At 62.5% G+C, this 53,518-nt stretch carries 60 protein-coding genes and 4 tRNA genes; 33 read left to right on the top strand and 31 right to left on the bottom strand.

Features of this window, described 5'->3' with window-relative positions:
- Window positions 1-327 precede the first annotated feature (327 nt).
- Window positions 328-777 carry a flavin reductase family protein gene (locus tag ACXJKO_RS05310; RefSeq protein WP_457090040.1) on the top strand — a complete coding sequence of 150 codons (450 nt, stop codon included), beginning with the start codon at window positions 328-330 and terminating at the stop codon, window positions 775-777.
- Window positions 778-974: 197 nt separating this feature from the next.
- Here the strand turns inward: ACXJKO_RS05310 and ACXJKO_RS05305 are convergent, their stop codons facing one another.
- The gene (locus ACXJKO_RS05305; RefSeq protein WP_457090039.1) at window positions 975-1,829 is read right to left on the bottom strand and encodes a methionyl-tRNA formyltransferase; all 855 of its coding nucleotides are present in this window, start codon (window positions 1,827-1,829) and stop codon (window positions 975-977) included.
- A gap of 175 nt (window positions 1,830-2,004) precedes the next feature.
- Here ACXJKO_RS05305 and ACXJKO_RS05300 point away from each other — a divergent pair, with 175 nt between their 5' ends.
- From ACXJKO_RS05300 to ACXJKO_RS05285, 4 genes are all read left to right on the top strand, one after another.
- Window positions 2,005-2,604 (top strand): helix-turn-helix domain-containing protein, encoded by a 600-nt coding sequence (locus ACXJKO_RS05300; protein WP_457090038.1) that lies wholly within the window; start codon window positions 2,005-2,007, stop codon window positions 2,602-2,604.
- Between the two features lie 9 nt (window positions 2,605-2,613).
- On the top strand, window positions 2,614-3,153 hold the full coding sequence (locus ACXJKO_RS05295; RefSeq protein ID WP_457090037.1) for a GNAT family N-acetyltransferase: 540 nt from the start codon (window positions 2,614-2,616) through the stop codon (window positions 3,151-3,153).
- A gap of 137 nt (window positions 3,154-3,290) precedes the next feature.
- Window positions 3,291-3,560, top strand: coding sequence for an usg protein (locus ACXJKO_RS05290; RefSeq protein ID WP_457090066.1), 270 nt, complete (start codon window positions 3,291-3,293; stop codon window positions 3,558-3,560).
- Between the two features lie 114 nt (window positions 3,561-3,674).
- On the top strand, window positions 3,675-4,271 hold the full coding sequence (locus tag ACXJKO_RS05285; protein WP_457090036.1) for an exopolysaccharide biosynthesis protein: 597 nt from the start codon (window positions 3,675-3,677) through the stop codon (window positions 4,269-4,271).
- A gap of 71 nt (window positions 4,272-4,342) precedes the next feature.
- On the opposite strand, the gene ACXJKO_RS05280 is transcribed toward ACXJKO_RS05285, so the two are convergent.
- Together ACXJKO_RS05280 and radC are read right to left on the bottom strand one after the other, a co-directional pair.
- Window positions 4,343-4,792, bottom strand: a complete 450-nt coding sequence (locus ACXJKO_RS05280; protein ID WP_457090035.1) for a PRC-barrel domain-containing protein — start codon at window positions 4,790-4,792, stop codon at window positions 4,343-4,345.
- Window positions 4,793-4,865: 73 nt separating this feature from the next.
- A complete protein-coding gene (gene radC, locus ACXJKO_RS05275; protein ID WP_457090034.1) occupies window positions 4,866-5,552 on the bottom strand; it encodes a RadC family protein in 687 nt (228 codons plus the stop codon).
- Between the two features lie 124 nt (window positions 5,553-5,676).
- Between radC and ACXJKO_RS05270 the strand changes: the two genes are divergently transcribed.
- The gene (locus ACXJKO_RS05270) at window positions 5,677-5,970 is read left to right on the top strand and encodes a hypothetical protein (RefSeq protein WP_457090033.1); all 294 of its coding nucleotides are present in this window, start codon (window positions 5,677-5,679) and stop codon (window positions 5,968-5,970) included.
- A gap of 12 nt (window positions 5,971-5,982) precedes the next feature.
- On the opposite strand, the gene map is transcribed toward ACXJKO_RS05270, so the two are convergent.
- On the bottom strand, window positions 5,983-6,801 hold the full coding sequence (map, locus tag ACXJKO_RS05265; RefSeq protein WP_457090032.1) for a type I methionyl aminopeptidase: 819 nt from the start codon (window positions 6,799-6,801) through the stop codon (window positions 5,983-5,985).
- Between the two features lie 145 nt (window positions 6,802-6,946).
- Here map and ACXJKO_RS05260 point away from each other — a divergent pair, with 145 nt between their 5' ends.
- Window positions 6,947-7,771, top strand: coding sequence for an FkbM family methyltransferase (locus ACXJKO_RS05260; protein WP_457090031.1), 825 nt, complete (start codon window positions 6,947-6,949; stop codon window positions 7,769-7,771).
- A gap of 7 nt (window positions 7,772-7,778) precedes the next feature.
- Here the strand turns inward: ACXJKO_RS05260 and sfsA are convergent, their stop codons facing one another.
- Window positions 7,779-8,498: a DNA/RNA nuclease SfsA gene (sfsA, locus tag ACXJKO_RS05255; protein WP_457090030.1), complete on the bottom strand. Its 720-nt coding sequence runs from the start codon at window positions 8,496-8,498 to the stop codon at window positions 7,779-7,781.
- A gap of 295 nt (window positions 8,499-8,793) precedes the next feature.
- Here sfsA and ACXJKO_RS05250 point away from each other — a divergent pair, with 295 nt between their 5' ends.
- From ACXJKO_RS05250 to ACXJKO_RS05225, 6 genes are all read left to right on the top strand, one after another.
- Entirely contained in the window at window positions 8,794-9,540 is a 747-nt protein-coding gene (locus ACXJKO_RS05250; RefSeq protein WP_457090029.1) for a competence/damage-inducible protein A, read from the top strand.
- Window positions 9,541-9,576: 36 nt separating this feature from the next.
- Window positions 9,577-10,083 carry a xanthine phosphoribosyltransferase gene (gpt, locus tag ACXJKO_RS05245; protein ID WP_457090028.1) on the top strand — a complete coding sequence of 169 codons (507 nt, stop codon included), beginning with the start codon at window positions 9,577-9,579 and terminating at the stop codon, window positions 10,081-10,083.
- 2 nt (window positions 10,084-10,085) lie between these two features.
- Window positions 10,086-11,642 (top strand): AMP-binding protein, encoded by a 1,557-nt coding sequence (locus ACXJKO_RS05240; RefSeq protein ID WP_457090027.1) that lies wholly within the window; start codon window positions 10,086-10,088, stop codon window positions 11,640-11,642.
- Between the two features lie 81 nt (window positions 11,643-11,723).
- Complete coding sequence (locus ACXJKO_RS05235; protein WP_457090026.1) at window positions 11,724-12,011, top strand: hypothetical protein; 288 nt, start codon at window positions 11,724-11,726, stop codon at window positions 12,009-12,011.
- Between the two features lie 247 nt (window positions 12,012-12,258).
- A complete protein-coding gene (locus tag ACXJKO_RS05230) occupies window positions 12,259-13,497 on the top strand; it encodes a porin (protein ID WP_457090025.1) in 1,239 nt (412 codons plus the stop codon).
- A gap of 186 nt (window positions 13,498-13,683) precedes the next feature.
- Entirely contained in the window at window positions 13,684-13,950 is a 267-nt protein-coding gene (locus ACXJKO_RS05225) for a hypothetical protein (protein ID WP_457090024.1), read from the top strand.
- A 307-nt stretch (window positions 13,951-14,257) separates the two neighbouring features.
- Here the strand turns inward: ACXJKO_RS05225 and ACXJKO_RS05220 are convergent, their stop codons facing one another.
- Window positions 14,258-14,407: a hypothetical protein gene (locus ACXJKO_RS05220; protein ID WP_457090023.1), complete on the bottom strand. Its 150-nt coding sequence runs from the start codon at window positions 14,405-14,407 to the stop codon at window positions 14,258-14,260.
- Window positions 14,408-14,599: 192 nt separating this feature from the next.
- Entirely contained in the window at window positions 14,600-14,839 is a 240-nt protein-coding gene (locus tag ACXJKO_RS05215) for a hypothetical protein (protein ID WP_457090022.1), read from the bottom strand.
- Between the two features lie 392 nt (window positions 14,840-15,231).
- On the opposite strand from ACXJKO_RS05215, the gene ACXJKO_RS05210 reads away from it, so the two are divergent.
- Together ACXJKO_RS05210 and ACXJKO_RS05205 are read left to right on the top strand one after the other, a co-directional pair.
- Complete coding sequence (locus tag ACXJKO_RS05210; protein ID WP_457090021.1) at window positions 15,232-15,627, top strand: response regulator; 396 nt, start codon at window positions 15,232-15,234, stop codon at window positions 15,625-15,627.
- Window positions 15,628-15,743: 116 nt separating this feature from the next.
- Window positions 15,744-16,145, top strand: a complete 402-nt coding sequence (locus tag ACXJKO_RS05205) for a hypothetical protein (RefSeq protein WP_457090020.1) — start codon at window positions 15,744-15,746, stop codon at window positions 16,143-16,145.
- 53 nt (window positions 16,146-16,198) lie between these two features.
- Here the strand turns inward: ACXJKO_RS05205 and ACXJKO_RS05200 are convergent, their stop codons facing one another.
- Both ACXJKO_RS05200 and ACXJKO_RS05195 read right to left on the bottom strand, forming a co-directional pair.
- Entirely contained in the window at window positions 16,199-16,438 is a 240-nt protein-coding gene (locus ACXJKO_RS05200) for a NepR family anti-sigma factor (RefSeq protein WP_457090019.1), read from the bottom strand.
- A 264-nt stretch (window positions 16,439-16,702) separates the two neighbouring features.
- The gene (locus ACXJKO_RS05195; protein ID WP_457090018.1) at window positions 16,703-16,915 is read right to left on the bottom strand and encodes a hypothetical protein; all 213 of its coding nucleotides are present in this window, start codon (window positions 16,913-16,915) and stop codon (window positions 16,703-16,705) included.
- A 91-nt stretch (window positions 16,916-17,006) separates the two neighbouring features.
- On the opposite strand from ACXJKO_RS05195, the gene ACXJKO_RS05190 reads away from it, so the two are divergent.
- Window positions 17,007-20,159: a PAS domain S-box protein gene (locus tag ACXJKO_RS05190; RefSeq protein WP_457090017.1), complete on the top strand. Its 3,153-nt coding sequence runs from the start codon at window positions 17,007-17,009 to the stop codon at window positions 20,157-20,159.
- A gap of 3 nt (window positions 20,160-20,162) precedes the next feature.
- Here the strand turns inward: ACXJKO_RS05190 and ACXJKO_RS05185 are convergent, their stop codons facing one another.
- The 4 genes from ACXJKO_RS05185 to ACXJKO_RS05170 all read right to left on the bottom strand — a co-directional run bounded on the left by ACXJKO_RS05185 (window position 20,163) and on the right by ACXJKO_RS05170 (window position 23,201).
- On the bottom strand, window positions 20,163-21,416 hold the full coding sequence (locus tag ACXJKO_RS05185; RefSeq protein WP_457090016.1) for a M10 family metallopeptidase: 1,254 nt from the start codon (window positions 21,414-21,416) through the stop codon (window positions 20,163-20,165).
- A 174-nt stretch (window positions 21,417-21,590) separates the two neighbouring features.
- Window positions 21,591-21,676 (bottom strand) — tRNA-Leu (locus ACXJKO_RS05180).
- A gap of 72 nt (window positions 21,677-21,748) precedes the next feature.
- A complete protein-coding gene (locus ACXJKO_RS05175) occupies window positions 21,749-22,936 on the bottom strand; it encodes an FAD-dependent monooxygenase (RefSeq protein WP_457090015.1) in 1,188 nt (395 codons plus the stop codon).
- A gap of 1 nt (window position 22,937) precedes the next feature.
- The gene (locus ACXJKO_RS05170) at window positions 22,938-23,201 is read right to left on the bottom strand and encodes a zinc-finger domain-containing protein (RefSeq protein WP_457090014.1); all 264 of its coding nucleotides are present in this window, start codon (window positions 23,199-23,201) and stop codon (window positions 22,938-22,940) included.
- Between the two features lie 281 nt (window positions 23,202-23,482).
- Here ACXJKO_RS05170 and ACXJKO_RS05165 point away from each other — a divergent pair, with 281 nt between their 5' ends.
- On the top strand, window positions 23,483-24,247 hold the full coding sequence (locus ACXJKO_RS05165) for an alpha/beta fold hydrolase (RefSeq protein ID WP_457090013.1): 765 nt from the start codon (window positions 23,483-23,485) through the stop codon (window positions 24,245-24,247).
- 57 nt (window positions 24,248-24,304) lie between these two features.
- Window positions 24,305-24,790 (top strand): class I SAM-dependent methyltransferase, encoded by a 486-nt coding sequence (locus tag ACXJKO_RS05160; RefSeq protein WP_457090012.1) that lies wholly within the window; start codon window positions 24,305-24,307, stop codon window positions 24,788-24,790.
- Window positions 24,791-24,792: 2 nt separating this feature from the next.
- On the opposite strand, the gene ACXJKO_RS05155 is transcribed toward ACXJKO_RS05160, so the two are convergent.
- Window positions 24,793-25,593 (bottom strand): enoyl-CoA hydratase, encoded by an 801-nt coding sequence (locus ACXJKO_RS05155; protein ID WP_457090011.1) that lies wholly within the window; start codon window positions 25,591-25,593, stop codon window positions 24,793-24,795.
- 128 nt (window positions 25,594-25,721) lie between these two features.
- On the opposite strand from ACXJKO_RS05155, the gene cysE reads away from it, so the two are divergent.
- The 3 genes from cysE (at window position 25,722) to ACXJKO_RS05140 (ending at window position 27,459) form a co-directional block, all read left to right on the top strand.
- A complete protein-coding gene (gene cysE, locus ACXJKO_RS05150) occupies window positions 25,722-26,558 on the top strand; it encodes a serine O-acetyltransferase (protein WP_457090010.1) in 837 nt (278 codons plus the stop codon).
- Between the two features lie 95 nt (window positions 26,559-26,653).
- Window positions 26,654-26,866 carry a DUF3126 family protein gene (locus ACXJKO_RS05145; protein ID WP_457090009.1) on the top strand — a complete coding sequence of 71 codons (213 nt, stop codon included), beginning with the start codon at window positions 26,654-26,656 and terminating at the stop codon, window positions 26,864-26,866.
- Window positions 26,867-26,928: 62 nt separating this feature from the next.
- A complete protein-coding gene (locus tag ACXJKO_RS05140) occupies window positions 26,929-27,459 on the top strand; it encodes a gamma carbonic anhydrase family protein (RefSeq protein ID WP_457090008.1) in 531 nt (176 codons plus the stop codon).
- Between the two features lie 58 nt (window positions 27,460-27,517).
- Here ACXJKO_RS05140 and ACXJKO_RS05135 read toward each other — a convergent pair whose 3' ends face one another.
- Window positions 27,518-28,147, bottom strand: coding sequence for a transglutaminase-like cysteine peptidase (locus ACXJKO_RS05135; RefSeq protein WP_457090007.1), 630 nt, complete (start codon window positions 28,145-28,147; stop codon window positions 27,518-27,520).
- 351 nt (window positions 28,148-28,498) lie between these two features.
- Between ACXJKO_RS05135 and ACXJKO_RS05130 the strand changes: the two genes are divergently transcribed.
- Together ACXJKO_RS05130 and ACXJKO_RS05125 are read left to right on the top strand one after the other, a co-directional pair.
- The gene (locus ACXJKO_RS05130) at window positions 28,499-29,314 is read left to right on the top strand and encodes a rhomboid family intramembrane serine protease (RefSeq protein WP_457090006.1); all 816 of its coding nucleotides are present in this window, start codon (window positions 28,499-28,501) and stop codon (window positions 29,312-29,314) included.
- Between the two features lie 128 nt (window positions 29,315-29,442).
- On the top strand, window positions 29,443-29,874 hold the full coding sequence (locus ACXJKO_RS05125; RefSeq protein ID WP_457090005.1) for a CBS domain-containing protein: 432 nt from the start codon (window positions 29,443-29,445) through the stop codon (window positions 29,872-29,874).
- Here ACXJKO_RS05125 and ACXJKO_RS05120 read toward each other — a convergent pair whose 3' ends face one another.
- From ACXJKO_RS05120 to folE, 4 genes are all read right to left on the bottom strand, one after another.
- Window positions 29,875-30,885 carry a patatin-like phospholipase family protein gene (locus tag ACXJKO_RS05120; protein WP_457090004.1) on the bottom strand — a complete coding sequence of 337 codons (1,011 nt, stop codon included), beginning with the start codon at window positions 30,883-30,885 and terminating at the stop codon, window positions 29,875-29,877. It abuts the gene before it with no gap.
- Between the two features lie 82 nt (window positions 30,886-30,967).
- Window positions 30,968-32,128, bottom strand: coding sequence for an MFS transporter (locus ACXJKO_RS05115; protein WP_457090003.1), 1,161 nt, complete (start codon window positions 32,126-32,128; stop codon window positions 30,968-30,970).
- Window positions 32,129-32,189: 61 nt separating this feature from the next.
- Complete coding sequence (gene hisI, locus ACXJKO_RS05110) at window positions 32,190-32,606, bottom strand: phosphoribosyl-AMP cyclohydrolase (RefSeq protein ID WP_457090002.1); 417 nt, start codon at window positions 32,604-32,606, stop codon at window positions 32,190-32,192.
- 196 nt (window positions 32,607-32,802) lie between these two features.
- Entirely contained in the window at window positions 32,803-33,438 is a 636-nt protein-coding gene (gene folE / locus ACXJKO_RS05105; protein ID WP_457090001.1) for a GTP cyclohydrolase I FolE, read from the bottom strand.
- A gap of 167 nt (window positions 33,439-33,605) precedes the next feature.
- Here folE and ACXJKO_RS05100 point away from each other — a divergent pair, with 167 nt between their 5' ends.
- From ACXJKO_RS05100 to thrS, 3 genes are all read left to right on the top strand, one after another.
- Window positions 33,606-34,049 (top strand): iron-sulfur cluster assembly scaffold protein, encoded by a 444-nt coding sequence (locus ACXJKO_RS05100; RefSeq protein ID WP_457090000.1) that lies wholly within the window; start codon window positions 33,606-33,608, stop codon window positions 34,047-34,049.
- A 1-nt stretch (window position 34,050) separates the two neighbouring features.
- Window positions 34,051-34,392 carry a membrane protein insertion efficiency factor YidD gene (gene yidD, locus ACXJKO_RS05095; protein ID WP_457089999.1) on the top strand — a complete coding sequence of 114 codons (342 nt, stop codon included), beginning with the start codon at window positions 34,051-34,053 and terminating at the stop codon, window positions 34,390-34,392.
- Window positions 34,393-34,468: 76 nt separating this feature from the next.
- A complete protein-coding gene (gene thrS, locus ACXJKO_RS05090) occupies window positions 34,469-36,481 on the top strand; it encodes a threonine--tRNA ligase (RefSeq protein ID WP_457089998.1) in 2,013 nt (670 codons plus the stop codon).
- A 197-nt stretch (window positions 36,482-36,678) separates the two neighbouring features.
- On the opposite strand, the gene ACXJKO_RS05085 is transcribed toward thrS, so the two are convergent.
- The 3 genes from ACXJKO_RS05085 to ACXJKO_RS05075 all read right to left on the bottom strand — a co-directional run bounded on the left by ACXJKO_RS05085 (window position 36,679) and on the right by ACXJKO_RS05075 (window position 41,548).
- A complete protein-coding gene (locus tag ACXJKO_RS05085) occupies window positions 36,679-38,055 on the bottom strand; it encodes a CBS domain-containing protein (protein WP_457089997.1) in 1,377 nt (458 codons plus the stop codon).
- 94 nt (window positions 38,056-38,149) lie between these two features.
- Window positions 38,150-39,094, bottom strand: a complete 945-nt coding sequence (locus tag ACXJKO_RS05080) for a hypothetical protein (RefSeq protein ID WP_457089996.1) — start codon at window positions 39,092-39,094, stop codon at window positions 38,150-38,152.
- A 21-nt stretch (window positions 39,095-39,115) separates the two neighbouring features.
- The gene (locus ACXJKO_RS05075) at window positions 39,116-41,548 is read right to left on the bottom strand and encodes a YfhO family protein (protein ID WP_457089995.1); all 2,433 of its coding nucleotides are present in this window, start codon (window positions 41,546-41,548) and stop codon (window positions 39,116-39,118) included.
- 289 nt (window positions 41,549-41,837) lie between these two features.
- Here ACXJKO_RS05075 and ACXJKO_RS05070 point away from each other — a divergent pair, with 289 nt between their 5' ends.
- Together ACXJKO_RS05070 and ACXJKO_RS05065 are read left to right on the top strand one after the other, a co-directional pair.
- Complete coding sequence (locus ACXJKO_RS05070; protein WP_457089994.1) at window positions 41,838-42,401, top strand: nitroreductase family protein; 564 nt, start codon at window positions 41,838-41,840, stop codon at window positions 42,399-42,401.
- 17 nt (window positions 42,402-42,418) lie between these two features.
- Window positions 42,419-43,027: a flavin reductase family protein gene (locus ACXJKO_RS05065; protein ID WP_457089993.1), complete on the top strand. Its 609-nt coding sequence runs from the start codon at window positions 42,419-42,421 to the stop codon at window positions 43,025-43,027.
- Here the strand turns inward: ACXJKO_RS05065 and ACXJKO_RS05060 are convergent.
- The 3 genes from ACXJKO_RS05060 to ACXJKO_RS05050 are packed head-to-tail and all read right to left on the bottom strand — an operon-like array spanning window position 43,024 to window position 45,195.
- Window positions 43,024-43,896, bottom strand: a complete 873-nt coding sequence (locus ACXJKO_RS05060) for an HpcH/HpaI aldolase/citrate lyase family protein (protein ID WP_457089992.1) — start codon at window positions 43,894-43,896, stop codon at window positions 43,024-43,026. The genes ACXJKO_RS05065 and ACXJKO_RS05060 overlap by 4 nt on opposite strands.
- Window positions 43,896-44,375 carry a MaoC family dehydratase gene (locus ACXJKO_RS05055; protein ID WP_457089991.1) on the bottom strand — a complete coding sequence of 160 codons (480 nt, stop codon included), beginning with the start codon at window positions 44,373-44,375 and terminating at the stop codon, window positions 43,896-43,898. Before ACXJKO_RS05055 ends, ACXJKO_RS05060 begins: the two co-directional genes overlap by 1 nt.
- Window positions 44,376-44,421: 46 nt before the next feature.
- The gene (locus ACXJKO_RS05050) at window positions 44,422-45,195 is read right to left on the bottom strand and encodes an NAD kinase (RefSeq protein ID WP_457089990.1); all 774 of its coding nucleotides are present in this window, start codon (window positions 45,193-45,195) and stop codon (window positions 44,422-44,424) included.
- A 54-nt stretch (window positions 45,196-45,249) separates the two neighbouring features.
- Here ACXJKO_RS05050 and cutA point away from each other — a divergent pair, with 54 nt between their 5' ends.
- Window positions 45,250-45,573 (top strand): divalent-cation tolerance protein CutA, encoded by a 324-nt coding sequence (gene cutA / locus ACXJKO_RS05045; RefSeq protein WP_457089989.1) that lies wholly within the window; start codon window positions 45,250-45,252, stop codon window positions 45,571-45,573.
- A gap of 18 nt (window positions 45,574-45,591) precedes the next feature.
- Here the strand turns inward: cutA and ACXJKO_RS05040 are convergent, their stop codons facing one another.
- From ACXJKO_RS05040 to ACXJKO_RS05030, 3 genes are all read right to left on the bottom strand, one after another.
- A complete protein-coding gene (locus ACXJKO_RS05040) occupies window positions 45,592-46,572 on the bottom strand; it encodes an MBL fold metallo-hydrolase (protein WP_457089988.1) in 981 nt (326 codons plus the stop codon).
- Between the two features lie 199 nt (window positions 46,573-46,771).
- Window positions 46,772-47,575, bottom strand: a complete 804-nt coding sequence (locus tag ACXJKO_RS05035; RefSeq protein WP_457089987.1) for a TrmH family RNA methyltransferase — start codon at window positions 47,573-47,575, stop codon at window positions 46,772-46,774.
- A 165-nt stretch (window positions 47,576-47,740) separates the two neighbouring features.
- A tRNA-Thr gene (locus ACXJKO_RS05030) sits at window positions 47,741-47,815 on the bottom strand.
- Window positions 47,816-48,054: 239 nt separating this feature from the next.
- Here ACXJKO_RS05030 and ACXJKO_RS05025 point away from each other — a divergent pair.
- Entirely contained in the window at window positions 48,055-48,270 is a 216-nt protein-coding gene (locus ACXJKO_RS05025) for a hypothetical protein (RefSeq protein WP_457089986.1), read from the top strand.
- A gap of 77 nt (window positions 48,271-48,347) precedes the next feature.
- On the opposite strand, the gene ACXJKO_RS05020 is transcribed toward ACXJKO_RS05025, so the two are convergent.
- Together ACXJKO_RS05020 and ACXJKO_RS05015 are read right to left on the bottom strand one after the other, a co-directional pair.
- Window positions 48,348-50,012, bottom strand: coding sequence for an MFS transporter (locus ACXJKO_RS05020; RefSeq protein ID WP_457089985.1), 1,665 nt, complete (start codon window positions 50,010-50,012; stop codon window positions 48,348-48,350).
- A 278-nt stretch (window positions 50,013-50,290) separates the two neighbouring features.
- Window positions 50,291-51,115 (bottom strand): TrmH family RNA methyltransferase, encoded by an 825-nt coding sequence (locus ACXJKO_RS05015; RefSeq protein ID WP_457090065.1) that lies wholly within the window; start codon window positions 51,113-51,115, stop codon window positions 50,291-50,293.
- A gap of 229 nt (window positions 51,116-51,344) precedes the next feature.
- On the opposite strand from ACXJKO_RS05015, the gene ACXJKO_RS05010 reads away from it, so the two are divergent.
- Both ACXJKO_RS05010 and ACXJKO_RS05005 read left to right on the top strand, forming a co-directional pair.
- A tRNA-Tyr gene (locus tag ACXJKO_RS05010) sits at window positions 51,345-51,429 on the top strand.
- Between the two features lie 18 nt (window positions 51,430-51,447).
- Window positions 51,448-51,521: transfer RNA gene (locus ACXJKO_RS05005), tRNA-Gly, on the top strand.
- An 87-nt stretch (window positions 51,522-51,608) separates the two neighbouring features.
- On the opposite strand, the gene ACXJKO_RS05000 is transcribed toward ACXJKO_RS05005, so the two are convergent.
- On the bottom strand, window positions 51,609-51,878 hold the full coding sequence (locus tag ACXJKO_RS05000) for a hypothetical protein (protein ID WP_457089984.1): 270 nt from the start codon (window positions 51,876-51,878) through the stop codon (window positions 51,609-51,611).
- Window positions 51,879-52,324: 446 nt separating this feature from the next.
- Between ACXJKO_RS05000 and tuf the strand changes: the two genes are divergently transcribed.
- Window positions 52,325-53,515 carry an elongation factor Tu gene (gene tuf, locus ACXJKO_RS04995; protein ID WP_457089983.1) on the top strand — a complete coding sequence of 397 codons (1,191 nt, stop codon included), beginning with the start codon at window positions 52,325-52,327 and terminating at the stop codon, window positions 53,513-53,515.
- Window positions 53,516-53,518: the final 3 nt, after the last annotated feature.

Here is a 53,518-nt window from a genome sequence, read left to right as displayed (position 1 = left end):
AGACGACAGCAAAGCACGATGCAAAGGCAACGCCAAGCCGGTACGTCAGTTAAGCCTGTCTGTACCAAACGGATTTTCGTTCGACAACGCGATGTTAAGATTCCTATAAGGGTTGTTGATGGAATTGGCGGCACCCTATGGCGGAATAAGCGGCATCGGAAAAAGTCGGCGTCTTTCCAAGACTTCGCTCAAGGGCCATATGCCCTTATGTGTTCCCTCCGATGAGCTGGAGGGCCTGTTCGGAACCTGATGTTGACCATTCCCCCGTATACTCCTTTCGACGCAGACAGCCCGAATAGTCCCGACTCCCTGGAGTTCCGGGAGGGCATGAGCCGCGTCGCCGGAGCGGTCCATGTGGTGACGACGGATGGGCCTTCCGGGCGCGCCGGGTTCACCGCGACGGCGGTCACGCCCGTCACCGACAGCCCGGCTTCCCTCCTGGTCTGCGTCAACACCGCTTCCCGCTCGGCGCAGGCGCTGCTCGCCAACCGCGTCTTCTGCGTGAATACCCTGGGCGCCGAGGATCGGGCGCTGGCCGACATCTTTTCGGGACGAACCGGCCTTCAGGGGCAGGAGCGCTTCTCGGCGGGGTCGTGGGACGTTCTCGAAACAGGATCGCCCGCGCTTGCCACGAGCCTCGTCTCGTTCGATTGCCGCTTGAGCGATGCCCGGATCGTCGCCACCCATCACGTGATCATCGGCGAGATCGTCGGAATCCGCCTCGGCGCGCCTCATTCGGCGCTGGTCTATCAGGGGCGTTTCTATCACGAGCTTTGAGCTGGTCGCTTGCACACGAGATGTTGAGCATCCAGGCATTCCTGGAACCTTCAGGGCTAATCGCCCTTAGTGATCACACGGTTCACTTGCACGGTTCACTTGGAGATCAAACATGTTCAAGCTTATCAGGAATATCGTTCTTCTGCGTCAGGCCTGGAAACTGCTGAAGCGCCGCCGTTGACGGGCGGACTCACTCCTTACGTTCCCCTCGGCGATCCCGCCGCCGGAGCATAATAGCTCCACCCCCTGATCTGAACAAACCCGTCCTGCGCCGCGACCACCAGATGCTTGCGGTGCTTATGGACCAGGGTGCCCGGCCGATACCCATGCAGCTCCCGCCATCCGGTCGCATCCCATAGGTAGATGTAACGGGAATCGACCTGCGCGAAGGCCTCGATGGAGCCGAAGGCGCGGATCGTGCGCAGCACGCTATCGACATCCCCTGTCCAATCGACCGTGCGCTGCACTTGCGTGACCCGGGGCCAATAGCTGCCGGAGCCCTGCGGCGCGGCCTCGGCCCAGATCCTTGGCAGGTCGTCCGCCAGATGCGCGGCGATCTCTTTCGAGGCCATCTGGCATCTCGCTAAAAGCGTATCGTGGTTTTCGTCGGGGCCGATGCTGAAATGCTTCTGAGCGAGGATCGGCCCCGTGTCGAAAGTCGGCTCCATCACATGAGCCGTCACGCCCCATTGGGTTTCCTGATCGAGGATCGCCTGGAAGAGCGGGTAAGGGCCGCGCCCCTTCGGCAGCGGGGAGGGGTGGAAGTTCAGGGCATAGGGCAGGTGATGCTCCCAGCCTTTGATGAGCCATGGGTAGCCCGCCACGACCAGAGCCTCGCACCCCATCGCCTTCAGCGATGCCAGATCCGAAGGATAGATGCGCGTCATCTGGACCGGCAGGCCGAGGCCACGGGCGCGCGCGATGGTGACGTCGTTGAAATCGTAGAGGCCGTCGCAGGGGCGGCTGAAGAGTTTGACCGGCTTCCAGCCTCTGCTGAGAAAGGTCTCGAAGACGTCTCCGAGGAAGTCGATTCCGGCGAAGGCAAAACGCATTGCCGGTGATCTCCTCTCCGCTTCGTTCATCCCGCCGCCCAGCGTGGCGGTTTCGCTGTCATTCCATCAATTCGCTGGAGCCAGTCAATGCCTGACCGCCCTCGGTGTTCAATCCGAACAGAAAAGCCGAGTTCCAATTGTTGACTCCAATATATTGGAAATGCATTCTATCTTAATGGACGAAGCCTCCGACCTGAACGCCCATATAGCCGCCCGCCTTCGGGCCCTGCGCACCGAGCAGGGGCTGACGCTCGACCACCTCGCTGAGCGAACGGGCGTCAGCCGGTCCATGATCTCGCTCATAGAGCGCGGCGAGAGCAGCCCGACCGCCGTCGTGCTCGACAAGCTCGCCGGAGGGCTTGGCACGACGCTCGCTTCCCTGTTCACCGACGAGCGGACAAGCGAGGCTTCGCCTCTGGCGCGGCATGCGGAGCAGCGGGTCTGGCGCGATCCCGAAAGCGGATACCTGCGCCGTAGCCTGTCCGCTCCCGGCTTTCCATCGCCCATCGAACTGGTTGAAGTGATCCTGCCTGCCGGTGCAAGGGTGGCCTATGACACGGCGCATCGCACAGTGGGCGTCAGCCAGCAGATCTGGATGATCGAAGGCAGCATCGAGCTCTCGCTGGGAGATGATCTCCACAAGCTCGCGACGGGCGATTGCCTGTCGATGAATCTCGACCGCCCCACGATCTTTCGAAATGCCACCGATCGGCCCGCCCGCTATCTGGTGGCCCTCGCCACCGACAGGGGCGCATCCGGCTCCCTGCATCGTTGAGGAATATTCATGAACAATGACGTTGTCGTCCGCGCGCTCCAGCCTCACGAAGCAAACGACTATGTCGGCGCTCTCGCCTCCGTGCTGATCGATTGCGTTGAAGGCGGCGCATCCGTCGGTTTCATGCTGCCGATGCCCCAGGAAAAAGCGCGGGCGTTCTGGCAGGGAATCGCGGATGCGGTCGTGGCAGGCGAGCGCATTTTGCTCGTCGCCGAAGACAGGGCGAGCGGCGAGATCATTGGCACCGTGCAGGTCGTGCTTAAGCAGCCCGAGAACCAGCCGCATCGCGGCGACATTTCCAAGATGCTGGTGCACAGCAAGGCGCGCCGGCGCGGCATCGGTGCAGCATTGCTGTTGGCTGCCGAAGAAGCCGCGCGCGAGGCGGGCAAGAGTGTGCTCGTTCTCGACACTGTCACCGGAAGCGATGGCGAGCGCCTCTACGCGCGCCTCGATTGGAAGAGTGTCGGCGTCATTCCGAACTATGCGCTCTGGCCGCAAGGAGGCCTTTGCCCGACGACGGTGTTCTACAAGCAGATCGCTGGCGGCTGAGCGGCACTTAGCCCGATCTCAAAGCTGGAACCAGAGCGAGCCCTTACAAATTGACCTTGAGCATTGGGCAGGACATTGCCCGTCGCTCGGGTGAAGGCCTGCCGGTGCGTCTCTTCGGGTCGAGTGAGGGAGCGCGCATGGTATCCAAGGATTTCATCCGTCAGATGGAAGGTTATGGGCTGACGACCGCCAAGATTCTCTACCGGATGCCGGATCATCCGTCGTTCCTGCAAACCTATATCTGGCAGGATTACGATCTGGCGCCGCGCTTTCCGGTGCTCATCGAATTCCTGGATTTCTGGAAGCGGGAACTCGCGGGGCCGCTTCATTCCGTCACGGTCTCGCATTCCCAGCTGGTCCGCCCGGCCGAATTCAGAGCCGTCTCGGGGGAGATCAACCTTCACTGAGAGGTGATCCAAGCGTTGCTGAATCTTGAAAATGCTTTGGCTTAAGAGCCTTGGCCCCGGACACCAAACCGGGTAGAGAAGCGCGTCGAGCTACCCCGAACCTGTTAGGGCTCCTTGTTTTCCAACGCGCGAACGTCCCAGATCCTGCTCGCCCTTGCCTCCCAGCCAGGCGAGCGTCTGACCGTGCGCGATATCATGACCGTGCTGCAGGACAGGGCCTTTGCCCTGCTGATCGTGCTGCTTGGCCTCCCCAACTGCCTGCCGATGCCGCCGCCGATTCCGCTGGTCTGCGGCCTGCTGCTGGGCCTCGTCGCCATCCAGATCATTTTCGGTCGTGAAGCTCCCTGGCTCCCCAGGCAACTGCTCAACCGCTCTGTTGCGCGCACGGATGTGGAGCGCGCCGTCGGCCGTGCGATGCCGGCTTTTCGCAGGCTGGAACGCTTCTCCCGCCCGCGCATGACCTTCCTCGATACCCCGTTCTCGATGCGCCTTATGGGCATCATCATCCTCGTGCTGGCGCTTGGCCTTCTCTTCGCGCCGCCCTTCGTCGGGCAGATCCCCTTAGGCCTCGCCGTCTGTCTCGTCGGCCTGGGACTGGTGGAGCGCGACGGCCTCGTGATCATCGGGGGTCTCGTGATCGGCTCCATCGGGCTGACCTTGAGCCTGGGCTTCGTCTACGCGATTTTCACGGGTATCGAATCCATCTTTTAACCGGTACCGGCGGCCCCAAACGCAAATGCCCGGCCATGTGCCGGGCATCGCAGTTGCTTTGAGACGAAGCCTCAATCGTTGTCGTCGAATTCCGGAGCCGACTTCAACTGATCGACCGACATGTCGATCTTGAGATGCATGTCKTCGGAATCGCGCAGAGCGGGTGCGCTGGCGCCGGTCTGAACCGAGCCGGTCGTGGCGGTATCCTGAACGAGTTGGAAGGCGCTCATGGGCAGGGCCACGGTGCGGTCGCCGATGCCTTTATCGACCTCGATCACCACAGCGGCAACCTTGCCGTCACGGTCGAGCACCACGTCCTCGACATCGCCGATATCCTTGTTGTCCGGGCCCATGACATCGAGATCCATGAGGTCGGAGAGCAGCATCGTGTCGGGGCTGAGCTGGGTGATGAACTGGGTCGAGCCGGAGGCCGGTGGGGTCGTGGGCACGGTCTGGGCCATGGCGCCGGAGGCAAGCAGGGTCGTGCCGAGGAAAGCGGCTGTCATTGCGAGATTTTTCATGATGTCTCGTCCTTGAATTGCGTTTTCAGTGAGGGTGTAACGCAGGCGGACGAGGTTGGTTCTGCCCTCAAGGTTAGATGAGCTGGAGGCCTTTCAGGCTCGCATGGCCCTCCCGACCCACGATGATGTGGTCATGCACCGAAATGCCCAAGGGCTTCGCCACTTCGATGATCTCGCGGGTCATCTTGATGTCGGCGGAGGAGGGCGTCGGGTCGCCGGAAGGGTGATTATGGACCAAGATCAACGCCGAAGCCGAGAGTTCGAGCGCCCGCTTCACCACTTCGCGCGGATAGACCGGGGTATGGTCCACGGTGCCCGATTGCTGCACCTCGTCGGCGATGAGCGCATTGCGCTTGTCGAGGAAGAGCAGGCGGAACTGCTCCTTGTCCATGAAGGCCATGGCGGTGCGGCAATAATCCAGCACGGCGGTCCAGGATGACAGGACCGGCCTCTTTGCCACTTCGCCCTTGGCGAGACGCCGCGCCGAGGCTTCCACGATCTTGAGGTCGGTGACGACCCGCTCGCTGACGCCGTCCACCTCCAGCAGGCGGGCAGGGGCGGCGGCCAGGACCTCGGCGAAGGTGCCGAAGCGCTTGATCAGGTCCTTGGCGATCGGCTTCACGTCCCGGCGCGGGATCGAGCGGAAGAGAACGAGTTCCAGCAATTCGTAATCCGGCAGCGCATCCCCGCCCACATCCGTAAAGCGGGCCCGCAACCGGTCACGGTGGCCATGATAATGGGGAGTGTCGTCGTCGCTCATGCCGGCCGTGATTCTTCACTCTCGAAGGATGGAACGGTGAAGCTTTAGCTCAGCTCTTGCAGGATAAAAAGTTTCTTTATAATGTTTCATTATATCGGCTGTCGTACAGCTGTGGGCAAGGCAAATGAAGCACGTCGTTCATTCGGCACGATATTTGGGCCTGTCCCTTATGGCCCTGCTCGGCATTGCCTTGGGAGCAGGGCTCGGAGGCGTCATCGGCGGCGCGCTTGCCTATCTCGTGATCGCGCCGGTTGCGATGATCACTGCGGCATTGCTCTCCTCGCCATTCATTGACCCCATGAGTGTCGCTTTTCCTGCCCTGGAGGGCTGCGCCACCATAGGTTTTGCGGCAGGCGGCGTGGTCGCGACGTTCTTCATCAGTTGTCGCTACCGGGCCATGCCGGAGAGCTTGCGCTGAGCGGGCTCCAGATTACGCCGAATAAGGCGGCTTATCCATGCCCTTCGGCGAGAAGGTGAAGACCTCGGCGCCGGTTTCCGTCACGCCCACCATGTGCTCGAACTGGGCCGAAAGGGAGCGGTCGCGGGTCACTGCGGTCCAGCCGTCGGCGAGCACCTTCACCTGCGGGCGGCCCAGATTGATCATGGGCTCGATGGTGAAGAACATGCCGGCCTTCAGCTCCACGTTATAGGCTGGCTCCACGTAGTGAAGGATCGTCGGAGAATCGTGGAAAACCTTGCCGATCCCGTGTCCGCAGAAATCCCGCACCACGGAGCAGCGCTCCGCTTCGGCATAGGTCTGGATGGCTGCGCCGATATCGTTGGTCGAGGCGCCTGGACGCACAGCGGCGATGCCGCGCAGCAGGCATTCATAGGTGATTTCGCACAGGCGCTGCGCCCGGCGGGGGACTTCGCCCACATAGTACATGCGGCTCGAATCGCCGTGCCATCCGTCGAGGATCAGCGTGACATCCACATTCATTATGTCCCCGTCGCGCAACTGCTTGTCGTTGGGGATGCCGTGGCAGACTACGTGGTTGATCGAGGTGCAGATCGTCTTGGTATAGCCGCGGTAATGCAGGCATGCCGGAAAGGCGCCGTTGTCGCGGATGAAATCGAAGGCAAGCTTGTCCAGATCCTCGGTCGTCACACCCGGCCTCACATGGTCGGTGAGCATATCCAGGCATTCGGCCACCATGCGGCCGGCCCGGCGCATGCCCTCGAAGGCATCCGGTCCATGCAGCGGGATTTCCGCGGAGCGCTTGCGCTCGACGATTTCGGTCTCAGTCATATTCAGTCCTTGCTTCGAAGCCCGAATGTAAGGATCGTTGCGCCCGACGCAAGCGAAGACCACGATTCCGAGGCTTGCGAATGGGGCTGGAGGGTGTCATGAGCAACCCTGTTCATCCAGTTCGGCGGCTTTGGATATCTCGTTAATGAATGAGTCACGTCCCTTCGGGACCTTCGCGCCTTCAGGTCTCACCCGCTGGGTGATCGATCGCACGCGCGGTCTGCCCGGCGGATGGGTGGCTCGCCGGATCGCCCTGATGCTGCGCCGGGTCGGGATGAAATCCCTGAAGGGCCAGCCTCTGGATCTCGAAACGTTCGGGGTGCGGATGCGCCTTTCCCCGTATAAAAACGTGTGCGAGCGGCGCATCCTCTTCACGCCCCAATATTTCGACATCGACGAAATCAAGCTCATCGCGGGCCACGCGACGGAAGGCTTCACCTTTATCGATGTGGGCTCGAACGTGGGCTGGTATGCCCTGATGGTGGCCCGGAAGGCAGCGACCTCGTCGCGCATTGTGGCGGTCGAGCCGCAACCGGAAATCTTCGACCGGCTGATCTACAACATCCGCCAGAACCCCTTCGCCACCATCAAGGCGGTGGATTGCGCCTTGGCCGACAAAACAGGGGAACTGACCCTGTTCCTCGACCCGCTGAACCGGGGCGAGGCAAGCCTGAAGATCGTCAATTCGAGCCAGACCGAGACGATCCGGGTTCCCACGGTCACCCTGCTCGATCTGGTGAACCGCGAGGGTTTCGAGCGCTTGGATGCGGTCAAGCTCGATGTGGAAGGCGCGGAGGATCTGATCCTCGACCCGTTCTTCCGCGATGCGCCGCCCGGGCTCTATCCGTCGATCCTCATCATTCCCGACGTGCCGAGCCGCTGGCAGGTCGATTTGCCGAAGCTTTTGGAAAGCAAGGGCTACCGACAGGTCCTGCGGACCAAGATGAACCTGGCTTTCAAGCGGGCTTGAGCGCTTCTCAGCGCGGCGTGACGATCTCCACCGGCTTGTCGATCGTCACCTCCTCGGGCGTGATCCGGCAGACATAGGCGTAGGACTCCACTCCTGCCGCAAGGGCATGGCGAAACGCCTTGTCGTAGGCGGGGTCGATGTCGCGGGCGACGTCGAAGCGGTTCGCATCCATCTGGATCACGTAGACGAGCGCGGCGCGGGCTCCGCTTTCGACCATATCGGCAAGCTCGTAGAGATGTTTGGCGCTGCGGGCGGCGATGCAATCCGGAAACTCCGCAAACCCCGCCTCGCGCATGAGGTGGCAGTTCTTCACCTCCAGATAGCAGGGCGCCTCGCCATCCTTTTCGAGCAGGAAATCCACCCGGCTGTTCCTGCCGTATTTCACCTCCGGCCGAACGCGGTCGTACCGCGTGAACGGAGCCAGCCGCCCCTCGCGCAGGGCCTCCGCGACGAGGAGGTTGGGGCGGGAGGTGTTGATCCCGATGAGCTGGTTGGGACCGCCGCCGGCAGGCACCTCTATGAATTCCCAATTGTACTTGAGCTTGCGGGCCGGGTTCGTGGCACGGGACAGGAAAACCCGGCTGCCGGGCTCCTTCAACCCCATCATCGCACCGGGATTGGCGCAATGGGCGGTGACGATCTCGCCGCTGTCCAGCTGAATATCCGCCAGAAATCGCTTGTAGCGCTCGATGAGACGGCCTTCGAGCAGGGTTTCCTGAAAACGCATCAACAACCATCATGAAATAGGAAAGCGCTCTCGTAGCAGGGGAGGCGGCTCGGCCTCAACCCTCGCTTTGCCGCAGGTGATTTCGCGCATCATCACCGGCTTTGATGCCGGCCATGACGGTGCAGGGTGTATCCCGGCGAGCCGGAGGCGAGGGAAGGGAATCCATAGCGCCGTGCTTGTGTGTGGATCCCTTCCCCTCACTACGTTCGGCCGGGGATGACACGGGGCGAACTCTTGTACGTGCTTGAGAATTGCCGTTTCTGAGGCTAAAGCCCCTCAAAAGGGATCGTCACGCATGGCCGTTTCCGTCACCGCCGCCCTTCTCATCATCGGAGATGAGATCCTGACCGGGCGCACCAAGGATAAGAATATCGGCTATATCGCCGAGTACCTGACCGGGATCGGCATCGATCTGCGCGAGGTCCGGGTGGTCCCCGATGTGGAGGAGGAGATCGTTGCGGCGGTGAACGCCCTGCGCTCTCGCTACACCTACCTCTTCACCACGGGCGGCATCGGGCCGACCCATGACGACATCACCGCCGATTGCATCGCCAAGGCCTTCGGCGTCGGCATCGATCATGATCCGCGCGCCGTCGCCATGCTGCGGGAGCGCTACCAGCCGGATGAGCTCAACGAGGCCCGGATGCGCATGGCCCGCATTCCCGATGGCGCGGATCTCATCGAGAATTCGATCTCGAAGGCACCCGGCTTCCACATCGGCAATGTATTCGTCATGGCGGGCGTGCCGTCGATCATGCAGGCCATGCTCGACATCATCGCGCCTGGCCTTCAGACCGGCGCGCGCATGATCATCGAAACCATCGAGGCGGAAGGTTTGGCCGAAGGCATCTATGCCGAGGGCCTCGCCCAAATCGCGACCGCGCATCCCGGCGTCTCGATAGGCTCCTATCCGTCATTTTCCACGGCTGGCTTCCGCAACCAGATCGTCGTGCGGGGCAAGGATTCCGCCGAGGTCGCTGCCGCCAAAGCCGCTATTCACGATCTGCTCTGGCGCCTCAAGGGCGACCGGGCGCCCCTTTAAACGTTTCCCCATCATATCAGTCAGGCGAGCAAGCCCATGTCTCCCACCTCTCCCAAAGCCTTCCCCGTCTCCTGGGATCAGTTCCACCGCGATTGCCGCGCCCTGGCGTGGCGGCTGGCCTCGGCCGGCCCATTCGAGGCGATTGTCTGCATCACGCGTGGCGGCCTCGTGCCGGCGGCCATCGTGGCGCGTGAGCTCGATCTCCGGCTCATCGAGAGCGTTTGCATCGCGAGCTATCACGACTACAAGAACCAGGGCGACCTGCAGGTCATCAAGGAAATTGCGCCTTCGATCAAGGCGATCGGCGACGGACAAGGCAAAGGCGTTCTCGTCGTCGACGACCTGACCGATACGGGCAAGACCGCCAAGATCGTCCGCGACATGCTGCCCAACGCGCATTTCGCCGCCGTCTATGCCAAGCCCGCCGGACGGCCGCTCATTGATACGTTTGTCACGGAAGTGAGCCAGGATACCTGGATCTATTTTCCCTGGGATATGGGCCTGGCCTATCAGGCCCCGATCCGCGAAGGTTCCGCAGGCTGATCGTGACGGCATTCGACATAGCGCGCACGCGCAAGACCCTGTTCGGCGCGCTGCTCGATGCGCGCGACACGTTCGGGCGCAACAAGGCCGCTCTCGAGGATCTGGAGCGCCAGCCCATCACCTACGGGCGGCTGGTGCTCGGCTCCCTGGTGTTGGGGCGCAAGCTCGCCGGCCTCACGGGGCAGGGCGAGACGATCGGCGTGCTGCTGCCGAATGTGCAGGCCATCGCGGTGACGCTCTTCGGGCTGAACGCCTTCGGTCGCGTGCCGGCTTTTCTCAATTTCACGGCGGGCCTCAAGAACCTGAAGGCTGCCTGTGAGATCGCGGATATCAAGACCATCATCACCTCCCGCCGCTTCGTCGAGCAGGGCAAGCTCGACGATATCGTGGAGACGCTCGGTGAAGGGCRCCGCATCATTTGGCTGGAAGATGTGCGCAAGAGCCTCACGAGCTTCGACAAGCTGCGCGGTCTCTTCGATTCCTGGCGCGCGCGGTCGGTGCATGCTCAGGCGAAGCGCGGCCCCGACGATCCGGCCGTCGTGCTGTTCACATCGGGCTCCGAGGGCGTGCCGAAGGCCGTCGTGCTCTCGAATGCCAATCTCGTCGCCAATGCCTATCAGGTGAAGGCGCTCGCAGGCGATGTGCTGCGGCCCGAGGATGTATTCTTCAATCCGCTGCCGATCTTCCACTCCTTCGGGCTGACGGCGGGGCTTCTCACGGCGGTGCTCAACGGCATGAAGTCGGTGCTCTATCCGAGCCCGCTGCATTACCGCCAGATCCCCAAGCTCATCGCAGGGACCAAGGCGACGATCCTGCTGGCGACGGACACTTTCCTCCAAGGCTATGCCCGCGCCGCCGGCGAGAATGACCTTGCAAGCGTGCGCTATGTGATCGCCGGAGCCGAGCGTGTGAAGGACGAGACGCGCGCGTTGTGGGCCAAGTACGGCACGATCATTCTCGAAGGCTATGGCGCGACTGAATGCGCGCCGGTGATCGCCGTGAACCTGCCAGAACGCAATCGTCCCGGAGCGGCGGGCCTCATCCTGCCCGGTATCGAATGGCGGCTCGATCCGGTGGAGGGAATCCATGTCGGTGGGCGTCTGCATGTGCGCGGCCCCAACGTCATGAAGGGTTATCTCGACCCCGAAAACCCCGGCCGGATCAATCCGCCTGCGGATGGCTGGCACGATACCGGCGATATCGTCACTGTGGAGGACGGCCTCGTGACCATCCGTGGCCGCGCCAAGCGCTTCGCCAAGGTCGGCGGCGAGATGGTGTCGCTGGCCGCCATCGAGGCGATGGTTCAGCAGCTCTGGCCCGACTTCAACCATGTGGTCGTGGCGCTGCCCGATCCCCGCAAGGGCGAGCAGATCGTGCTGATCACCGAGAAGCCGGACGCGGACCGCGATGTCCTGCTCAGTCATGCACGGGAGCAGGGGTTCTCCGAGCTATGGGTTCCGAAAGGAATTCTCGTCTCGGGCGTTCCCGTTCTCGGCTCCGGCAAGACGGATTACGCGGGCGCCGTCGAGATGGCGCGCCGCCTCCAGCCCATGCTCTGAAGCCGTTGTAACCAAAGCCCTTCTTACAGCGTTATCCTTGGCGGTTCGGGCCATTCCGACCCCTCATCCATGGATGATCGCATGAACAGGATCGCTCTCGTTACCCTCCTCATGGCCAGCGCTACGACTGCTTTTGCGCAATCGCGCCCGTTCACGCCGAACCTCAGCTGTAATCAGGCTCGGCAGATCGTGTTCTCCCACGGCGCTGCGGTTCTCGGTACGGGCCAATACACCTATGATCGTTATGTGCGCGATCTTAGCTTCTGCGAGTTCAACGAGATCCTCGACCCGGCCTGGGTGCCGACGCGGGATACGCCGCAATGCCCGATCGGGTATCGCTGTCGCTCCGGTCCTTATGACTTCTGGTGACCGAGGAGCAGCGCTTCTGGTTGTGCCCGGGAAAGGGATCGCCGGTCCCATCGTGGCATGTTGAAATTATGTCACACTCAGGAAGAATGCGGCTCGCCCAGGTGTAATCTGCTCAAACTAAAGGCATAATGCATCCTCAGTAGACAGCTTTGGTGCGTGCACCCAATTGCGTGAATCGGCAGCCCAAGTATGGTCACGGTTGCACTGGGGGCTAACGACCCTGGTATTTTGGACCTGGAGAATACTCATGAAGCTCGTTAAGAGCCTTCTTCTCGGATCGGTTGCGGGTCTCGCCGCCGTTGCCGGAGCTCAAGCCGCCGATCTTCCCGTGAAGAAGGCCGCTGCAGTCGAATACGTTCGCGTCTGCTCCACCTACGGTGCAGGCTTCTTCTACATCCCCGGCACGGAAACCTGCCTCCGCGTCGGCGGCCGCGTTCGCGCCGAGTTCCAGTATCTCGAGCCGACCACCCGCGAGGATGACTCGATCGGCTTCCGCGCTCGCGGCCGCATCCAGCTCGACGCTCGTACCGCCACGGCTTACGGCCTGCTGCGCTCGTTCGTCCGCTTCGAGATGACCCGCGACACCGGCGTGTACGGCTTCTCGTCGACGACCGCTAACGTCGACCAGGCCTTCATCCAGTTCGGTGGTCTGACCGCCGGTCGCTCGATCTCGTTCTTCGACAACAGTGACCTTCCCACTGAGCACTTCGGCACGCTCCGCTTCTCGGACGCCCCGAACGTGAACCTCTTTGCCTACACCTTCTCGTTCGGCAATGGCTTCTCGGCCTCGATCGCCCTCGAAGAAGGCCGCTATGCGGGTACCGAGTTCGGCGATACCGTCGCGTTCACCGAAGCCGGTCAGCGCATGCCTGACGTGGTTGCCAACGTGCAGTACACCGGCACCTGGGGCTCCGCCCTTCTCGCCGGCGCCGTGCACCAGCTGCGTAGCGCCGTTATCCCCGGCCTTGCCCCCCTCGGGTTCGACGATATCCCGGACACCGATTACGGCTTCGCTGTGACGGCTCAGGGCAGCGTCAACCTGCCGTCGCTCGCTCCGGGCGACGCTCTGTGGATTGCCGCAACCTACGCTGACGGCGCCATGGGCTACCTCGGCTTCGACAGCACCAACACCGTTGGCCGTTCGACGACCGACATCGTGGACGCCTATATCGGCGCTGATGGCGACATCAAGACCGGCCGCGGCTGGTCGGTTGCCGGTGGTCTGCGTCACTATTGGACCCCTGAAGTTCGTCAGAGCGTCTTCGGTTCGTATGCTCGCGTCGAGTACGGCAGCTTCGCGTCCGACATTGCTGGCTTCAACCCAGACTTCAACGAGTGGCGCGTCGGCACGAACGTGATCTGGCAGCCGGTCGACGGTCTGGATCTCGGCGTCGAGGTTCTGTACGCGAACCAGGATCCGCGCGGCGTCGATGTCCGCTCGGGCGATGCTTGGGAAGGCCGTATCCGCGTTCAGCGCGACTTCTAATCGGTTCTATCCGATCTGAAAGGGAAACCCCGGTGGAAACACCGGGGTTTTCTTTTTCCTATATGGCTGCCGTGTCTCCGGATCTTTCCTCGGTAAGGCTTGCTCATTCGCCTCGCATGCAATCGGCCCTAAGTTCTGGGCTCGGTTGAGGCAAGTTTTCACGGCAATCATCATCTGGAGAAGCGAATGCATAGCCGCAAAAGACTGATAACCGGAGGGCTTCTGACGATCCTGGCTGCTGGATTGGGAGCTTGCTCGGCATCCGCCGATTGGTCATACAGCGAGTATCGCTCCGGTCCCGGCTATCAGAACGAGCGCACCTACGGCAGCCGGGTCTATGGCGACACCCGTCGCGGGTTGGGGGCTGAAAATTGCAGGCTTGTCAGGCGCACCCAGCTCGATGCTTTCGGCCAGCCGTCGTCCTGGGAGGAAGCCGTCTGCGAGCAGCCATAAGAGATCCGATGCCCTGCGCTAAGCCGAGGGTGGCTCGGTCGCGACGGGAGGAGTTCGGTAGAGGAAGGAACGGGCAGGCGAGGGAACGAACGCTCACCTTGACGGTTGCCATAGCGTCCATTCTTTCGTCAGGAGAACACTCTCATGAACAACATCATTTGGATTATCGGAGCGATCGTGGTCGTACTTGCGATCCTGTCGTTCCTCGGACTGCGCTAAGACTATTCAAGTGCTTGCAGGGCAGTCCTCACTGGTTTTACTGCCCTGCAGCTCTTCTGTCTGAACGGTGAACCCGCCCGGCGATGTCTTACCCAATAAGGGCAAATACGACCGAGGTGACGTTCAAAAGAGCCACGGTTCCGAGCAATGCCGGAATGACGGGAATGCGCGGTCGCGGTGCTCTCTCCCGGTCACGGGCTTCGTCCTGTGGCGTGTGATGCGAGTGACGGATCGCCATTGCTCCACTCCCAACGGATTCTGCACCACCTACTATGACTCGAACGCCCTCTTTCGGAGGTGTGCCGCCGCACATTGGGATTAATCCTGCGAGAATTCTCAGAGAATTTTTCGGCGAAGTGGATCCCGGCTCGCCGTCAAAAAATGCGGCTTAACAAAGAAGAGAGATGCTTCCGCGCAAGTGGAAACAGCTCTAGTGGCGTGTCGCAGTTTTTCGAAGCTGGAGAAGCTGGCCTTCAATGGCTCTCATGCGTGTCATGAGGCGGTCGAGTTCGCCAAGAAGGAGCTTCTCGTCCTCGCGGGCCTTCTCGATGAGATCGGTGGAGGAGCTGTGACGAATCCGGTGCAGGGCATCTGCAAGCTGACTATCCAGAAGCCGCATATGCAGCTCCAGATCGATGAACTCCTGATGCAGCTGAGTCTCCTTAAGCACAATCCGATCTCGTCTGGGTGCGGCTGTATAGCTTAAAGCTATAGCGTGTGAGCCGGTTCCTCCAGAGCAGAAAAAACAAGCCGTGCCGCAAAAACCCAATGGCCAAGCTGAAACGGACCTCCCCGATCACCGTTCCTTGATGAGTCGACTTCGGAACAGGCGCTCGACGGGTGTCTGAGACCGAAGGCTTTTTTGCATGATTGCTAGCGGCGGGGATGCGTATGCCGGCGGCAGTCGACAAGCTGCAGTAAAGGTCGAGTTGCTAAGGACCATCGCCGACTGTGCCGGCGCGGGTTCTGGTGTCTCATCCTTTACGGCAGCAATCGATCGGCAACGCCTGCAAGCTTGGGGTGTCGGGTCGGAACATATCGGACGGAATGAGGAGACACCGCATGGGCCAGAAGATAGAACCCAGTCGCATTGCATTGATCGTCGAGGATGACTTCGAGGTCAGAGGCCTTGCCGCAGCCTTGCTGGAGGAGACGGACCTCAAGGTCGTCGAGGCCGCCAGCGCCGAAGAAGCGCTGAATTATCTTCGGGATCACGCGGAGGATGTCGCTTTCCTCTTTGCAGACATTCGCCTCCCATGCCTCATGAACGGGGTCGATCTCGCGCGGACCGTGCGCATCGAATGGCCATGGGTCCGCACCGTTCTCACCTCCGGCCTGGCCCCGGAAGACGGCCTCGCGGACGTTCCTCGCGACGTACGCTTCATGCCGAAGCCTTGGCGCGCGCTCGAAGTTCTGATGGAGGCGGAGAGAGCGTCGCAATCTGCCAGAAGCCACTAAAAGACTAATCTATTTTGCGGCATCCATGGTCAGGCCCGAGCCGCTTCAAAGGCGTGCTCGGGAACCTTGGCGCTCATCAGGAATTGGCGTTAGCAATTTCATGAGGAGCTAAGCCGATGCCAAGCACGACTATCGCCACCGGGACATTCACATCGCGAAAAGCAGCGGATCAAGCCATCCGCCGCCTCATCTCCAGCGGCTTCGCCCGTAACAGCATCGCAATGCACCGGCATGACGATGACGAGGGCTTCGATGTGGAGATCCACACCCGGCGTGAGAATGTGCGGCGGGCGGAAAAGGTGATGCACGACGCATCGCTCTACAGCATCGACATGAACGATGCGCGGCGTGCCGCCTCGGGTGTGGTGGAAACTGCGCGGGCTCACCCGGCTCTTCTCCTGGGCGCCGGCATTCTCGCCGGTTTCATCCTCTACAACCTGATCCCACGCTCTCAGGAGGAGCCATCCCACCATCGCCAGGCAGCGCGCAAAAGGCAGACGCAGCGACGCGGCGAGTAAACCTGTCCTGGAGGCGCCGGAACCATGCCTTCAACAGGCTGCCGGCGCCTCTATCACATATCCTCTTCGTCTCGAGGATCGCCCCGTTCTTCAAGACGCTTGAGAAGGTTCTTAATCCGGTCCGGCGCAGGCTCTTTCAAAAGACTTTGGTAGTCGGTTTGCAGCTGTCGCCCAAGCTGCCTGAGGATCTCGGATTGCCCGGCCGCGGTCAGCCCATTGGAGCCGATGCTCCAGCCCAAATGCCTGTTGACCGGAAAAGGCGGTCCATTCGAATGGTGGAACCGCTTTGGCATGCTCAATCTCCTTGAAGCAAATTATCTTGAGCCTGTGAACGGAACAGAACACGTTCGGTTGCGGCTAAGTTTCTGGAAAAGATGCGATTTTTTGCTTCTTTGGGATAAGAGGCGACACGCCCGAACATCTCGCGCGGCCGGATAGGCATATCCTCTCCGAAAGGTGAGGCGACCGCCGGTCGCATTGGTTTCCCTCGCGCTCTGGTTCAAAGCTCGACATTAATAAAAGGGCGGGGGCCGGTAAGTGCGTGAACTGTTGATGCTTTATATCTGCGGAGTGGTCTTGCTCCTGGCGGTGTCCACCACCATCGATAGCGAGGAGAAGGTCGGATTGGACCATATCGTCATCGCCGCATTCGGGTGGCCGATCTTCACGTCGATCCTGGCTCTCAAGGCTTTGACGAGCCGCTGATCGAGCCGGCAGGCCTGATGTAAATCCAGGCTTTTGGCCATGCCAAAGGCTTTGCCCACCTGCATTTAGTCCTTATATCCTCACTTCGAGGCCGCAGCTCGCTGCCGGTCGACTTCTGGCCGGCCTTGCGCCCAGCGGACGAATATCAGGGACATCATGCAACGCATCGCGCCATCGCCGACAGAGGATACACTTGCGCGCAATCCGGCAGGTCGCCCACACAGGCGCTTCTCGCTGCGCCTGCACCTTGCCCTGATGTGCGCGGGATTAGCGCTGCCGATCCTGATCTTCGCCGGGTTCATCCTGTGGCACCTCGCCAGTGCCGAGAGAACGCGCCTCGAAGGCGATGCGCTCGAAGCCGCTCACATCGTGGCGGCTGACGTGGACCGCGAGCTCACGGGCCTGCGCGCCGCGCTGAGCATCCTCGTTCATTCGCAATATCTGCAGACGGGCGATCTCGACGGATTCTCCAGACAGGTCAGCAGCGGCAACCTGATGTCGGGCGTCAACATCGTCCTGCGCTCGCCCGATGGTCAGCAATTGGTGAATGCGCGCGTCGCCCGTGGAGAGGCTCTTCCGAAAACGAACCTGCCGAGCGATGTTGCTGCAATCGATCTCAAGCGACCTGTTGTGGCGGATCTGTTCAACGGTGCCGTGTCGGGGCAGCCCCTTTACGCCGTCACCATGCCTGTCATGCGCAATGGCGAAGTCGCTTATCTTCTGTCGGTGAGCGGTTCAGTCGAGCGGATCCGCAGGCTCACGACGCGGGAACGCCTTCCTGAAACCTGGACGGTTGCCGTCATCGAGCGCAAAGGGGCGATCCTCGCGCGCAATTTCCGGCATGAGGAGTTCGTGGGGAAATCCGCGACGCCCGATCTGCTGGAGTACACGAAAAACGCAGAGGGGACATGGCAAGGCCACACGATCGACGGTCAGGCGGTGCTCGGCGCCTATGCGCGCTCCCAGCTGTCCGATTGGCGCGTGGCGATTGGTATCAATGACGCGGAACTCTCCGCGCCGCTCCAGCGATCGCTCTGGTATCTGGCATGGCTCGGCGCCGCGCTGGCGGCCCTGTCCACTTTGCTCGCGCTCCTGTTCGGACACCACATCACGGCACCTATGGCGATGCTGGCCCAGCGTGCCGGTGCGCTTGGCCGGGGCGAGCCGGTTCCCGCGCTCGACACGCGCCTGAGCGAGATGGCGAATGTGGGCGATGCCCTCGCGATCGCATCCAAGGAACTGCATGAGCGCGAACGCGAGCGCGACGATGCGGAGGCAGCTCTTCGCGCCAGCGAGGAGCGTCTTCGCTTCGCGCTGGATGCCGCAGGCGGCGTCGGCACCTGGGACTGGAATGTGCGCAATGATCGGGTCTATACGAACGATGCGTTCGCGACCTTCTTCGGCGTCGATCCGGCGCTCGGGGTGATGGGAACGCCGATCGGTCAATATGTTTCCGGCATGCATCCGGAAGACCGCGCGAGGGCCAATTCAGAAATTCAGCGCGCGCTCACAGAAGGCAGTGAATATGTCGCTGAGTATCGCGTGGTCACGGAAGGAAAGATCCGTTGGGTCTCCGCCCGGGGCCGTTGCTATCATGACGAAAACGGCAAGCCGGCCCGCTTCCCGGGCATCATCATCGACATCACGGAGCGCAAACGGACCGAGGAGGCACTCGCCGCGAGCGAACGACGCCTTCAGGCCATTCTCGATACGGTGCCCGTCGGCATCCTGATCGCCGAAGCCCCATCCGGCCGCGTGCTTGGCGGAAACGCGCAAGTGGAACGCCTGTTCGGCCACGCCATCCTGCCGTCTCCCGACGTGGAAAGCTATCGCGAGTGGATTGGTTACCATCCCGACGGACGACAGGTGGAAGCAGAGGAATATCCGATGTCGCGTGTGCTGCGCGGCCAGGAAGAGCGCGCCGAAATGGAGGTGCTCTATCAGCGCGGCGATGGCCGTAAGGCCTGGATGCGCTTCATGGCGGCCCCGATCCGTGACGAGGCGGGACGGGTCATGTCCGGCGTCGTAGCCTGCCTCGACATCGACAGCGAGAAGCAGGCGGAAGCGTCTCTTCGTCAATGGAATGCAACCCTCGAACAGCGCATCGCCGAGGCTCTCGCCGAGCGCGAGAAGGCGGAGGCACAGCTGCGCCAGGCGCAGAAGATGGAAGCGGTGGGACGCCTGACCGGCGGCGTCGCTCACGACTTCAACAATCTCCTGACCGTCATCACCGGCAATCTCGACATGCTGCGCAGGCGCGTCGAAACTACGGGCGATGCCCGGCTCATCCGCAATGTCGACAACGCCGTCGAAGGCGCGCGCCGTGCGGCGCAGCTCACCCATCGTCTGCTGGCGTTCTCGCGCCAGTCGCCCTTGCAGCCGGAAGTTCTCGATCTCAACAAGATCGCGGCGGGCATGTCGGAGCTGCTTCATCGCACCATCGGCGAGAACATTTCCATCGAGACGGTTCTGGCCGGAGGGCTCTGGTGTACGGAAGCCGATCCGAACCAGCTGGAAAGCGCGATCCTCAATCTCGCGGTCAATGCGCGCGATGCCATGCCCGATGGCGGCAAGCTCACCCTTGAGACCGCGAATGTCTATCTCGACGAAGCCTATGCCGCCAGCACCAGCAATGAGATCCGGGCGGGCCAATATGTCATGGTCAGTGTTTCCGACACGGGAACGGGCATGACGGCCGATGTGAAGGCGCAGGTGTTCGAGCCCTTCTTCACCACGAAGCCGGTCGGCAAGGGCACAGGCCTCGGTCTCGCGCAGGTCTATGGCTTCACGCGGCAATCGGGCGGCTACACCACGATCTATTCGGAGCCGGGGCAGGGCACGACCGTCAAACTGTACTTCCCGCGTGTGTTGCGGAGTTCGGAAGTGGTCGGCGAAACGGTCACCCAGCCAGTGGCAGTACCGCATCCACATGCCGCCGGCCGCACCGTTCTCGTGGTCGAGGACGAGGAGATGGTGCGTGAGTTTTCCATTTCCGTTCTGGAGGATGCGGGCTACCGCGTGCTTTCGGCGGAGGATGGGCCGAAGGGCTTGGCGATCCTGCGGGATCATCGCGACGAGATCGATCTTCTCTTCACGGATGTGGTGCTCACCGGCCCCATGAACGGCCGTATGGTCGCGGATGAGGCGCTGAAGATTCGTCCCGATCTCAAGGTGCTGTTCACGACAGGCTACACGCGCAACGCCATCATCCATCATGGACGGCTCGACGAGGGCGTTCACCTGATCACCAAGCCGTTCGCCGCATCGAGCCTTGCCGAGCGGGTGAAGAAGCTTCTGGAGGGCGAGTGAAGGTTAAAGCAGGAAGTAGCCTTTGCCCAAGCTGCTGACGCCCTTCATGAAGATAGCGAAATCCGCCTGACTGTCTCCAGTCGTGTCGCCACTGACCACCACACCACCGGCTGCCCTGTCGTAGCGCAGTTCGCCGGACGTGTTGTGGAACGCGTGCTTGCCGATGAAGTTGAAAGCTTGGTTTCCGCCGAAATCGGCGCGGGCGTCGATGCTGCGCAAATCCATTTTGTCGCCTTCCCTAGCGGAAAAATCGGCAATCAGATCGCGTCCGGTCGTCTCGACCGTGCTGTCGGTCGCTCGCTTGAAAGTGAAAGTGTCGGCTCCCGCGCCGCCGAAAAGCCTGTCGCGGCCCGACAATCCGATGAGCGTATCGTTGCCGCCTCGACCGCCGAGGAGGTTCGCTTCATCGTTGCCGCGTAGTTTGTCGCCGCCAGCGCCGCCGATCGCATTCTCGATGACGGTGAAATGCCCGATCCAGACTTGATTGGCCGCCGTGATGGACGAAGCCTTCGCGCCGATATAGCTCCAACTGCCGCCGGTCAGGTCGATCGAAACTTTTTCCTGCAAGTGAGAGGCGGTGACTGTATCTCGCCCGCCGCCGTCCCAGATGACTTTCGTGGCGCCGAACTTGTACGTATCCGCTCCCATGCGCGCCTTGGCCGGGCCGTAGATGCTCTGAACGGCGATGATGTCGAGCGCACCCAGCTTGAAGTTGCCCGAAGACGTGTTGTTGTAGGACATCACCGTATTGACCCAGCTGTCCTCGCCGCCTCTCAGTCTGGCATTCCCTTCATGCGGATGTTTGAGGCCGAGCGCATGGCCGATCTCGTGCAGCAGGGTCAGGTATCCGTATTGCGTGTGTTCCGTGCCGTAATTGGCGTGAATGTAGATCTGCTGCAATGCGTATTGGGTGCCGTCCGGAACATAGGTGAGCGGGTAGGAGGCATAGCCGCCCACGCCCTGAATGTTGAACTGCCCGAACATCAATTGTTCGCCTTGCGACGCACCGCGTACGAACTTGATGTCGGCGACTTTCGAATATTCCCGCAGCGCTCTCTCGGTGGCCGCGACTTCGGCGACGGAATACGGCGCGAAGCCATTGCTGGGATCGCCATACCAGTTCGCACCCTGCGGCGATGTCATGAAGTTGTAGCTGACGACGGCTCCCTCGCCGTCCCGCGTATTCAAATGGTAACGCCAGTAATCGTTGCTCTGTTCGTTGCGAAGCGAGCGGATGAAATTCGGGAGAGCAGCCATGGCTTTCGTCTCCGGTCGAGGATCCGACGAGCCAAGCCATTATAGATTCTGTCACTCCCGCCCGGCCTTTCCTCCCGAGGTAGGATCCAAGGCATAAAGATGAGGGCGGTATCTTCGGGGCTAATCTTTTGGAAGCTTGGGGACAGCGCGCTATCGAGCGCTGTGGAGCCCATTTGGTGCGGACGGCGGGGGTCGAACCCGCACGGGCATAGCCCGAGGGATTTTAAGTCCCTTGCGTCTACCAGTTTCGCCACGTCCGCATCAGGAATGAGGGTTATCGGGCTCCGGGGCGAAGCGCAAGTGCGGGGCTGAACGGGGCTGTTGGGAAGGCCTTATTCCGGGGTGCGGAAGCCGTAGATCCAGTCGTAGCGCTTGGCCATGTCCTGGGGGCCGAGATGCCGCATGATCCTGTCGCGGCCGAACGAGATCAGGCTGCCTGCATGGTAGATGCGCCCGTTGCGCCGCGCCTCGGCCTGGACGCGGCTGGCGCGCTCCAGGCGGGCGTTTTCATAGGCGGAAAGGGCGGAGGCCACATCCGTGACATCCCGGCCTAAAACCGCTCCCAGGGTCGCGGCATCCTCGATGGCGAGCGCCGCGCCCTGGGCGAGGAAGGGCAGGACCGGATGGGCGGCATCGCCGAGCAGGGCAACGCGTCCCTGCGCCATCCGCCGGATGGGGTGGTAGAACAGGGACCATTGCAGCCATTCCTGAGGCTTGCTCAGGAGATCGCGAAGGACAGGGGCCGCGGAGCGGTAATGGGCCAGAAGGTCCTCGGACCGTCCGGGAGCTGCCCAGCCCTCGACGGGCTGCTTGGCGCGCTCGATGGCGACCACGTTGACGAGGTGCCCGCTGAAGATCGGATAATGCACCACATGGCCCTGCGGCCCGAGCCAGAGGCCAGTCTCGTTGCCGGCGAGTTCCTTGGGAGCATTACGGCGGTCGAAGGTGGCCCGCCATGCGATATAGCCGTGGAATTCGGGGACTTTCTCGTCGCCTGCCGCCTTCCGCACCCGGGACCAGATGCCATCCGCGCCGATGACCAGATCCGCCCTCAGCGTCTCCGTGGCTCCGCCGGAGGAATACAGGGAGAGTTCCACGTGATCGGGACCGGGCTGCACGTTCTCGACCTTGCGCCCCATGACGAGGCGGATCGCGGGGTCCGAGCGCACGGCGTCCAACAGGGCCGTCTGGAGATCGGCGCGATGGACCACCCAATAGGGGGCCTCATAATGCTGCTGCATGTAGGGGCCCAGCGCGATCTCACCGATTTCCTGAGCCGTGCCGATCTTGCGCACCACCACGCGGTCGGGCGTCGTCGCCACGCGCCGCAGGGCCGGGCCAAGCCCAAGCCTGATCAGGAGGCGGCTGGCATTGGGGGAAAGCTGGAGCCCGGCGCCGACTTCGCTGAAGCCGGTGCGCCGCTCCACAAGGGTAATCGCGTGGCCCTGACGGGCCAGGGCCAGAGCCGCCGTCAGGCCGCCGATTCCGGCGCCGACGATGGCGATCGAGAGGCCCGACACCTTACCGGGAGGAATCGGAGGTCGCGAAGTCCGGCTCCCAGACGCATTCCGCCGGGCGGGCTTCGTCGGCCTTCAGGGATGGGTCGTACTTGAACAGGGTCGAGCAATACGAGCAGATCGTCTCGTTGTCGTAGCCCATGTCGATGAAGATGTGCGGGTGGTCGAACGGAGGCTTCGCCCCGATGCACATGAACTCCTTCGAGCCCACGGTGATGACGGGAACGCCCAGGTCGTTGTGGAAGTGGGGTGTGCCTTTGTCAGCCATTGCCCTGCTCTGAACCGATGAAATTTGCGCGCACCATAATGGCCGAAGCGCCATGCGCCTAGAGCAAAAATTTCGGGCTCGGAGCGGCGATCCGGCCTTGGCGGGGACGGTGATGGCGATCTGAAAACGGTTTTTGACATGGTGTTGCCCTTGCCTCGCGGCCTGACACGGTCCTGCGGGGCTGGTTCCTGCGGAGGGCGATTGCATAAAGGAGGGCGGGTGCGTAGTTTGCGGCGCATCCGACAACCACCAGATTTCCCGGTCTCAGATCTCCCGGTCCCATGCGCTACTTCAATTCCAACGGCGTCAGCATCGCCTATATCGACGTTCCGGCCCATGAGGGGCAGGGCGATCCGATCCTGCTCATTCACGGCTTCGCATCGAGCCATGCGGTGAACTGGGTCAACACGCTCTGGGTAAAGACGCTGACCCGCGAGGGGTATCGTGTGATCGCGTTCGACAATCGCGGGCATGGGGAGAGCGACAAGCTCTATAATCCCGACGATTACCATTCCTACCGCATGGCGGAGGATGGCACGCGCCTTCTCGATCATCTCGGGATCGAGCGCGCCGACGTGATGGGCTATTCCATGGGGGCGCGCATCACGGCGCATATGGCGCTGGCGGCGCCCGAGCGCATGCGCTCGGTGATTCTGGGCGGCCTCGGCATCCACCTCGTCGAAGGGGTCGGCCTGCCGCTCGGCATCGCGGATGCCATGGAGGTGCCTTCGCTTGCCGATCTCACCGATCCGATGCAGCGCATGTTCCGCGCCTTCGCCGAACAGAACGGCTGCGACCTTAAGGCGCTCGCCGCCTGCATCCGCGGTTCGCGCCAAGCGCTGACGCGGGAGGAGGTGGCCTCGATCACGCTGCCGACCTTGGTGGCGGTGGGCACGAAGGACGATGTTTCCGGCTCTGGCCCCGAACTCGCAAAGCTCCTGCCCAATGCGACAGCGCTCGACATTCCCGGACGCGATCACAACCTCGCCGTGGGCGACAAGGTTCACAAGCAGGGCGTGCTGGAGTTCCTGAAGCACCGTCCTTGAGCCTTGGCGTTGAATTGCGTATCGCATCTCCCCGATCCACCGGCAAAGGAACCGCATATGACACGTCTCGACAGCGCGATCCGGCGTTTGACCGCTCAGCGAGATTTGCTCGACTGGGCCGCGCGAGAGATCGCGCCGGATGGGTTCGTGCTGGAGGTCGGTCTCGGTAACGGGCGCACCTACGATCACATGCGCTTGAGGATGCCGGGGCGTGAGATTTATGTGTTCGAGCGCGCTGTCGCAGCGCATCCCGATTGCATTCCGCCTGAACGATATCTTTTCATCGGCGATGTGTTCGAGACCTTGCCCGCCTTCATCGCGCGGTTCGGAGAAGGCTCCGCCGCTTTGATTCACATCGACATCGGCACCGGCAACGAGGATGCCAATCGCGAAGTGGCGTTGCGCCTTTCTCCGCTGCTCGCAAAGCTCCTGATGCCCGGCGGACTCATTCTCGGCGATAGGGCTTTCGATCTCCCGGGATGCACGGATATCTCGTCGAAGACCGGCGTTCCTGAAGGGCGGTATTTCGTCTACCGCCGCTGATCTCAGCGGCCCGTGAAGACGGGCTTACGTTTTTCCAGGAACGCCTTTCTCCCCTCGACCGCATCCGCGCTGTCGAAGCACTGGTCCGCCAGGGCAACAGGATCGATATTGGGATGCGCGATGCCCATCGACGCGTCGATGGCGGCCTTCGCGGCGCGGATCGTCAGCGGAGCATTCGCCGCGATGTCCTGGGCGAGGGCGAGAACGATGTCTTCCAACTGGCCGTCGGGCACCACGCGCTGGAGGACGCCGAGGCGTAGTGCCTCCTCGGCTCCGATGCGGCGTGCGGTGTAGAACAGGTCCTTGGCCGCAGGCGCACCGACCGCAGCGGTCACCAGCTTCATGGCACCGGGCGGATAGCCGACCCCGAGGCGCGCGGCGGGAATGCCGAAGATGGCGGTCTCCGAAGCGATGCGCAGGTCGCAGGAGAGGGCGAGCCCGAAGCCGCCGCCGAGGCAGAAGCCCCTAATCATGGCGATCACCGGTTTCGAGCAATGGGCCAACGCCCAGAAGGCCGCCTCGTTGATCGCCTCGTAATGCCGCCCGCCTTCGGCATTGGCCCGAACCGTCGAGAACTCGCTGATATCGGCGCCCGATGCGAAGGATTCGGCGCCCGCACCCCGCAGGACGATGACGTGGATGTCGGGGTCGCGGTCGAGCTCCGCGATGATGCCCGGCAGGGCTTGCCACATCCCGAGATCGAGGGCGTTGTGCTTGGCCGGGTTGTCGATGGCGAGCGTTGCGACACTGCCATCCACCGAGACGGCAAGCTTGGGATGGATGTCTGAAAAAGATGCGGTCATGGGGTTGATTGGATCTGTGGGAAGGAGCAAGGGCTTATTATCTATCGAGCATCGGACCCAAAAGTGGAATGCACTTTTGGGATCCATTCGATGCGCTAAGCGAAAGCTGGGCCGGCAGGGAGATTAGCATGACACAGAGCCGCTTGAAGGCTGGATCGCCGGATTTCCTGGCCGGAAAGGTCGATCCCATCTGGGACCGCCTGCGCAGCGAGGCCGAGGCGATCGTCAAGAGCGAGCCTGCGCTGGGCGGCTTCGTCCTCACTGCCATCCTGAACCAGCCGAGCCTGGAAGCGGCGGTCATTCATCGGGTCACCTCCCGCCTCAACCACAGAGCCATGCCCGCCGACATCATCGAGCAGGTGTTCATGGAAGCCGCCGATCGGGACAAGAGCATCGGCGAATCCTTCCGGGCCGATATCAACGCCGTGCTCGACCGTGATCCCGCCGTGTCGCGGGCCGTCGAGCCGCTGCTTTACTTCAAGGGTTTCCATGCCATCCAGACGCACCGCCTGGCCCATTGGCTGTGGAACCAGGGGCGGCAGGATTTCGCGCTCTACCTCCAGAGCCGCTCCTCCGACACGTTCCAGACCGATATCCACCCGGCGGCCAGGATCGGACGCGGCATTTTCCTCGATCACGCCACRGGCCTCGTGGTAGGCGCGACGGCGGTCGTCGAGGACGACGTCTCCATTCTCCAGGGTGTGACGCTTGGCGGCACCGGCAAGGAGCGCGGCGACCGGCATCCCAAGATCCGGCACGGCGTGTTGATCGGGGCGGGGGCCAAGATCCTCGGCAATATCGAGATCGGCCATTGCGCGAGAATCGCCGCAGGCTCGGTCGTGCTCAAGCCCGTTCCCCATAACGCCACGGTGGCCGGCGTTCCGGCCAAGGTCATTGGCACCGCCGGATGTGCCGAGCCCGCCCGCTCCATGGACCACCTTCTGTCCGAGATGGAAGGGATCTGAAGGGGATAGTGACCAGGCTTTGGACCTAACCCCGCTTGCCCGCGTTTGCCGGGCGTGGCAAGTGCTGCATCCGTGTAACTTTGAAAGGACGTGTAGTGGATAAAACGGAGATGGCGAAAGTCGAGCGTTACCTGCGCCAGACCTTTGCGAACCACTCGATCCGTGTTGTCGGTCGCCCCAAGAAGACCGACTCGGCGGAAGTGTATGTTGGTGAGGAATTCCTGGGCGTGCTCTTCGTCGACGACGAGGACGGCGACCGTTCCTTCAACTTCACCATGGCCATCCTCGATACGGATCTCGAGGACTAAAAGGCACATTTTCGCGGCGGGGTCCCTGCCGGGGCTCAGCTGCCTCCGGACAGGGACCGCCGATGCCGATCTACAGCCTCGATGACGTCGCCCCCATTCTCCCCGAGGATGGGCAGTACTGGATTGCTCCCGACGCTCATGTGATCGGCAAGGTGCGCCTTGGGATCGATGTAGGCATCTGGTTCGGGGCCGTTTTACGCGGCGACAATGAGCTGATCGATATCGGCGACGCCAGCAATATCCAGGAAGCGGCCGTGCTCCATACGGATATGGGCGCACCGCTCACCATCGGCGAAGGCTGCACCATCGGCCACAAGGCGATCCTGCATGGCTGCACCATCGGCGACAATTCGCTGATCGGCATGGGGGCGACCGTGCTCAACCATGCCCGTATCGGCGCGAACTGCCTGGTGGGCGCCAATGCGCTGGTGACCGAGGGTAAGGAGTTTCCGGATAATTCGCTGATCGTCGGCGCGCCGGCCAAGGCGATCCGGGTGCTCGATGAGGCCGCCATCGAGCAGCTGCGGCGCTCGGCGCAGAGCTACGTGTCGAACTGGAAGCGGTTCTCAAACGGAATGAGGCGGATCGACTGACCCGCCTCATGCATGGAATTCAGGGGATTGAAACCGGCGCGAACATGCCGGTTTTGTTTTAGGGATTCGCGGTCGTGGTCGGCGAGGTGGCGATGCCGCCGAGCGACACCCAGCCGACGGTGTCCTGGCTCTCGCGCTTGATATAGACATAGCCGGTACGGCCCCAGGGCAGGATCGAGGACGTCTTGTTGTCCAGGATGTAGTCGCCCCGGTTGGTGCGGACTACGAGAACCGCATGGCCTTCGCCCAGCTCGTCGATCACGACGGCCATGCGCATGGCGCGGCGAGGAAGGCCGTTCTCGACGAGGATGCGGCGCTTGAGCAGCTGAAAGTCCTCGCAATCGCCACGGCCGTCATCCGGGAAGCCCCAGGTGTCCACGACGCCGAAATGGTCGGCATCGGTCACGGCCTTGATCGATGTGTTCACGCGCTGGTTAACTGCTACGATGTTCTTCCAGACCTGGGGGGTCAGCTCGACGAGTTCGGGCTCGGTCACATCGACGGCGCATTCGGCGGGATGGCTTTCGCAGAACTTCGTCCAGCCCAGAAGCGGCTTGGCGGCGCCCACGCTCCTGATCGCGTTGCTGGAAACGGGCAGGGAAGCCACGGTCTGCGCCTGAACGGCCGAGGCCGTGAAGACCATCAGAAGGGTTGCAAAGGCTGCCGTAATGAAAGTGCCCGAACTCAAAAACTTCTCATTCTTTCCGCAAAAAGCGCCGTTCTTGAAATTAATGTACCGCATGCCCCACCAGCCGGTTTAACGTTCTTTTAACCAAACTGACATGGTTGCATTTACGGCTCAAGCGGAAAGTAAAAGGTGAGTTAACGCGTCGCGCCCCTCATTGGTTCCTTTATGGTTAACAAAAAATTAATAAGGCTACGTTTAGGAAGGAATGCCTTCCTCTAGGGGAAGGACTCGTGGCGCTAACCGTCTGGTTTTGCTTGAAATGCGGGCCACATTAGGAGCTAGGCCCAAGAATTATCTTGCTTGCTGCCAGCTCATTTGCCCCCATGCTGACAGCCAATGAAAAAGTTGTCCATGCCCTCTTCTCAATCCCGCCTGCGCGAGCCGGTTTTCAACCTGCCGCCCGTCGTTACCATCAGCATCCTGGTCCTCGCAGGCATCCATCTGCTTCGCATGTTCCTCTCCCAGGAGACGGATATCGAGCTGGTTTTCGAATGGGCAGTTATTCCTGCCCGCTGGGCCGTCGCCTATGGGGGCGTCGAGATCCAAGAGGTGGTGCGGCACCTGCAGGAGAGCGCGCCGGGCGAATCGATCGAATCGCTGGAGGCTCTGGCCCAGTTCGTTCTGGCGGATGGAGAGGGCCATCCCCTGACGGCGATCACCCACGCCTTTCTCCACGGCTCTTGGGTGCATCTTCTCCTGAACAGCGTCTGGCTCGCGGCTTTCGGGACGCCCATCGCGCGGCGTGTCGGGGTGTGGCGGTTCTTGCTCCTCGCCGCTGTCTCGGCCGTGGCGGGCGCCCTGTTCTATGCTTTCATGAACCCGGTCCAGATCTTTCCGATGATCGGCGCGTCGGGAGCGGTCTCCGGCCTCATGGGTGCGGCCTCCTGGTTCGTCTTCGCTCCCGCCACGTGGCATTGGGAGGGGCGATTGGCCCAGCCTCATGAGCGGCCGCGACAGCCCCTCGTCGAAATTCTCGGCAACCGGTCCTTCCTCGTCTTCATCGGGGTGTGGTTCGCCACGAACTATCTCTTCGCCTTCGTCGAGCCGGTGGGCCTCGCGGAGGGCAACATCGCCTGGGAGGCGCATGTGGGCGGCTTCCTCGCCGGTCTCTTCCTCTTCCCCTGGATCGATCCGATCCCTGCGCGATCTCGTCGCATCTCGGCTTGAAAGCGCCATGGTTTGCCCGGATCATTCTCCCAACTGACGCAGGGCGCGCTGCCTCGGCAGAGCTCTGACGTCACCTAGCGGGTGCGAAGGCTGACGGTTCTTCGCCTCTGCGCAATCGGAGGGACAATATGATCGTCAATCGAATCCTCTCGCTGAAAGGGCGCAACGTCGTCTCGATCGAACCCGACCGCTCCTTGGGCGAAGCGGCCAAGATTCTATCGGAGCGCAGGATCGGCGCGTTGCTGGTGGTGGATGGAAGCAAGCCCGTTTCGGGTATCGTCTCCGAACGCGACATCGTGCGCGCCGTAGCGTCTCAAGGCGCGGGCGCGCTGGAGCTGCCGATCTCTCAATACATGACTCAGCAGGTGTTCACCTGCACGGGCGAAACCGCCATCAACGAGGTGATGGAGCTGATGACGCAGCAGAAGTTCCGGCACATCCCGGTGGTGGAGGGCGGAAGCCTCGTCGGCATCATCTCCATCGGCGACGTGGTGAAGCTGCGCCTCGAAGAGATTGAGGCGGAGACGCAGGCCATCAAGGAATATATCGCGACGGCTTGATCAGGTTGCCTGCGCTTCCTGAAGCAGTTCTCGAATATCCGGCAGGGCGCGTTCCGTGGCCTGCCGTCCCAGAGCAATGCATTCCTGCGCGCGGTGGAACTCGAACAGACCCATCTTCGCGAGCTTCGGCGCAACCATGATGTCGGGCGGATCGCCCGCAAGGCGCGAGCGCGCGATCCGGTCCTGCGTGATGTTGAAGGCATCCACCATCACGGTCGCCATGCCTGGCGCGTTGGGACGACGCGGTTTGTCCGCGCGGGCAGCGGGGAAAATGCCCCAGCGGCGCGGCGCATCCTGGATCGCTTCCTCGATCTCCGTCTCGTCGCTGGTCTCGGCGTCATAGGACTGGATCACCGTGCCGCGCACGCGCACCTCGCCGTTGAGATTGACGCAGATGACGAGGTCCGCGCCGAGCGCGCGGGCGGCGGTGATCGGGATCGGGTTCACGAGAGCGCCGTCCATGAGCCAGCGCCCGCCGATCATGACCGGATCGAACATGCCCGGCAGCGCATAGGATGCGCGCATGGCCTGGACGAGCGGCCCGCGCGTCAGCCAGATTTCGTGGCCGCTCATGAGCTCAGTGGCGATGGTGCAGAACTTGATCGGCAGCGATTCCACGCGCCGGTCCGTGAGATCCTGATCAAGAAGGCGCTGGAGGCGCCCGCCCGCGATCAGGCCCGCGCCGCTGAAATGGAAATCGAGCAGACCCATCACCCGCCGCTTGGTGAGCGACAGGGCGAAGGCTTCCAGCTCGTCGAGCTTTCCAGCGGCATAACAGCCACCCACCACGGCGCCGATGGAACAGCCCGCGATCACATCGGGCGCAATGCCGGCCTCCGCCAGAGCCCGCAGCACGCCGATATGGGACCAGCCCCTGGCGGCACCGCCGCCGAGCGCCAGGCCGATCTTTACCTTGGCGCGGGGGTCCCGCTCGTGCGGCTGCTTGATCTCCACCACACCRCCGCCGCCTCCAGCCCCAGCGCTGCGCCGGGCAATGCCGTCCCACAACATCGCGTCACTCCAAGCCGTTCATGCGGATCGTACCCAGTCTGGGTAAAGGTCCGATGAAACGTGCCTTACAGTTTCAATTAGGTCATGTTGACGAAAACTGAACAGTAGGAGCTCGAAGGGCTCGCTGCGACAAAATGATGATGACGAGGCAGAGCAGGATCAGCACGCCGAACATGGTGCGAAGGCCGAAAAGATCGCCGCCGAACCCAATGAGCGGTGGGCCTCCGAGATAGCCGCCGTAGCCCAAAGTCGCCACCATGGCGACGCCCATGCTTGGCGCAATACCCTTCATCTGGGCCGCCGTGCTGAAGAGTACAGGCACGACGTTGGCGAGCCCGAAGCCCACCAGCAGGAAGCCGATGGTGGCGGGAAGCGGCTGCGGCAGGAGGATCGCCAGGAGCAATCCCAGACCGGCCAGCGCGGCGCCCAACTGCACGATGCGGCCGCGACCGATCCGATTCACGATGGCATCGCCCAAGAAGCGGCAGATGGTCATGGCGATGGAGAAAGCCGCAAAGCCCATGACGGCCCGCTCCTCGGTCGCTTCGCCCACCGTTTGCAGATAGATCGCCGTCCAATCGACCATGGCGCCTTCCACGATGAAGCAGAACATGGCGAGCACCGCGACGATGACGACGGGCCCACGCGGAATGGCAAAGCCATGGCCTTCAGGGGCACGGTCCTTCTCACCGATCATGCCGAAGGCGGCTATGAGCGCAACCAGCGCCATGCCGAGGCAGGAGATGAGGAGCGTAGCGAAGATTCCGAAGCCGAGCCAGATCAGCAGCCCCGATAGGGCCGCGCCCGCAAAGCCGCCCAAGCTGAAATAGGCGTGAAACGACGACATGATGGCAGAGCCCCAGGCCTTCTCGACCACGGTGGCGTTGGTGTTCATGGCGATGTCCATGGTGCCGTTGCACGCGCCTGCCAGAAGCGCCGCCGCGACGAAGAAGGTCAGCGACGGGGACAGGCCGATCAGGAGAAGCGCAGCGGTGAAGGCAAAGGCCGCGGCGAGCGTGGTTGCCCGACTGCCGATATGAGTGATGGCCCAGCCCATCACCGGCATCAGTGCTACCGCGCCGAGGGCGAAGGCCAGGAGGCCGAGGCTGAGCTGCCCGTCGCTTAAAGTTAGCTCGGCCTTGAACCGGGGAAGCTGCGCCGCCCAGGTGCCGATACCGAAGCCATTGACGAAGAAGAGGGCGCTCGTGGCCGCCCGGGCCGGGAGGAGATCGCGTCGTGTCATGACAGGGCTTTTAGCGGGCCCCTCGGCGATTTTCACCCCTTCATTGACGTATGGGAGCCATTCAGCCCTGAACGAGCCGGGGCTTGCCATCCGCAGTTTCCACCTTGCGGTAGAAGCAGGAGCGGCGGCCGGTATGACAGCAGCCGCCATCGCCCGCGACCTGAACCTTGAGCCACAGGGCGTCCTGGTCGCAATCCACCCGTATCTCCAGGACCGTCTGGATCTGGCCGCTCGTGGCGCCCTTGTGCCAGAGTTCCCCGCGCGAGCGCGACCAATACCAGGCCTCGCCGGTCTCGACGGTCTTGGCGAGAGCCTCGGCATTCATATGCGCCACCATCAGCAGCTCACCGGTTTCTGAATCCGTCGTGACGCAGGTCACGAGCCCGTCGGCACCGAAACGTGGGGTGAGGGCGGTCCCTTCTTCAAGTTCCGCTTTGGAACCGGGAGCAGGGAAGGGGCTGGGGCAGGACGCGCACATGGGAGGTCTCTCGATAAGGAGGCAGCAGCGCCGCACATTATACGAAAACCTCACCCTGAGGAGCCGCGTTAAAGACATCTCGAAGAAAGCTCCAGAGATCGCTGGATGATCCTTCGAGACGCCTGCCGCGCAGGCCCTCAGGATGAGGTGAGAGATATTCGAACCTTGGAAAGGGCGTCCGAAGCCGAGATCAGGCTCAGGTCCTGCCGTGCCTCACGAGGGTGAGGAAGCGCACCTGCTCGGTGGGATCGTCCTTGAAGATTCCGGTGAACTGGGTGGTGAGCGTCATGGCGCCAGCCTTCTGCACGCCGCGCATGGACATGCACATGTGCTCGGCCTCGATCATCACGGCTACGCCGCGCGGCTCGAGGGCCTCGACCATGGCCGTGGCGATTTGCGCCGTCATGGTCTCCTGGGTCTGGAGACGACGGGCATAGACTTCGACCAGACGCGCGAGCTTGGAGAGCCCCACGACACCCTTCGTCGGGTAATAGGCGATGTGCGCCATGCCGTAAAAGGGCACCATGTGGTGCTCGCAATGGGAGTAGAAGGGGATGTCGCGCACGAGCACGATGTCATCGTAGCCTTCTACCTCGGCGAAGATCTTGTTCAGAACGTCCTTCGGGTCATCGTGATAACCCGAATAGAGTTCCTTGAACGCTTTGGCGACGCGTTTCGGGGTGTCCAGCAGGCCTTCGCGCTGCGGATCGTCTCCGGCCCAACGAAGCAGGGTGCGGACGGCCGCTTCGGCCTCCTCCCGGGTCGGGCGGTCTACATGCTTGTCGGCGACTGATACCAGGCGCGGGGACAAGGACTTAACCACATCTTCCATGTGGAGCCTCTCTTTCGAACTACTACGCTAGGGGAAGCAGAGCGCTTCCGACGAGTCACTCCCGCCTTCCGTATAAGCCAACACACTGCCCCATCGCGAAGTTCGGTTATGATATTTATATGATAGAAACGCGACACGCGTTCCCATGCGTAAAGTCATAACCTGAAATGCTGAATGATATCTATAGCCGTCATGTCCTAGAGCTTGCGGCGAATATTCCCTGCTTAGGACGATTAGAGGCCCCTGACGCCTCCGCAACGGCCTATTCGAAGCTCTGTGGCTCAACGGTCACGGTTGACATCAAAGTGGATGGAAACATCGTAACGGCCTTCGCCCACGATGTGAAAGCGTGCGCTCTCGGTCAGGCAACCTCGGCCATCATGGGTCGGCATGTCATCGGCTCCAGCGCCGAAGAGTTACTCCGGATTCGCGAGGTGGCCATTCGTGTTCTCAAGGAAAACGGCGAGCCACCTTCCGGCAAGTGGCAGGAGTTGAGCCTTCTGGAGCCCCTGCGCGAGTACAAGGCCCGTCATGCCTCGATCCTGCTCACCTTCGACGCTGTGGCGGATGCGCTCGGCCAGATCGAGGCCAAGCGGGGAAGCGGATCTTAAGATGCCGAGCCCGGTCCAGCAGGCGGCGCATTGGGCGATCCGGGGCTACCAGCTCAGCCTCTCCGGGCTGATCGGCCGCCAGTGCCGGCACCTGCCGTCCTGCTCCGAATACACCGACGAGGCGATCCAGACATACGGCTTCTGGCCGGGCGGGTGGATGGGTTTTGCCCGCATCTGCCGCTGCGGGCCCTTTGGCACCCATGGCATCGACAATGTTCCTGAAACATTGCCCGAAGGCTCGGCCTGGTATAAGCCGTGGGCCTATGGTCGCTGGCGGGGCGTGAACGCGCCGAAAAATCCCCCTGCGATCACCTGCGATCCGGTCGAACCTGACGGCGGCTGATTTCGCCCTATCCAACAAACCGTCGGCCCCCGCTTACCTGCTCCGTTGGCAGGAGTGAGCCAGGAGATCCTTATCGATGATTACCCTGACATTTCCCGATGGCGCCCAGCGCCAGTTTCCCCCCGGCATCTCCGGTCGCGAGATCGTGGAAGGCATCGCCAAGTCCCTCGCCAAGCGCACCGTCGCCATGGCGCTCGACGGCACGGTGACCGACCTTGCCGATCCGATCACCACGGATGCCAAGATCGAATTTTTGAACCGCGAGGACCCGCGCGCGCTGGAGCTGATCCGGCACGATGCCGCGCACGTGCTGGCCGAGGCGGTGCAGGAGCTTTTCCCCGGAACGCAGGTGACCATTGGTCCCGTGATCGAGAACGGCTTCTATTACGACTTCGCCCGCAACGAGCCCTTCACACCGGAAGACTTCCCCGCCATCGAGGCGAAGATGCGCGAGATCATCGCGCGCGATAAGCCCTTCACGAAGGAAGTCTGGAGCCGCGACAAGGCCAAGCAGGTCTTCAAGGACAAGGGCGAGACCTACAAGATCGAGCTCATCGACGCGATTCCGGCGGGTCAGGATCTGAAAATCTATTTCCAGGGCGATTGGTTCGATCTCTGCCGGGGTCCGCACATGTCCTCCACGGGCAAGATCGGCAACGCCTTCAAGCTCATGAAGGTGGCGGGCGCCTATTGGCGCGGCGACTCGAACAACGCGATGCTCACCCGCATCTACGCGACCGCCTGGGCAAGCCAGGAGGATCTCGACAATTACATTCGCCAGCTCGAAGAGGCCGAGAAGCGCGATCACCGCCGCCTGGGCCGCGAGATGGACCTGTTCCACTTCCAGGAGGAGGGGCCGGGCGTCGTGTTCTGGCACCCGAAGGGCTGGACGGTGTTCCAGGAGCTGATTTCCTACATGCGCCGCCGCCTGAAGGGCACCTATCAGGAGGTGAACGCGCCGCAGATCCTCGACAAGGCTCTTTGGGAAACGTCAGGTCACTGGGGCTGGTATCGCGAGAACATGTTCGCGACGCAGACCGAGGACGAGCGCGTCTTCGCGATCAAGCCGATGAACTGCCCCGGCCACGTGCAGATCTTCAAGCATGGCTTGAAGTCGTATCGCGACCTGCCGCTGCGCCTCGCTGAATTCGGCAACGTGCATCGCTATGAGCCGTCTGGCGCGCTTCACGGCCTGATGCGCGTGCGCGGTTTCACGCAGGACGACGCGCATATCTTCTGCACGGAAGATCAGCTTGCCGCCGAGTGCCTGAAGATCAACGATCTCATTCTCTCGACCTATGCCGATTTCGGCTTCGACGAGATCGTCGTGAAGCTCTCCACGCGGCCCGAGAAGCGCGTCGGCACCGACGAGATGTGGGATCACGCGGAAGACGTGATGACCCGCGTCTTGAAGCAGATCGAGGACCAGTCCGGCGGACGCATCAAGACCTCGATCAATCCGGGCGAGGGCGCGTTCTACGGGCCGAAGTTCGAATACGTGCTGCGCGATGCCATCGGCCGTGACTGGCAGTGCGGCACCACACAGGTGGACTTCAACCTGCCGGAGCGTTTCGGCGCGTTCTACGTCGATGCGGACGGCCAGAAGAAAACACCCGTCATGGTGCACCGCGCGATCTGCGGCTCCATGGAGCGCTTTACCGGCATCCTGATCGAGCACTTCGCCGGCCACTTCCCGCTCTGGCTCGCGCCGRCGCAAGTGGTGGTCGCCACCATCACCTCCGAGGGCGACGACTACGCCATGGAAGTGGTGAACGCAGCTGAAGCAGCAGGCCTGCGCGTGGAAGCCGATCTTCGCAACGAGAAGATCAACTACAAGGTCCGCGAGCATTCACTGGTGAAGGTGCCAGTGCTTCTCGTGGTGGGCCGCAAGGAAGCGGCCGAACGCACCGTCTCGATCCGCCGCCTCGGCAGCCCGGACCAGAAGTCCATGTCGCTCGACGACGCGCTGAAGGCGCTCGCCGCAGAGGCCATCACGCCGGACCGCAGAAGCGCCGCGAAAGCCGTGTCGGAGCCGGAAGGCCACGCTACGCTCGACGGGCAGCATGTAGTGGCGGGGACGGTGGCGTAAGGTTTCCGAACTGCGAATGAACAAAGGCGGCGCTTCCGTGAAGGAGGCGCCGCCTTTTTTCGTTTCAGGATACTCTGCCCTCATCTGAGGTCGCGTAGCGACCGTCTCGAAGGATCGCCCAGTACGCTCTGGAGCCTCCTTCGAGACGCAGACTATGTCTGCTTCTCAGGATGAGAGCAGATTATGGGAAAAAGCTCTCAGCTCGTCTGCTGCTGACGTCCTGTCTTGCGTCCACTAGAAGCTGCGCCCGACGAAGTTCCTGCCGTATCGCTGCCGGGTTTGCCGGCGACCGCAGTGGCATCGCCGGCTTCCGTGCTAGTCGTGCGCTGGCCCTGCGTCTGGCCCACGCGCAGATTGTTCTGCACATGGCTCACGCCTGCCACCGCCTCCACGATATCCTCGGCCCAGCGTTTCTCATTGCGGTCGCGCACGGTGCCGGTGAGTGTCACCTCTCGGCCTTGCACCGTCACCTCGATCTCGGATGCATCAACACGCACATCGTCACTGAGACGCTCGTTCACATCCTCGCGGATACGGTCGTCGGAGCGCTGGTAGTTGCGCGGTCCGCGTCCGCGATGATCGTCGCGGCGCACTTCGCCGCGGCTGGCGGTGGCGTCGTTGCCGAAGCGGGTGTTGCCGGGGCCGACACCGTAATTGCTGTGGTCGCGACGCTCGTTCACGAGAGACCATGTGCGCTCGCGGTCCTGCATGCGGCGGTCGTTCTCGCTGCTGTCGTCGYCGGGGCGGGCGCGGTCGCCGGTGATGGTGRAAGCGCCATAGCGCTTGGGGCGATAGCCGCGACCGGCGGAACCGCGACCGGCATATTCATCGCCGTAGCTCTGATAGCCGTCACCACCGAAGCCGCCGCGCATGCGGGCGTCGCGCATGTTCTCCTCGCTAGGATAGCCGAAGCTGCCGAACGCGGCGCGCACGTCGTCCTCATCGCGGAAGCGGAACTCGACGCCGCCACGCCTTTCGTCTCGCCGGGAGCCACCGCGTCTGCCGTGTTCACGATAATCATACGGGCGATGATGTGATTCATCATCGTCGCTTTGCATGCGTCGATTAAGCTCGCGCCGCTCGTCGCCGGTCAGACGGGACTCGCCGCCTCGGCGGGTCTGGTCCGCACGCATGCTCGTCGGTGTGCCTGAACGATCCGGCTCGGATGGGGTGGAAATTCGACTCAGGGCGCGCGAAGCGTCGCCCTCGCTGTCGGTCGCGATGTCGCCCAGGGCGACGATACCGACGAGGTGCTTGTCATGATCGACGACAGGCAGGCGGCGAATCTGGTGATCGCTCATCAGCTGCACGATATGGCCGACATCGTCGTCGTCGAAGCACCACCACACATTGTCCGACATGATGTCGCGAACGCGCGTCGTATCGGGAGGCAGGCCCGCAGCGGTCGCGCGCACGGTGATGTCGCGATCGGTGACCATGCCGCGCAGGCGGCGCCCGTCGCAGACGGGTAGAACGCCCACATTCATCTCGTCCATGAGCCGCGCGGCTTCCTGGATCGTCCGCTCGGGAGCGACCACGCGCACATTACGAGTCATGATGTCTGAAATTTTCATGAGCTTCATCCCTCTCAAGGTCACGCCTTGGGGGATTGGGCAGGTCAGGCGCGACCGAATTGGTGATCGGTCAACACCAGGAAACCGGAAAGGTTCAGGGATTGGGTGTCACGAGAACTTCGATATCCCGGTCGAGGCCGCTCTCGACCTTGAACTCCTTCGTGTACACCTTGCCCTCGTGGCGGGCGATCAGCACGTAGTCGCCTTCCGCAAGCGTGACTGACGGAAAAGCGCCGATGGCCTCGCGGATCACGTCGCCGCCGGGGGTGAGCACGCTGAAGGTCGTGCCCGCGAAAGCCTCGCCGCCTGCGGAGCCGACGAGCTTGAGCGTGACGGTGGCGGCGCGATGGTTCAGCGTCGCCTCGGTCACGCGGCCGGATTCGACCTTCAGGTCGCTGCGCATAATGGCGTTCGCATCGCCATAGGTGGAAACCACGTGGTAAGTGCCTTCGGGCAGGCGGATCATGTCGTTCGGCTTGGCATTGGCGATGACGAGCCGTCCTTCGGAGTTCTGCGCTTCCGGCACGTAGACGGAGAAGCTCAGGCGGTTCGGCGCAATCGGGCTTTCGCCGACAGCACCCTTCAGGCGAAGCGCGCCTGCGCTCACCACGAGGCGTTCGTTGAGACTGCCGCTTTGCACCGTGATGCGCTTCGAGGCACTGGCAAACCCATAGGCGACATGCACGATGTAGTTGCCCGGCGCGAGGGTGAAGCTTGGACTGGGGCTGTTGGAGCGCGTGATGATGACCGGCTGCGTTGTATCGCCCTTGTCCTCGAACACGCGCCAGACGAGGCCGGAGCGGATCGGCTCGTTGTTGCCGGCAAAGACCGCGCCGGCATTCACCATCACCTGCCGCGTGGTGGTCGCAGGGGGCGGGGTCTGAGACAGGGAGGGCATGCCGGGCGCGGGACCAAGGGTCTGCGGCGGGCCGAGCGGTTGGCCGAGCGCCGGGTTCAGGCTCTGCGCGGATGCAGCGGAGGCACCGAGCAGCGCGGCTAGGCTCACAAGGGAAAGAACTGGTTTCACAAACGGTATCATCAAACGATTATCGGGTTTCGCTTACTTGAGCGGCGTGGCGATTGCGGTCTGGATCGGTGCAGCCTCGGTCTCCACGAGGTCGCTCGCCGCGGACACGAGGTTCTCCATGGACATGGGGCGGAAGATGAATTCGACACGATGCTTTCCGGCTGGAACTTCCACGCCGCGGAACAGCAGGTTGGCGCGCAGCATGGGACGGCGCTCACCGTCCACGCTCACTTCCCAGCCAGGATAGTAGATATCGTGCAGCACGAGAATGCCATGCGCGTCGCTCTCCACATCAAGGGTGACGGAGTTGCGCTTGTATTCCACGATGCGCACCTTGCTGCTGGGCGCATCTGCCACCGGGCGAACGGGGGCGTAATGAGCCTTCAGGAGCGGCATGCTCTCGAGGTCGATCAGGGCTTCCGTGTCGCGCTTGAACTCGGGTAACTCCTCCGCGCCGAGAACGGATTCGGAATCCACGGGCTGCACATGATGCGCCAGATAGGCTCTCGGGCTCGAGGTGTTGAGGCGGTAGATCCACATGCGGCCAGTGCCGTAGACGATCTCCGCATCCGTCAGCCGGGGGAAGTGGCGCGGCAGCTTTTCGACCGGGCGATCCAGTACGAGATAGTCGAGTCCAAGCAGGCTCGCGAGCTCGCATTCGTAGCCCCGGAACGAGGTGGGGAAGCTGCGCAGGTTCGGGTCCTCGGCATTCTCGCCCGGACCGATGGCGCGCTCGTAATCGGCGAGACGGAGYGGATTGTAGCCGATGATGTCCTCGATCTCGAGGACCATGGAAGCGTTCTGCCAGGAGCCGCGAAGCCCCAGGATCTCGACGCGCGGATACTCGCCTTGCGCATGCCGGTCGGCGAGTTCACGCTTGAGGATTTGAAGGCCCTGCAACTGCTCGGGCGGCAGCGCCGTGAACACCGTGTAGCGCCCGGCAGGCTCGGCGTTGAGAGCGGAGGCGGCGTGGCGGGAAATCAGCTCACCACCGGTCAGCACAACAAGTGCAAGCGCGACGGCCTCGCGGCGATGGTGGGGGCCGCTGAACTTGGCGACCAGCGCCATGACAAGCAGCGCCGCCGTCAATCCGGCGGAGGTCTCAAACAGGGCCGGGGTGACGAAGCCACCCTTGATGGCGAAGGCGAGGGCGCTGGCGATGGCTGCGGCCACCAGGCCGCCGGCCAGGAGCGGCAGGCCGATGCGGAAATGGCCGAGGGTGTTCCTGTCCCAGCGCGGCATGCCCTCGACCGCGTAACGGTGGACCAGATAGCCGGCGGAGAAGGCCAGGATGATGTTGATGAGGAAGGTGGCGTCGGCTGGGCGGCGATAGAGGTTCACGCCGGGAATGGCATCGAAGATCACCTCGAAGCCGGGAGTATAGCGGCCGAGCGCGTAAAAGAGCGCCAGCAGGCCGACCACGAGGAAGAAGCGGAACTCGCGCGCGAAGAGCCGTCCGCCGGCAATGCCGTGCCAGACGATGAAGAGGGCCGGGATCGTGCCGATGAACAGGTAGTTCGTGGCCCGGTCGGTCCAGGTGCCCTCGGCCATGCTGTGCCAATCAGGGCCCCAGTAATCGTAGGTCCAGCGGAGCGACCCGAAGATGTTGCCGAAGAGGATGGTGGCCAAGCTCTGCGGCGGCAGGGAGCCCATGGCTGCGACGCCGAAGCCGAAGGAGGGGCGCGTGGAGGTGGCCAGGAATTGTAGCGTCAGGACGACCGGCACCGCCAGCAGGGTGGCGCCGAGCAGCGCCATGGACACCAGGATGCCAAGGCGAGACCACAGGAAGCTCAAGGGGCGCTCGTCGCGGCAGATGCGATAGGCGGCATAGGCGATGAGGGTCAACGCGCAGAGGAAGGCCACCTGATCGCGCCCGACGACCATCATGGCAGCGCTGACAGCGAACAGCACGGCGTAGAGATAGGAGCGGCGGTCCAGCGCCTCTTCGAGCAGCCAGAAGGCGAGGGGGAAGAAGCCGTAGCTGAAGATCATGCCCGTATGCTGCAGGCGGGCCGTGGCCGAGCCTCCGAGCATGAAAACGATGGCAGCCACCACCGCGCCGGCCGAGTGCCAGCCACGACGGCGGAAGATCGGCACAAAGGCCAGCGCGCCAGGCAGCAAATGCGCGAACACCGCCACGTCGAAGGCCTGCATCGAGGCTTCGGGGTTGAGCCAGCCGAAAAGCAGCATGGTCGGCGTGAAGAGAAGGGATTGCGGATCGGCCGCCGAAGGGTGGCCGCCGAAATGGTAGGGGTTCCAGAGGGGCAGCTCACCGTGGGCGAGGGCTGCGCCGAGATAGCGCAGGGTAGGGTAGAACTGGTTCTTCGAATCCCAAGGCACGACGGAGCCCGTGAGGGGCCAGATGGCCGCAGCAAGGGCCCAGGCGGCCAGGATCAGGGCAAAGGCCAGGAGCGTTTGGCGCCTCGACCAATCAGGCGAGGAAATGGGGCCGGAAAGCCCAAGCATGGATGTCTGCATGTCCTTCAAGCGGCTTTACGCCAGTTCCTTCTCAGGCCCATCTTCGGCAAGCCGCAAGGCTCGCCACAGGCCGGAAACCTGCTTGGCGTATGACCGCACTCCCCCTATACATCCGTCGCTGCTTCTTTTCGTTGCAACGGCCTTCATCCTGGAAAACCCGCGCTTGTGAATAGCAGTAAGACGGCAAGACCATGGCAAGAAACCATCCTGCCGTCTGCTGCCCTCGCGAGGGACCCGCCCTCATTGTTCCACATTATGCAAACCGAATGAAGATCCTATGAATGAAAGCATTTCCCGCCTTTTGAGCCGCCGCTCGGTCCCGCCCCGGTGGCTCGGCGCGCCCGGCCCCGGCATCGAGGAGGTCGAGACCCTGCTCAAGGTGGCCTCCCGGGTGCCGGACCATGGCAAGCTGGCGCCCTGGCGCTTCATTCTCATCGAGGGCGAAGCCCGGCAGCGGATGGGCGAGGTTCTGGTCGGTGCCTTCAAGGCCGACAATCCGGACGCCGACGAGGAAAAGCTGACTGTGGAGCGCAACCGCTTCGCCATGGCTCCCCTCGTGGTGGCGGTAGTGTCCCGTGCAGGCCCGCACGCGAAGATCCCCGAATGGGAGCAGGAGCTTTCGGCGGGCGCCGTCTGCATGAACCTCGTCACCGCCGCGACCTTCCTCGGCTATGGCGCGTCCTGGCTCACCGGCTGGGCCGCCTTCGACCGCCGCGTCCTCGACGCGCTCGGCCTTGCGCCCGATGAGCGGATCGCGGGTTACATCCATATCGGCACGGCCCAGGAGACGCCACCGGACCGCGACCGTCCCAGCCTCGCCGATATCGTCACCCGGTTCTGATCCGTCGGAAAGATCTCATGTTCTACGAGACCGCCTCGAACGCCCACGGCCTGCCGCATGATCCCTTCAAGGCCATCGTCACGCCCCGGCCCATCGGCTGGATCACGGCTATGAGCGCGAAGGGTGAGATCAACCTCTCGCCCTATTCGTTCTTCAACGCGATCTCGGAGCGTCCGCCCATGGTGGCGTTCTCCTCAGCGGGGAAGAAGGACGCGCTCACGTTCATCGAGGAGACGAAGGAGTTCGTCTGCAACCTCGCGACCTACGATCTGCGGGACAAGATGAACGCCACCTCGGCGGTGCTGCCGCGCGGCGTGAACGAGATGGAGCATGCGGGGCTCACCGCCGCACCCTCGAAAATGGTCAAGCCGCCGCGTGTGGCGGATGCACCGGCAGCCCTCGAATGCAAGTGGCTTCAGACCGTGCCGCTGACCCCGCTCGAYGGCGGCGAGCCTTCGTATTATCTCGTCATCGGACAGGTTGTCGGCATCCATATCGACGACCGCTACATCGTGAACGGCCTCGTCGACACCGCCGCCATGCGCCCCATCGCGCGCGCCGGATACCGCGACTATTTCGTCTCCACATCGGACACGAAGTTCTCGATCATCCGGCCGAGCGATTAGTCGCGGTTCGAGCGCTTCAGCAACCGTTCCGCCCGCAGCTGATGCGGGCGGTCCAGCATCTCGCCGTTGACGCCGACGACGCCTGCGCCGGGATTGGCCTTGAAGGCTTCGATGACGGCTTTCGCACGGGCAATGGCCTCGGGCGAAGGCGTGAAGGTGTCGTTGATCACCGGCACCTGCGCCGGATGGATCGCCATCTTCGCCACGAAGCCGTCGCGCCGCGATGCACGGCACTCGGCGGCGAGGCCTTCCATGTCGCGGAAATTCGTGAAGACGGAATCGATGGCATCGACGCCGGCCGATGCCGCGCCGAACAGGGTCAGCGAACGGGCGAGGCGATAGGGATCGGTATAAGCGCCGCTCTCGTCGCGATTGGCCTCCGCGCCGAGATCGGCGGACAAGTCTTCGCCGCCCCAGGTCATGCCCATGAGGCGATGGCTCGAACCGGCGAATGTGCCGAGTGCGAAGACGCCGGCGGCGTTTTCCGTCGCGATGGCGAGGATGCGCGTTGCGCCATCAGTGAGGCCGAACTCCGCTTCACGCACCGCGAGCTTCGCGCCGAGATGCGCCACATCCGTTCCGCCTATGGTTTTCGGCAGCACGATTCCGTCCGGAGCGGATCGCATGACGCCGTCGAGATCTGCATCGAGCATCCCGGTGGTGAGGCCGTTCACGCGCACGTAGAGGCGTGGGCGATCCGTGCTGTTCGCATGCTCCGTCAAGAATGCGGCGGTGACTTTGCGCGCTTCGTCCTTGGCGCTGAGAGCGACAGAATCTTCGAGATCGATCAGCAGAACATCGGCGCCGGATGTCAGCGCCTTGTCGAGTTTCTTCCGGCTATCGCCCGGAACGAAAAGCAGTGAACGCATCAGGCGTTCCTCTTGCGCATGAAAGCCTGTCGGCGGCACTCGGCGACGAGAGTTCCATCCTGCTTGTAGGCGCGGTGGATAAAATCGACGATGCCCGCATTGGGACGCGATTTCGACTCGCGCTTGTCGGCGATTTCCGTCGTCACGTTGATCGTGTCGCCTTCGAACAAGGGCGCTGGAAACTTCACATCCGTCATGCCGAGATTGGCGATGGTCGTGCCCACAGTCGTGTCGTTGACGGAGATGCCGATCATCAGGCCCAGCGTGAACAGGGAGTTCATGAGCGGCTTGCCCCATTCCGTCTCGGTGGCGCAGAAATGCGCGTCGATATGGAGCGGCTGCGGATTGAGGGTCATGTTGGAGAACAGCATGTTGTCCATCTGCGTCACAGTGCGGGTCAGGCGATGCTTGATGGTCGTGCCGATGGTGAAATCCTCGAAGTAAAGGCCGCCGCGCGGGTGCCTGCTCTCGTCATTCATGACGTGTTCTCCTCAAGACGGGCATGTTGATCATGCCTCAGAGATTTCAGTAACCGAACTGTTCGCGCAGGATGCGCTCGTCCAGGCTGTGACCGGGATCGTGAAGCATCACGAGGTCGACGCTTCTGTCCATGGACACATGCACCCGCGCGACGTTGCGGAATTCCGTGTGGTCGGCCACCGCGCTCACGGGGCGGTTCTCGGGTTCAAGCACCTCGACCTCGATCTTTCCATAATCCGGCAGCAGCGCGCCGCGCCAGCGGCGGGGGCGGAAGGCGGAAATCGGGGTGAGAGCCAGAAGCGGCGAATTCAGCGGCAGGATCGGGCCGCCGACCGAAAGATTGTAGGCCGTCGAGCCCGCAGGCGTGGCGACGAGAATCCCGTCGGCGATAAGCTCGGGAATACGCACGCGGTTGTCGATGCTCACGCGCAGCTTTCCCGCCTGATACGTCTGCCGCAGCATGGAGACTTCATTGATGGCGCGGGCCGTGTGGGCGACGCCATGCACATCCCAGGCGACCATGAGGAGGGGGTGCACCACGCCGCGCTCGGCGTTCTCGAGACGCTCGAACAGATCCTCGCCCCTGAATTCGTTCATCAGGAAACCGACGGTTCCCTTGTTCATGCCGTAGATGGATTTCGCCGTGCCCATGAACCGATGCAGGGTCTGGAGCATGAGGCCGTCACCCCCAAGCGCTACGATGACATCGGCCTCCTCGGGCGCCACATGCTCGTAACGCCCCTGCAGCTCCTGAAGAGCGCTCTCGGCGTCAGGGGCTTTGCTCGCGACGAATGCAATAGTGTTGAAACGGCGGGCCATGCCCAGATACCCTTGTTGCGCCCCAACCGGCTGATCATCCTTGAGAGGCATAGCATGGATCGCCCACTCCTCGTCTATACAACCTTTCCCGATATGGACACGGCCCTGTCGATTGGGGAAAGCCTTGTGCGCGATCGCCTGATCGCCTGCATCAACGCGCTGCCCGGCATGCGCTCGGTCTATGCCTGGAAAGGAGAGGTGGAGCGGGGCGAGGAGGTCGTCGGCATCCTTAAGACGCGAAAGGGGCTTCAGGAGCGGGTGCAGCAGGCTTTGAAGGAGCGGCATCCCTACGAGACGCCGGTCATCCTCTTCATCGAGCCCGCAGGCACAAATGCGGCCACCCTGGAATGGATATTCGGGGAGACGGCGGGCGGCTGAGCCGCCCGCGTTCTTGGATCAGACCGTAGCGCTCCACTGCACCGGCACGAAGCGGAAGCCGTTGCCGTCCTTCGCGATATGGCCGGTGGCGGGGAAGGGGGCGTGATAGAACGCCACTTGGGCGCGCTCGCTGGCGGCCATGTCGAGCATCTTGCGGCGGGTGGCGCGAGCCTGGTCCGGATCCATGTCGAAAACGGCCGACCAATCCGGGTTGCGAACGAAGAGGGCCGGGTGGTTCGTGACATCCGACATGATCATCAGCTTACCCGACCCCGAGGAGAGCATGTAGGCCGTGTGGCCGGGCGTATGGCCGGGGGCGGCGATGCTGGTGAGGCCGGGCACGACCTCCTTGTCCGCCTCGTAGCGCTTCACGGCGCTGGCAATAGGACCGAACACGCGGCGTGCGCCCTGGAAACCGCCCTTCATGGCCTCGGGGGCCTGGTTCATGCGGGCATCGTCCATCCAGAAGGCCCATTCAGCCGCCGGAACCAGCACCTCGGCATTCGGGAACACCGCCGTGCCGTCCTTGAGGCGCAGGCCGTTGATGTGATCGCCATGGAAGTGGCTGATGACGACCGCGTTCACCTTTGCCGGATCGAAGCCGGCGGCGCGGAAATTCTCCATCCAGCGGCCGGAGGTCGGCGCGCCGGAATCGCCGTTTCCGGTATCGATGAGGGTGATCCGGCCGCCCTGGTTCAGGACGAGGGTGTTGAAGGTGATCGGAAAGGCGTCCGTCGGCAGGAAGGCATCCTGCAAGGCGGCCTGCACGTCCTTGAGCTCGGCGTTCTTGATGAAGCCTTCCACCGGGCGGCGGGCGAAGCCGTCATTGATGGCCGTCACTTCGAGATCGCCGACCTTGTAGCGATAGAAGCCGGGAGCCTGACTTGAGGCGGCGCTCGGGGCCGGGGTGGTGCTGGTCTGGGCCAAGGCGGCGGAGCCTCCGATGGGAGCAGCCGCGAGCGCGGTGCCGGCAAGAATCGTACGGCGTGTCAGAGTCATGAAGATCGTCCTCCCGGGTTCGATGCCATGAGCATCGTGCGGAAAAGTGGATTCGGTTTTCCGGATCACACGATGCTCTTGTTAAAGAAAAAAGCATCGGATTGGCCCCAAAAGTGCAAATCCACTTTTGGGTCCGATGCTGTAGAGCCTAGAACGGCCACGCTTCGAAACAAGGAAGAATGTCTTCACAAGTCGGCGATCAGGAAAGGGTTCCCGATGCCAGATGATGCAAGGCGATGCCGCTCGTGGTGGCGACGTTGAGGGAATCGAAGCCGCCGCTCATGGGGATCGAGATCGTGCGCGTTCTGGCGAGCAGATCGGAAGGAAGGCCCGGACCTTCCGCGCCAAGCAGCAGGGCGGTGCGTCGTGCAGGTCTGACCTTGGACAGAACCTCACGTCCCGACGGCGAGAGGGCGATGACCTCGAAGGAGGCCGCTTGCAGGGCTTCCACCATGGCGCTGGCAGAGGCCGCGCGGGTGAAGGGCACCACAAGTGCCCCACCCACGGATACGCGGATCGCCTTGCGGTAGAGCGGGTCGCAGCTTTCCTGGTCCAACAACACGCCCTGCACGCCGAAGGCGGCGGCGTTGCGGAAGATACCGCCGACATTGTCATGATTGGCGAGCCCGATCAGTCCGACAACGAGTGCATCGTCCGGTATGGTGCTCAGGAATTCGTCGATGGGCGGCAGGACCGGCTTTCGGGCTACTGCGAGAATGCCGCGATGGATCGGGAAGCCGACGATTGCATCCATCACCGTGCGGTTGGCGGTGTAGACCGGCACATCCGGCTTTAGCGAGGCGAGCGCATCGGCGAGGCTGTCCAGCCTGTTCTCGGCGAGAAGAAGCGACTCGATCTCGAAGCGCGGCTGCTTCAGCAACACACGGAGAACCACTTCTCCCTCAGCGATGAAGCGATGCCGCCGCCCCACGAGATCCCGCTCGCGCACGGCGCGGTAGGGTTCGATCCGGGGATCGTCGGGGTCGAGAATTGGAATCGGCATCAGCGTCTTTTCGGTTGTCCTCCACCGGACTGCCTATGGCGATCCGCAAGCGGGAACAACGACTTTATCTTCCGATCAGCCCTTGGATCGAGGCGCTCACGAGAGTTGGGCAAGGACGAGATCCCCTGGAGCCGGAATTTCGTCGTGCTGCGGATTTAAGGAAAGTGGTGCCGGTGGAGAGGATCGAACTCCCGACCTTCGGTTTACAAAACCGCTGCACTACCGCTGTGCTACACCGGCTGACTTTCGGGTGTTGAGGTAGCAGCACCGATCCCAGGACGCAAGTTCCATCGAGACGTAAAAATTAAGTGCTCCAGCGCACCGCAACCATCGCCCGATTATGGGATTATATGGACGGTGATGGTTAAGGAGACGTTACGATGACTGCCCTAAGGGTTTCGAATCACAATAAAAATTCTTCCCTCGGTGGCGGAACTCGTCTGATTGCTTGCCTGACCCTGGCTGCCGGCCTGGCGTTCATGGCTCTCCCGGCTGAAGCTGCTTATGCGGTTGTCCGTGACGGCAAAGTCGCCAAGGTCGAGACGAAGAGCCCGACCGCAGTGGCGGTAAAGGACCCCGAGACAACCGGCTCGATCCAACCCTCGGACGATGGCCTCAGTTGCTCGCAATCACGCAAGCGCCTGTTCGTCGAGGGCGAAGGCTGGATCGTGCGCAAGGTGACCACCTGCTACTGATTGCCGGTCGGCGATACTGAAAGTGAAAAGCCCCGCCGTGAGGCGGGGCTTTCCTTTTGTCGATATGGTTTGAGGTTTTAGCGAGCTGGACCCTCGTAGGTCAGGATATCGCGGTCCTTGGTCTCCGGCACGAAGAGGAGGCCGACCACGAAGGTCACGAGAGCGATCACGATCGGATACCACAGGCCGTAGTAGATATCGCCGGTAGCGGCCACCATCGCGAAGGCGGTGGGAGGCAGCAGACCGCCGAACCAGCCGTTGGCGATGTGGTAGGGCAGCGACATGGCCGTGTAGCGGATGCGGGTCGGGAAGAACTCGACCAGGGCCGCCGCGATCGGGCCGTACACCATCGTGACGTAGATCACGAAGATGGTCAGGATGCCGATGGCCTTGAGGGCCTGAGCATTGCTGAGAGCGTTGAAGAAGCCGCCGACCTTCAGGATGCTCGGATCACCGGCTTTCGGGTAGCCGACTTCGGTCGCGGCTGCTGTGAACGCCGTGATGTTGGCCGGAATGGCCGGAGCGATGGCAACGTCCTTACCGTTGAAAGTCACCTTCGCGGGGGTGCCGGCAGCGGCCGGAACCAGCTCGTATTTCACGGCCGAACGGGCGAGCGCCACGCGGGCGATATCGCACGGAGCGGTGAAGGTGCGGATGCCGACCGGGTCGAACACCGAGCCGCATGCGGCCGGATCGGCCACGACCTGGACCTTCGCCGTTTCCAGAGCCTGGGTCAGGTTCGGGCTGACGACGTTGGTGAGGCTGTGGAACAGCGGAAAGTAGGTGATCGCCGCGAGCAGGCAGCCGCCGAGGATGACCGGCTTGCGGCCGATCTTGTCGGACAGCGCGCCGAAGATCACGAAGCCGGCGGTGCCGAGGATCAGCGACCATGCGATGAGCACGTTCGAGGTGAGCAGATCGACTTTGAGGATGCTCTGGATGAAGAACAGGGCGTAGAACTGGCCCGTGTACCACACCACAGCCTGACCGATGGCAAGACCGACCAGGGCGATCAGCACCATCTTGAGGTTGCTCCACTGGCCGAACGCTTCCTTGAGCGGAGCCTTCGACTGCGTGCCTTCGTCCTTCATCTTCTTGAAGGCCGGGGATTCGTGCATCTGCATACGAATCCAGACCGAGATGCCGAGCAGGACGACGGAGAGCAGGAACGGAATACGCCAGCCGGCAATCGGCCAGCCTTCACCGGTCTGGAAGCCTTGCTCGCCCATCCAGGTGCGGAGCACGAGAATCACGACCAGGGACAGAAGCAGGCCCACGGTCGCCGTGATCTGGATGAAGCTGGTGTAGAAGCCGCGACGGCCCACCGGGGCATGTTCGGCCACGTAGACTGCGGCACCGCCGTACTCGCCGCCGAGGGCGAGGCCCTGCAGCATGCGTAGCGCGATGAGCACCACAGGGGCGACCCAACCGATCTGGTTATAGCTGGGCAAGAGGCCGACGAAGAACGTCGAGAAGCCCATAATCAGGATGGTGACCAGGAAGGTGTACTTACGACCCACAAGGTCGCCGATGCGACCGAAGACCAGGGCGCCGAAGGGGCGCACGAGGAAGCCTGCCGCGAAGGCGAGCAGGGCGAAGACGTTACGGGTCGTCACATCGAAGGCGGAGAAGAACTGCGCGCCGATGATCGTTGCGAGAGACCCGTAGAGATAGAAATCGTACCATTCGAAGACGGTACCGAGAGAGGAGGCCAGAATGACCTTTCTCTCTTCGCGCGTCATCGGCCTGACTGCCGATGCCGGGCGCGTTGTTGTGGCTGCTGTTGCCATAGCGTTCCCTTCCATTACTAAGCCCGGTCTCCGCCGGGACGGGCCTGAGCCGCTTGAGGGCTCGGGCCGAGGCATCGTGATTGCAGGGCGCAATCAGGAATCCTTGGAAGGTAAGGCTAGCGCCAATACAACGCTCCACAATTCCCAATTCGTATTTGCGACTTCCGTCTAAGCATTGGGACATGCGGTAGAAAGTTGGGCCGAGTCAGAGACTTGAACAGGCCGTGTCTTTACTTTGCTGCGCCTGACGTAACGGCCTTTGTCACAGCAAAAAGCGAGATGGCGGCTGCATTGGAGACGTTGAGGCTTTTGATGGCTCCCGGCATGTCCAGGCGTCCAATCGCGTCGCAGCAATCCCGCGTTCTTTGGCGCAATCCCTTGCCCTCCGAGCCCAGCACGAGGACCAGAGGGAGGCGAAGCGGCAGTTCGTCGATATTCGCACCGCCTTCCGAATCAAGGCCGATGCGCTGGAAGCCGCGTTCGCCGAGCGCGTTCAGCGTGTCGGCGAGATTGCGCACGATCATGAAGGGTACATGCTCGAGGCCGCCCGAGGCGGATTTCGCCAGAACGCCCGTGGCTGCCGGGCTGTGGCGCGCGGTGGTGATGATCGCCTCGACTCCGAAAGCGGCGGCGGTGCGCACGATGGCGCCCACGTTGTGCGGGTCGGTGATCTGGTCGAGGGCCAGCACGACGCGCTCACCGCTCAAGGTATCGATGGTGGGTGAGGGCAGGGGATCCGCTTCGAGATAAAGGCCCTGGTGAACCGCGTCCGGCTCCAGCAGGCGGTTGATCTCGTCCGGGCGCACCATCTCGGGCTGCACTGACAGCGGGACGCCGAGTTCCTCTTCCAGCCGTCGCATGGAATTTTCGGTGGCGAGCAGACGGCGAATCGTCCGCTTTCCGTTGCGCAGGGCCTCCGCGACCGGGTGCCAGCCATAGAGGATCGTGGTGTCGATTTCATGGGGCGGGCGCCAGGCCTGCTGATCCCTGCGGCCGCCTTTTCCGTGCTGGCGCTGGAATTTCGGCTTGCGGGAGGTATAGGGGCGCTCGCTCATGATGCTCTTGATCTCTTCAGAATGCTCGAAGGCTCGCCCATAGCACAGGCGGGCTGCTTTCATGAACCCATCAAAGGCCGACGCATGACGATGTCATAATAACCTCTACTTGCCTTGCGCTTTGCTGTTGACAGGGGCCAAGAGGGTCACCATAAGAACGCCACCGAGCGCCCACCCCAGGCGGGCTGCTTCGGGACTACCTCGACGCTTTGCGTCAGGGTTGGGCTTAGGGGGAATGTCCCGAGCGGCAAAGGGGGCGGACTGTAAATCCGCTGGCTATGCCTTCGTAGGTTCGAGTCCTACTTCCCCCACCATCCCAACTTGAGAAGTATGCGGGTGTAGCTCAATGGTAGAGCAGCAGCCTTCCAAGCTGAATACGAGGGTTCGATTCCCTTCACCCGCTCCATTCTCTCTGCCATGAAATCCCGGCCTACGCCTCTTCCATGATCTGCCGACGCTGATTCCACCCGTATGGAATGCTTTGGGGCGCCCGTCAGTCGCGGCGTTCGACGATAGTGTATTCCGCGTCGATGATTCCGTCCTCCGCCTGTCGCTGCTGCTGAGCCTGCCGCAGCTTGCGACGCAGAAAGACGTAAAAACCGATGCCGCCGATGAGCATGACGGGCAGGACAACGACCAGTCCGACCAGCATCATGATCAACAGCGCGGCAGCGGCCATGATCCCTACGCCAAACCTGATCAATGTACTCCACGGGCCGCTCGGCTGTGCTCCGGTGGGGCGAATAAAATAGATCGTCCGCATCATTGTCTCCCTGGCGAAATATGGGATGCACAGGGGAGGGCTACAAGACGCCTTGACCGTTTCGGGTTCTCCAAAGGGAAGTTGCCGGTCTGGTAGACAATCGACCCATTGGAATCGGAAGAGCGGTGCGTCGATCCGGCTTGAAAATAAGGGGCCGAGTGTCGAAATAGCGTCTGCGGCTCAGCGCATTTTTTGAAGCGATACCGATCTCGTCGAGGTCCGGTTTCGGATGGCAACCTTGGCTTTTCACGATAAAACGCCAAGGTTTCAGCCGGTTAGAAGATGTGCGGCACGCTCCTGGGCAATGCTTTCCTGGATGACCCAATCGGCCGCGTCATCCAAAACTATGCGACCCAATATTGAAATTGGCTCTTGCGCAAACAGCGCAACCGCAATATCGGGACGCCCTAGGTTTTTTGTTCCTGGCCTATGCAAGGTAGAGATCGATGGCGAAGGAAAAGTTTCAGCGCAACAAGCCGCACTGCAACATCGGAACGATTGGTCACGTTGACCATGGCAAGACGTCGCTGACGGCTGCGATCACGAAGGTTCTGGCGGAGGCCGGCGGCGCGACGTTCACAGCGTACGACCAGATCGACAAGGCGCCGGAAGAGAAGGCGCGCGGCATCACGATCTCGACGGCGCACGTCGAGTACGAGACCGCCAACCGCCACTATGCCCACGTCGACTGCCCCGGCCACGCCGATTATGTGAAGAACATGATCACCGGTGCGGCGCAGATGGACGGCGCGATCCTGGTGGTGTCGTCGGCCGACGGCCCGATGCCGCAGACCCGCGAGCACATCCTGCTGGCGCGTCAGGTCGGCGTGCCGGCGCTGGTGGTGTTCATGAACAAGGTCGACATGGTCGACGACGCCGAGCTGCTCGACCTGGTCGAGCTCGAGGTGCGCGAGCTTCTGTCGAAGTACGATTTCCCCGGCGACGACATTCCGATCGTCAAGGGTTCGGCCCTGTGCGCTCTGGAAGACCGGTCGCCGGAGATCGGCCGCGAGGCGGTTCTCAAGCTGATGGAAGCGGTCGATGCCTACATCCCGCAGCCGGAGCGTCCGATCGACCTGCCGTTCCTGATGCCGATCGAAGACGTGTTCTCGATCTCGGGCCGCGGCACGGTGGTGACGGGTCGCGTCGAGCGCGGTATCGTCAAGGTCGGCGAGGAAGTCGAGATCGTGGGTCTGCGCGACACCGTGAAGACGACGGTGACGGGCGTCGAGATGTTCCGCAAGCTGCTCGATCAGGGCCAGGCCGGCGACAACGTGGGCGTTCTGCTGCGCGGCACGAAGCGCGAGGACGTGGAGCGCGGCCAGGTGCTGTGCAAGCCGGGCTCGATCAAGCCGCACACGAAGTTCAAGGCCGAGGCGTACATCCTGACCAAGGAAGAGGGCGGCCGTCATACGCCGTTCTTCGGCAACTACCGTCCGCAGTTCTACTTCCGCACGACCGACGTGACGGGCGTGGTGACGCTGCCGGAAGGCACCGAGATGGTGATGCCGGGCGACAACATCACGATGGAAGTGACGCTGATCGCGCCGATCGCCATGGAAGAGAAGCTGCGCTTCGCCATCCGTGAAGGCGGTCGCACCGTCGGCGCCGGCGTCGTCGCCGCCGTGATGGATTAATTG

This window comes from Microvirga sp. P5_D2, assembly GCF_054049475.1.
The sequence above is the reverse complement of the archived record's forward strand: the minus strand, read 5'-3'. Positions and strand labels throughout refer to the sequence as shown.

What these genes read in the sequence shown, in the direction of transcription:
- ACXJKO_RS05310 (WP_457090040.1), top strand. Translation starts at nt 328, where the DNA reads ATGAGCCGCGTCGCCGGAGCGGTCCATGTGGTGACGACGGATGGGCCT.
- ACXJKO_RS05305 (WP_457090039.1), bottom strand. Translation starts at nt 1,829, where the DNA reads ATGCGTTTTGCCTTCGCCGGAATCGACTTCCTCGGAGACGTCTTCGAG.
- ACXJKO_RS05300 (WP_457090038.1), top strand. Translation starts at nt 2,005, where the DNA reads ATGGACGAAGCCTCCGACCTGAACGCCCATATAGCCGCCCGCCTTCGG.
- ACXJKO_RS05295 (WP_457090037.1), top strand. Translation starts at nt 2,614, where the DNA reads ATGAACAATGACGTTGTCGTCCGCGCGCTCCAGCCTCACGAAGCAAAC.
- ACXJKO_RS05290 (WP_457090066.1), top strand. Translation starts at nt 3,291, where the DNA reads ATGGTATCCAAGGATTTCATCCGTCAGATGGAAGGTTATGGGCTGACG.
- radC (WP_457090034.1), bottom strand. Translation starts at nt 5,552, where the DNA reads ATGAGCGACGACGACACTCCCCATTATCATGGCCACCGTGACCGGTTG.
- ACXJKO_RS05270 (WP_457090033.1), top strand. Translation starts at nt 5,677, where the DNA reads ATGAAGCACGTCGTTCATTCGGCACGATATTTGGGCCTGTCCCTTATG.
- map (WP_457090032.1), bottom strand. Translation starts at nt 6,801, where the DNA reads ATGACTGAGACCGAAATCGTCGAGCGCAAGCGCTCCGCGGAAATCCCG.
- ACXJKO_RS05260 (WP_457090031.1), top strand. Translation starts at nt 6,947, where the DNA reads ATGAATGAGTCACGTCCCTTCGGGACCTTCGCGCCTTCAGGTCTCACC.
- sfsA (WP_457090030.1), bottom strand. Translation starts at nt 8,498, where the DNA reads ATGCGTTTTCAGGAAACCCTGCTCGAAGGCCGTCTCATCGAGCGCTAC.
- ACXJKO_RS05250 (WP_457090029.1), top strand. Translation starts at nt 8,794, where the DNA reads ATGGCCGTTTCCGTCACCGCCGCCCTTCTCATCATCGGAGATGAGATC.
- gpt (WP_457090028.1), top strand. Translation starts at nt 9,577, where the DNA reads ATGTCTCCCACCTCTCCCAAAGCCTTCCCCGTCTCCTGGGATCAGTTC.
- ACXJKO_RS05235 (WP_457090026.1), top strand. Translation starts at nt 11,724, where the DNA reads ATGAACAGGATCGCTCTCGTTACCCTCCTCATGGCCAGCGCTACGACT.
- ACXJKO_RS05230 (WP_457090025.1), top strand. Translation starts at nt 12,259, where the DNA reads ATGAAGCTCGTTAAGAGCCTTCTTCTCGGATCGGTTGCGGGTCTCGCC.
- ACXJKO_RS05225 (WP_457090024.1), top strand. Translation starts at nt 13,684, where the DNA reads ATGCATAGCCGCAAAAGACTGATAACCGGAGGGCTTCTGACGATCCTG.
- ACXJKO_RS05220 (WP_457090023.1), bottom strand. Translation starts at nt 14,407, where the DNA reads ATGGCGATCCGTCACTCGCATCACACGCCACAGGACGAAGCCCGTGAC.
- ACXJKO_RS05210 (WP_457090021.1), top strand. Translation starts at nt 15,232, where the DNA reads ATGGGCCAGAAGATAGAACCCAGTCGCATTGCATTGATCGTCGAGGAT.
- ACXJKO_RS05205 (WP_457090020.1), top strand. Translation starts at nt 15,744, where the DNA reads ATGCCAAGCACGACTATCGCCACCGGGACATTCACATCGCGAAAAGCA.
- ACXJKO_RS05200 (WP_457090019.1), bottom strand. Translation starts at nt 16,438, where the DNA reads ATGCCAAAGCGGTTCCACCATTCGAATGGACCGCCTTTTCCGGTCAAC.
- ACXJKO_RS05195 (WP_457090018.1), bottom strand. Translation starts at nt 16,915, where the DNA reads ATGCAGGTGGGCAAAGCCTTTGGCATGGCCAAAAGCCTGGATTTACAT.
- ACXJKO_RS05190 (WP_457090017.1), top strand. Translation starts at nt 17,007, where the DNA reads ATGCAACGCATCGCGCCATCGCCGACAGAGGATACACTTGCGCGCAAT.
- ACXJKO_RS05185 (WP_457090016.1), bottom strand. Translation starts at nt 21,416, where the DNA reads ATGGCTGCTCTCCCGAATTTCATCCGCTCGCTTCGCAACGAACAGAGC.
- ACXJKO_RS05170 (WP_457090014.1), bottom strand. Translation starts at nt 23,201, where the DNA reads ATGGCTGACAAAGGCACACCCCACTTCCACAACGACCTGGGCGTTCCC.
- ACXJKO_RS05165 (WP_457090013.1), top strand. Translation starts at nt 23,483, where the DNA reads ATGCGCTACTTCAATTCCAACGGCGTCAGCATCGCCTATATCGACGTT.
- ACXJKO_RS05160 (WP_457090012.1), top strand. Translation starts at nt 24,305, where the DNA reads ATGACACGTCTCGACAGCGCGATCCGGCGTTTGACCGCTCAGCGAGAT.
- ACXJKO_RS05155 (WP_457090011.1), bottom strand. Translation starts at nt 25,593, where the DNA reads ATGACCGCATCTTTTTCAGACATCCATCCCAAGCTTGCCGTCTCGGTG.
- ACXJKO_RS05140 (WP_457090008.1), top strand. Translation starts at nt 26,929, where the DNA reads ATGCCGATCTACAGCCTCGATGACGTCGCCCCCATTCTCCCCGAGGAT.
- ACXJKO_RS05130 (WP_457090006.1), top strand. Translation starts at nt 28,499, where the DNA reads ATGCCCTCTTCTCAATCCCGCCTGCGCGAGCCGGTTTTCAACCTGCCG.
- ACXJKO_RS05125 (WP_457090005.1), top strand. Translation starts at nt 29,443, where the DNA reads ATGATCGTCAATCGAATCCTCTCGCTGAAAGGGCGCAACGTCGTCTCG.
- ACXJKO_RS05115 (WP_457090003.1), bottom strand. Translation starts at nt 32,128, where the DNA reads ATGACACGACGCGATCTCCTCCCGGCCCGGGCGGCCACGAGCGCCCTC.
- hisI (WP_457090002.1), bottom strand. Translation starts at nt 32,606, where the DNA reads ATGTGCGCGTCCTGCCCCAGCCCCTTCCCTGCTCCCGGTTCCAAAGCG.
- folE (WP_457090001.1), bottom strand. Translation starts at nt 33,438, where the DNA reads ATGGAAGATGTGGTTAAGTCCTTGTCCCCGCGCCTGGTATCAGTCGCC.
- ACXJKO_RS05100 (WP_457090000.1), top strand. Translation starts at nt 33,606, where the DNA reads ATGCTGAATGATATCTATAGCCGTCATGTCCTAGAGCTTGCGGCGAAT.
- yidD (WP_457089999.1), top strand. Translation starts at nt 34,051, where the DNA reads ATGCCGAGCCCGGTCCAGCAGGCGGCGCATTGGGCGATCCGGGGCTAC.
- ACXJKO_RS05080 (WP_457089996.1), bottom strand. Translation starts at nt 39,094, where the DNA reads ATGATACCGTTTGTGAAACCAGTTCTTTCCCTTGTGAGCCTAGCCGCG.
- ACXJKO_RS05070 (WP_457089994.1), top strand. Translation starts at nt 41,838, where the DNA reads ATGAATGAAAGCATTTCCCGCCTTTTGAGCCGCCGCTCGGTCCCGCCC.
- ACXJKO_RS05060 (WP_457089992.1), bottom strand. Translation starts at nt 43,896, where the DNA reads ATGCGTTCACTGCTTTTCGTTCCGGGCGATAGCCGGAAGAAACTCGAC.
- ACXJKO_RS05055 (WP_457089991.1), bottom strand. Translation starts at nt 44,375, where the DNA reads ATGAATGACGAGAGCAGGCACCCGCGCGGCGGCCTTTACTTCGAGGAT.
- ACXJKO_RS05050 (WP_457089990.1), bottom strand. Translation starts at nt 45,195, where the DNA reads ATGGCCCGCCGTTTCAACACTATTGCATTCGTCGCGAGCAAAGCCCCT.
- cutA (WP_457089989.1), top strand. Translation starts at nt 45,250, where the DNA reads ATGGATCGCCCACTCCTCGTCTATACAACCTTTCCCGATATGGACACG.
- ACXJKO_RS05040 (WP_457089988.1), bottom strand. Translation starts at nt 46,572, where the DNA reads ATGACTCTGACACGCCGTACGATTCTTGCCGGCACCGCGCTCGCGGCT.
- ACXJKO_RS05035 (WP_457089987.1), bottom strand. Translation starts at nt 47,575, where the DNA reads ATGCCGATTCCAATTCTCGACCCCGACGATCCCCGGATCGAACCCTAC.
- ACXJKO_RS05025 (WP_457089986.1), top strand. Translation starts at nt 48,055, where the DNA reads ATGGCTCTCCCGGCTGAAGCTGCTTATGCGGTTGTCCGTGACGGCAAA.
- ACXJKO_RS05020 (WP_457089985.1), bottom strand. Translation starts at nt 50,012, where the DNA reads ATGACGCGCGAAGAGAGAAAGGTCATTCTGGCCTCCTCTCTCGGTACC.
- ACXJKO_RS05015 (WP_457090065.1), bottom strand. Translation starts at nt 51,115, where the DNA reads ATGAGCGAGCGCCCCTATACCTCCCGCAAGCCGAAATTCCAGCGCCAG.
- ACXJKO_RS05000 (WP_457089984.1), bottom strand. Translation starts at nt 51,878, where the DNA reads ATGCGGACGATCTATTTTATTCGCCCCACCGGAGCACAGCCGAGCGGC.
- tuf (WP_457089983.1), top strand. Translation starts at nt 52,325, where the DNA reads ATGGCGAAGGAAAAGTTTCAGCGCAACAAGCCGCACTGCAACATCGGA.